Raw genomic sequence first — 57671 nt, 5'->3', positions numbered from 1 at the left:
CCTTTAAGATCAGCGTCGTTAAAATGCTCGCCTGTATATTTTCGCCGATTGCCACAATGACGTGGTCAAAGTTGCGCAGCCCTAAGTTTTTCAGCACTGATTCATCGGTTGAATCGCCGATGACCGCGTGTGATGCGATTTTGGCGTATTCATTTACTTTATCTTCATCAATATCCATCGCCATGACCTCAAGGCCTTCTTCACTTAATGCTTTGCAAATACTTCCGCCGAAGCGTCCGAGACCGATAACGGCAAACTCTTTTCTCATAACAGTACTCCTTTAAACAATATCTCTAATAGGAATAGTATCACATTTTCGGCAATGAGTTCATATAGCGTTTAAGCTTTTCTGAAAAGGCCGGCGATAAATACAAATCCGCTCCGCGTTCGATTTCTTCCTGATAGTGACCCGGAGGCGCAATTTCCTCAGCTTTATCAAGAACGAGAAATGTCAGGACGCCTCTGTATACACGGCCGCCGGCACACACTTCTATGAACGCGGGACGGTATGTGTGGTTATCAACACCTTCTCTTTTGTACAGATAGGTTGCCGCTTCAAACGGGAGCTTGTACAGCACGCCTTCAGTTCGTCCCCCGTCTTCAACAAGATCGGCTCTGGAACCGTCAGGACGCCTTAATGTGAATCTCGTCGAATACCCTTCAACAACCGCCCCTCCGACCGGCTCGGCAAAAAAGTGGTCGACCCCCGCCTGTTTAAACCGGGCATTGTCCATACAGGAGCCGTATGCGAAATAATAAACCGGACTGTCATCCTCCCGTTTCATAAAACGGTATTCTTTCCAGTCTCCGCTCTTGATACGGCTGAATGAGGCACACTGGTCGGGCTTTACGACATATGCGAAGGCGGTTTTATTCCCGGCATCCGTCGTCACGGCAACCTCTTTTCGATCAAAATCAGCATAATACGCATCCAGCTTACGGATCATCTGATGATCTGTTTCATACAATTCCCCGTACACAAAAGCTGTTTCTGCTAAAGACGCCGCAGGCTGACCTTTATCCGTTTCGTACAGCACGCCGTTTATCGCAGCCTGCTCGCACACACACGGAGCGCCTTTCAGCAGTTCATGATTTTCTTCACGCTTCCGTAACAAACCGTATACAAAAAGAAGCAAGTTATTTTTCCTCCTTTTGGACAGCAGCCGCTTCTAACGGCAGAATCACCTGAAACGTACTGCCTTCTCCATTTTTGCTCTTAATGTTAAGTTTACCATTATGCTCCTTCAGAATTCGTAAACAAATCGGAAGACCGAGACCCGTTCCCTGATCTTTTGTTGAGAAAAACGGTTTCCCGATGTTTTCAAGCTTTTCTTTCGACATGCCGTTTCCTTCATCCTGTATGCTGATCACCGCGTATTCTTCATCCCGTTTTGTATAAATATGAATATTCCCGCCGTCAGGCATCGCTTCAATCGCATTTTTAATAATATTGATAAATACCTGTTTCAGCTGGTTTTCGTCACCGTTGACCATACAGGACTCAGTCTGCCTGAAATCCTTCTCAATCACAGTGTTCGACAGCACCGCGTTCGTGTCAAGAAGCGTTGCCACCTGCCGTAAAATATGGTTGAGATGATGAGCGGTAAACGTCACGGTCTGCGGCTTGGCGAGCAGAAGGAGCTCCCCCAGCACAAGGTCAATCCTTTTAATCTCCGAAAAAATAATATCAAAATAATCCGTTCTTTCCGGATACTGGGCTTTCATCAGCTGGAGAAAGCCGCTGACTGATGTTAAAGGATTTCTTACTTCATGGGCGATTCCTGCCGCAAGCTCCCCGGCAATGGCCAGCTTTTGAGATTGCATGGCAAGGCGTTCGTTCGTTTCCAGAAGCTCGTCGACCGCTTTTTTCCGTTCACTGATATCAGACATCGTCCCCAGGCTTCCGACAAATTTCTGTCTGCGGTCATAATACAGCTTATAATGGACTTCTCCCCAAAAGATCGAGCCGTCTCTTTTAATATATTTGGCCGTAAACATTCCTGACGGGGACTGCTGCTTGATTTGGGAGATAATATAATCAATAATATGTTTTTCTTTTATAAAATAATCATTATACATCGTGCCCATACATTCGCTGATGGAGTGGCCCGTAATCGCCGTCCAGGCCTGATTCAAATATGTAATATTCCCTTGAGCATCCGTCTGAAAAACGATTTCCTGCAAATTGTCCATGATCCGGTTTTTCTCATCTGAAAGCGCCTTTGCTTTCTGCTCGCTGTCCTTCAGCTCCGTCAGCAGCTGCTTTTTATTATCCACATAATAAGCCAGCAGCCAGACGCTGATTAATGTGACGGCGGTAAAGGTGATGTCAACTGGCCAGTTAATCGGATTCCGTTCAATCATATAAAATAAATAATCCCAAAACATAATAAAAATCATTGCCAAGATTAAGGAAATGATACGCGCTTGATATTTTCCCATAGTCCCACCTGCCGCTAGCATTTCTACATATATTGTAACATTGTTGACTGCATTATTGACTAAAAAATGATAACTATTCCCAATTAATTGAGCAGGTTCGCTTACTTTTCCCGTGAGTTTTTGCACAAGTTCATAATAAAAGGACGGAATGATGCTCCGCCCTTTTTGCTGATTATGATCTATCTTTTAACGCTTCCTCGATTTCCTCAAGCAGCATTTTCGCTCCTTCAGGACTTAAAATAATTTTGCCGTTGCCGTACTCCTGATTTTCGGGAGTAATTTCCCCCGTCATTAAGCAAATGCCGTGCGGCTTGTATTTTTTCAAGACAATTTTGTCTCCGTCAACGAAAAATTCAATACTATCTTTAATAGCGATATCCAATGCTCTTCTCAATTCAATCGGCATGACAATACGCCCGAGTTCGTCTACTTTTCTTACTACACCAATTGATTTCATAGAAATCCCCTACTTCCTTTAATGTCTCTTCTTTATGTCCAAGGAAAATCCTTCATAAACGTAGACGAAAGGAACGGAGCAAAAGTTTCTCAGCATCCGGAACTGAATGTTTTTTTACAGAAGAAAATCCTTTTGAAATATGGGATACAGACTTTCCCTCCTTTTTTACAAAAACATTTCATTCCCGGCGGAAACCCCCAAAAATCGTGGTTTTTCTCAGAAACTTTAAATGTAGAATCAATTAAATCAGGATAGGGATTGGGTGAAAACATGTTTCAATCAACTGAGATCGGAATCGACTTAGGAACCGCTAATATACTTGTTTACAGTAAAAATAAAGGAATTATTTTAAACGAGCCTTCCGTTGTCGCTGTAGATACAACAACGAAAGCGGTGCTTGCCATCGGAACGGATGCCAAAAGCATGATCGGAAAGACGCCGGGGAAAATCGTCGCCGTTCGGCCGATGAAAGACGGTGTCATTGCTGATTATGATATGACAACTGACTTATTAAAACACATTATGAAAAAAGCCGGAAAAAAAATCGGAATGACTTTCCGCAAACCGAATGTCGTCGTCTGCACGCCTTCAGGCTCAACAGCCGTTGAACGACGCGCCATCAGTGACGCTGTCAAAAACTGCGGAGCGAAAAACGTTCACTTGATTGAAGAACCCGTAGCCGCTGCAATCGGGGCCGACCTCCCTGTTGACGAGCCGGTCGCAAACGTCGTCGTAGATATCGGCGGCGGTACGACTGAAGTCGCCATCATCTCATTCGGGGGCGTCGTATCCTGCCATTCGATCAGAATCGGCGGCGACCAGCTTGATGAAGATATCGCCTCGTTCGTCAGAAAAAAATACAACCTGCTGATCGGGGAACGTACGGCAGAACAAGTGAAAATGGAAATCGGATTTGCATTGATCGAACATGTGCCGGAAACGATGGAAATCCGCGGGCGTGACCTTGTAACCGGTCTGCCGAAGACAATCAGACTGCAGTCTAATGAAATTCAGCACGCGATGCGTGAGTCGCTCCTGCATATTCTTGAAGCGATCAGAGCGACACTTGAAGATTGTCCGCCGGAGCTCAGCGGTGATATCGTTGACCGCGGCGTCGTGTTAACCGGCGGAGGCTCCCTTTTAAACGGGATGAAAGAATGGCTGACAGATGAAATCGTCGTTCCCGTTCATTTGGCGGCGAATCCGCTTGAATCAGTGGCTATCGGCACGGGGCGTTCATTAGACGTCATCGACAAACTGCAAAAAGCGATTAAATAATAAGATTGTGCTTCTTTTTTCTCCGGCCGGCTCATATTGTGAGAACTGGAGAAACATTAAGGAGGAAGCATATGCTTAGAGATGTGGGAAGACGCGTAGCAGTAGCCGTCATTTTAAGCGGAATTATTTTGGGGGGTATGAGCATTTCACTGGCCAATATGCCCCATTCTCCGGCCGGCGGCGCCGTAAAACTGAATCACCCGTAAAGACGCAGCAAAAGCTGTGTCTTTTTCGTTTGTGCTCCTTTCTTTCCTTTATGAGGCGATATTTGATATGATGAGAAAAACCGATGAGGAGGAATGAACGATGAGTTCGTTTACTGAAAAGTTACATACATATGCTCAGTTGGCGGTAGAAGTCGGCGTCAATGTCCAAAAAGGACAGCATGTCGTAATCAATGCCTCAACTGATGTCCGGGAACTTGTCAGACTGCTTGCCAAACATTCTTATGAAAAAGGCGCTAAAAACGTCACCGTAAATTGGCAGGACGATGAACTGTCCAGATTAAAATACGAGATGGCACCTTTTGAAGCGTTTGAAGAGTATCCTGAATGGGAAGCAAAAGGAAAAGAAGAGCTCGCGAAAAAAGGGGCTGCGTTTATTTCTGTCGTCTCATCCGACCCCGACCTGTTAAAAGGCACTGACGGCAAACGGATTGCAGCGTTCCAAAAAGCCGCCGGAAAAGCATTGCATACATACAGACAATATATTCAATCAGATAAGGTCAGCTGGACGGTGATCGGAGCGGCTTCAACAGGCTGGGCGAAAAAAGTGTTCCCGGATCAGCCGGAAGAAACAGCCGTTCAGCTTTTATGGGAAGAAATTTTCAAAACGACCCGCGTAAATGAAGAAAACCCTGTGGAAGCATGGAAAAAACATGATCAAAACCTTCATGAAAAAGTGGAACACTTAAACAAAAAACATTACAGCGCCCTGCATTATCAGGCTGAAGGAACAGACTTAACCATTGAACTGCCGAAAAAACATGTATGGGCAGGCGCAGGAAGCGTGAATGAAAGCGGGCACGAATTCATGGCCAACATGCCGACAGAAGAGGTTTTTACCCTTCCGCAGCGTGACGGGGTGAACGGCACGGTTTCCAGCACGAAACCGCTGAGCTACGGCGGCAACATTATTGATAACTTCACTCTTACCTTTGAAAACGGCCGCATTGTCGATGTGAAAGCTGAAAAAGGCGAGGAGATTTTAAAAGGCATCGTCGAAACCGATGAAGGCTCACACTATCTCGGTGAAGTGGCCTTAGTGCCGTACGATTCACCGATTTCACAATCAAATATTTTATTTTACAACACACTGTACGATGAAAACGCCTCTAACCACTTGGCGATCGGCAGTGCGTATGCCTTTAATATTGAGGGCGGTAAACAAATGACACGGGAAGAGCTTGTCAAAGAGGGCTTAAATGAAAGCATTACACACGTAGATTTTATGGTCGGTTCCGAAGATATGAATATCGACGGCATTACTGCGGACGGCAAAAGAGAACCGATCTTCAGAAACGGAAACTGGGCATTTTAATAAAAAAAGGAGGCGATCAGGCCTCCTTTTTTTATTTCGCTTCATACATTTGCAAGTTGGCGCAGACGGTTTCCAAAACAGGTGTATCAACTGACAAGCCTTTCGCTTTCTCAAGCAAAAATCCGTGTAAATGATCACCTTCCGTCACCCTGCCCTTTTCCATATCTCTCAGCATCGACGATTTCATATAGTAAGACATGCTTGTCAATGTGCGATAACTCTCTTCTTCCAGACCAGGATCTTTCGGGATGCCGGCAGCCTTGAAAATGGCTCCGATTTCAGCAAAGAGGCGCTTTGCGGTGTTGCGGCCGCCTTCTGTTTCTAAAATCGGTCCGACCGGCTGTTGAAACAGAGTGGTCACTCCTGCCTGCGCGGCAATAAACATATATTTTTTCCAAATGTCCTTTTCAATATCCCGGCTGATGATGACATCCGCTTTCACACCTCCAAATGCGTTTTCCAGCTCGTTCATACGTTCTGTGCGTTCCCCGTTCCATTCACCGAAAACAAAGCGGTGGGCAGCGCTCGTATGAAGAATGCCCCCTTTGTCGTTAAGGGCGCTCTCAATAAAGCAGAGGCCGCCCAGCACCTGCCGTTTTGAAAAAGCTTCAAACAGCTGGTTATAGTGCCTGTATCCGTTTAAAAAAGGAATAATGACCGACGAAGGTTTGACAAACGGTTTGACATCCCGAATGACGTCCTGCAAAGAATACGCTTTTGAAGCGATGATAACCGCGTCAAATGCTCCTTCTTCGCCCGCCATGATTAATTTCGGCTTGATTGAAACATCACCTTTTTCACTTTTGACGGTCAATCCCGTCTCTTGTAATTGTTCCGCCCGTTTCTTGCGGACGAGAAACGTCACGTCATTTCCCTTTTCTGCAAGACGCGCGCCGATATATCCGCCCACTCCTCCAGCTCCGACAACTAAAAACTTCATGATGCATTCCTCCGTCTCTTTTCAAGTTATGTATTCATTTATTGTAACGGGAAGTCAGAAGATTGAAAACTTTTTTCATAAATAAAAAAGCAGAGTCTCCCCTGCTTCTTTATTACGCGTATAGCTCTTCAAGCTTTTTCTGCACATCTGCGTTTTCAAGAAATTCGTCATAAGACATTTGTTTGTCAACAATGCCTTTAGGCGTTAATTCAATGATGCGGTTGGCAATTGTCTGTACAAACTGATGGTCATGAGATGAAAACAGCATAGCGCCTTTAAAGCTGATTAAGCCGTTGTTAAGCGCCGTAATGGATTCCAAATCTAAGTGGTTTGTCGGTTCATCCAGAATTAAAATATTCGCGCCGGAAAGCATCGCTTTTGAAAGCATGCAGCGCACTTTTTCTCCTCCGGAAAGAACGTTTGATTTTTTGTTGACTTCTTCTCCTGAGAACAGCATGCGTCCTAAGAAACCGCGCAGAAAGCTTTCGCTTTGGTCATGCGGCGAGTACTGGCGGAGCCAGTCAACAAGGTTCGCATCGCTGCCGTCAAAATATTCGCTGTTGTCTTTAGGGAAGTACGCCTGAGAAGTGGTCACGCCCCATTTAAATGTGCCGCTGTCTGCTTCCATTTCCCCGGAAATGATTTTAAACAATGTCGTAACGGCAAGTTCGTTGCGGCCCGTAAAAGCGATTTTATCTTCTCTGTTCATAATAAAGCTGACGTTATCAAGCACCTTAACCCCGTCAATCGTTTTTGTTAAGCCTTCAACCCGCAGCACGTCATTTCCGATCTCACGTTCCGGCGTGAAATTGACATAAGGATAACGGCGTGATGACGGTTTGATATCATCAAGCGTGATTTTATCAAGGAGTTTCTTTCTTGATGTCGCCTGCTTTGATTTAGAGGCGTTGGCGCTGAATCTGGCCACGAACTCCTGAAGCTGTTTAATCTGCTCTTCTTTTTTCTTGTTGGCTTCCTGAGAAAGCTTTAAAGCAAGCTGGCTGGATTCATACCAGAAATCATAGTTGCCGACGTACACTTGAATTTTATTAAAATCAAGATCGGCGATGTGCGTGCACACTTTATTTAAAAAGTGACGGTCATGGGATACGACGATGACTGTGTTCTCAAAGTTGATTAAAAACTCTTCCAGCCACTGAATCGCTTTCAGATCCAAGTGGTTGGTCGGTTCATCAAGCAGCAGAACGTCCGGCTTGCCGAACAGCGCCTGTGCCAAAAGCACTTTCACCTTTTCTGAACCGCCTAAGTCAGCCATTTTCTTCGTATGCAGGTCTTCAGAGATGCCCAGGCCCTTTAACAAAATAGCGGCTTCACTTTCAGCTTCCCATCCGTTTAATTCTGCAAACTCTCCTTCAAGCTCAGCGGCGCGGATGCCGTCTTCATCTGAAAAATCAGGCTTCATATAAATCGCGTCTTTTTCCTGCATGACTTCGTATAAACGTTTATGTCCCATAATGACGACTTTCAGCACTTCGAAGTCTTCATATTCAAAGTGGTTCTGCTTCAGAATGGCAAGACGTTCGCCCGGGCTCATATGGACATCGCCGGTCTGCGGCTCCAGCTCACCGGATAAAATTTTCAAAAATGTTGATTTTCCGGCACCGTTTGCGCCTATTAATCCGTAGCAGTTGCCCGGCGTAAATTTAATATTGACATCTTCAAATAACTTGCGATCCGCAAAACGCAAGCTCACATTATTTACAGCAATCATTTAGAATCCTCCATCGTGTCTATCATCATTAAAAGTATACCATGAATAAAGGGGAAGAGAAATGTTTCCCTGCGAATATACGGGTTTGAAAAGATGCAGGCGTCAAACCCGGAGCCCTGTGATACAATAGATATATATACATATTCATCACGGAGGAACAAGTTGAAGCTTTTAACACTCACAGAATATTGTCTTATGATTTTCTTTACCGGGGTTTTTCTGGCCGTCACAGGCTTTACCGCACGTGACATCGGCTTGTACGTCGGAATCGCCCTCATTTATACGTTTTCGCATCTCTTTTCAGAACGGATGCTTGAAAAACGCGGCAAAGAGAAGCAGCAGGTGAATCTTTTTTTCAGCGTTCTGGCCATTGTCGGATCAGTGCTGGCCACGGTAATGTTCATCGCCATCGCCGCCTCGTTTGCCAAATAAAAAACGCCTGCTGTCCAAATCGGGCAGCGCGGCGTTTTTATTTTGTCTGACGCATATCATGAAACGGGAAGAACACAAACTTCGAGGTGCCGACGATCCGGTTTTCGGCAATTAAACCGAGTCCGTTCCGGCTGTCCATTGAGTTCAGCCGATTGTCGCCCATGACGAAGTATTTGCCTTTCGGAACCTTTACGGGGCCGAAATCTCCCGTCAGGTTGACTCCCAGTTTTTTCGCTTCTTTTTTATTGCTCGCGAGGTACGGTTCTGCGATTTTTTTGCCGTTTATATAAAGCGTGTCATTTTTCATTTCCACCGTTTCTCCAGGTTTTCCGATGAGCCGCTTTACATAATGGACTTTCGATGTATCGCCGTTAATAATGACGATGTCCCCCCGCTCGATTTCTCCGATATAATTGACGCTTTTGTTGACAAACAGCCTTTCACCGTCATGTAATGTCGGGTACATTGATGATCCTTCCACTAAGTACGGTTCAAACAGGAAATGGCGGATTAACAGCGCAAGTGCGACTGCTATGATGATGGCCTTTCCCCATTCCCAATATGTGTTGGATTTTCTTTTTACCGATTTTTCAGAAGTAGGTTTTTGTTCTTCAGTCAACGTGGTTCCTCCTAGACGATCACTGTTTCAGTTCATGTACCATCTTTACTTTATCATAACTCATCATAAAATACATAACGCTTCTATGCGTACATGATTGAAAAAAGCGCCCGTAAAGGACGCTTTTTGCTTATTTCTCTGCAACCGGTTTTTTGACGATTCCCAAGATAACCGCCGTTACAATCGCTCCGATCACGATGCTCATTAAGTACAGCAGCGGATGGTTCGTAATGAATGCAACGAATATTCCTCCGTGCGGTGCAGGAAGCGTTACCCGGAAAAACTCTGTCAACCCGCCCGCTACCGCAGAACCGACAACGGCTGCAGGGATGACGCGAAGCGGATCAGCCGCTGCAAACGGGATGGCGCCTTCTGTAACGAAAGCTGCTCCCATGAAGTAGCACGTAATACCGGCTTCACGGTCACGTTTAGAGAATTTGTGTTTAAAGAATGTAGTCGCCAGTGCGATTCCAAGCGGCGGAGCCATTCCGCCCGCCATGATGGCCGCATGCGGTGCATAGTTTCCGGCATCGATCATCGCAATTCCGAAAGTGAACGCCGCTTTATTAAGCGGGCCGCCCATGTCGATAGCCATCATACCGCCTAAAATAATACCCATTAAAACAAGGTTTCCGGTTCCAAGGCTTTCAAGCCAATTTGTTAAGAAATTCATGAACGCTGCGACAGGTGTGTTTATGACAAATTGCATCAGAACTCCTGTGATAAAAATACCGAGCAGCGGATAAATCAATACAGGTTTTAATCCGTCAAGAGTCTGAGGAATAAAGACAAACAGCTTTTTCAAAAGGACTACGACATAACCGGCTAAGAATCCGGCAATCAGTCCGCCCAAGAATCCGGCATTCGCCTGCGTAGCCATAAATCCGCCGACCATACCCGGCGCAAATCCCGGACGGTCCGCAATACTCATTGCAATGAATCCGGCAAGAACGGCAACGATCAGTTTTAACGCATTATCGCCGCCGATAAAGTTCAGCGCTGCGGCAAACGTGTTGTATGTCGGGTCTTTCGGATCAGCTGAATGAATTCCCCAGAAGAATGAAATCGCAACGAGAATTCCGCCGCCGACGACAAATGGCAGCATGTTGCTGACACCGCTCATTAAGTGTTTATAGAAAGTACTTCCGATGCTTGTGCCTGATTTCTGTTTCGGGCCGTCTTCATTTGAAGCGGAAGATCCTCCGCCGCTGCCCTCGTAAATCGGCGCATCTTGGTTAACGGCTTTTTCAATCAGTTCCTGAGGACGTCTGATACCGGCCGTTACAGGCACTTGAAGAACATGTTTGCCTTTAAAGCGTTCCATTTCAACCTGTTTATCAGCCGCCACGATAATCGCAGGCGCGTCTTCAATTTCTTGAGCCGTCAGCTTATGTTTGATACCGCTTGAGCCGTTTGTCTCGACTTTAATGTCAACGCCGAGCTCTTTCGCTTTTTCCTTCAGTGCGTCAGCTGCCATAAACGTATGGGCGATACCTGTCGGACATGCCGTAACGGCAAGGATTTTGCCTTTTCCTGACGGCGCTGCCTGTTCTTCCTGCTCTTCTTCTTCCTCATCGTCATCTTTGTCATGCTGATTGATGATGTCAATGATCGCATCTTCTGATTCAGCTTCAAGAAGCTGTTTGCGGATTTCCTCACGCATGAGAAGCGTTGAAAGTCTTGATAATGCCTCAAGGTGCGTATTATTCGCTCCTTCGGTTGCCGCAATCATAAAGACCAGGTGTGCCGGCTGACCGTCTAATGATTCATAATCCACACCATCTTTTGAACGGCCGAATGCGATGGCCGGGTTAATGACGCTCGCCGTCTTCGCATGAGGAATGGCAATGCCTTCGCCGATTCCCGTCGAGCTTTGGCTTTCACGATTTAAAATGGCTGCTTTGTAAGCCTCTCTGTCATTTAATCTGCCGGCTTTGTCAAGCACTGTCACCATTTCATCGATAACGTTTTCTTTCTCTTTGCTTTCTATATTGAGATGAATTGTATCTCTTGTTAACAGCTCAGTTATCTTCACTTTTCTTTCCTCCTCTATAGACGTGTGACTTTAACTTCAGGAAGAAGCTGCTGTACAAACTCTTCAGTTCCGAGTTCTTCAGAAAATGCCGTCGCGCTTCCGGAAGCAACTCCTAAACGGAACGCATCTTCCAAAGGCAGCTGTTTTGAAATTCCCGCAAGGAATCCCGCGACGACGGAATCACCCGCGCCTACCGAATTGACAAGCTTTCCTTTAGGAACATTGGCGAGGAAAACCGCCTCTTTCGTAAATAAAAGCGCACCGTCGCCAGCCATCGAAACAATCGCGTGTTCAGCGCCTTGTTCAATCAATTTTTTACCGTAAGGAACGGCAGCTTCGGCTGAATCAATGACCGTATTGAACATTTCCCCAAGCTCATGATGATTCGGCTTCATCAAAAACGGTTTCATTTCTGTCGCTTTCATCAGCGCTTCACCGGAGATGTCCACCACTACCCGGGCATTCTGCTTTCTGCATGCCTCAGCAATTTTTTCATACGTGTTATGCGGCAGGGAAGAAGGAATGCTTCCCGCTAAAACGACGATGTCTCCCTCTTCCAGAGCGGAGAACTGTTCTAAAAAGGCATTGAACACTTCGTCTGAAATCGTCGGGCCCTGTCCGTTAATTTCCGTTTCATCGCCCGTTTTCAGTTTTACATTTATACGCGTGTCTTCATCCACCTCAGAAAAAGCCGTTTCCAGACCTTCCTGCTGCAAAAATGACGTGATATAATTTCCGGTAAATCCGCCGACAAACCCCAATGCTTTTGACGGCACATGGTGTCTTTTCAGTAATCTCGAAACGTTGATGCCTTTTCCGCCGGGATACTTCGTGTCATAGCTGGAACGGTTTAAACCGCCTACTGCAAAATCTTCAACGTGAACGATATAGTCAACAGACGGATTGAGGGTTACAGTGTAAATCATGGTTTCACTACCTTTACGACAGTTTTTTCTTGGTAATTATCGAATGCAAGTTCTTCAGCTTCAGTGGTAATGATAGCGGCATCGCCCAAGGCCGCGAACGCTGCGAAAGAAATCTCGCCGAATTTAGAAGGATCGGCTAAAACATACGCATTTTTCGCCTGTCTCACAGCCTTTGTCTTCAGAAGAGCCTCATCCGGATCGGGTGTTGTAAAGCCGGCTTCAATGTGCACGCCGTTCACCCCGAGGAAGCTTTTGTCAAAACGGTACTGGCTGACCGCCGTTAATGAGGCGCCGCCGATCATCGCACCTGTTCTATGCTTCACATATCCTCCGAGAAGATAAAAGGGAATCCCTTTCCTTATTAAAGCGTCGATATGCATAACTCCGTTTGTGACAACCACAATGTCCTTAGATGGATCTATAAAATCAATCATGTGCAATGTAGTTGTTCCCGCATCAAGATAAATACAGTCACCTTCTTCTAATAAAGATGCCGCTTCTTCTGCGATCTTCAGTTTACCCTGAAGGTTTTTGGAGGATTTTTCAAGCATATCGGGTTCTTGCCTGCTGTTGGAAAGTTTAGACGCCCCGCCGTGAACGCGCTTTAAAAATCCGCGCTCTTCGAGTGTTGATAAATCTCTTCTGATCGTTGATTCAGAAGCATTTGTCATGCTTATCAGCTCTTGAATCTTCACCACATCACGCTTTTCAATCTGATCAATAATAAGCTGATACCTTTCAGGAGTGAGCATATTCCGCCTCCTTTGGAAACGTATTCATTTCGGCTGCAAGATAATTGTAAACGCTTTTTTTACTTCTAGCAACTAAAATCACTCAAATTCATTCAATAACTATCAAAATCTTTCACATTTGTTCATATTAACGTATGTACATAGGGTTTGTAAACTGTAAATTCGACAAAAAGGGGGACAATTGTATGACATTTTCTTTTTATCATAAATGAAAAAAGTCTATTATATTCATTCAATCATTAAAACACAAAAAAACCCCATGCAGACTGCATGGGGCGCCGGTTATTCATACCTTAATGCTTCAATCGGATCTAAGCGTGATGCTTTGTTGGCGGGCAGCATGCCGAAAATGACACCGATCAGCATACTGAACAGCACACCGATACAAACCACCTGCCAGGAAACGAGCGACGGCCAGCCTGCGATAAGGGAAACGAGTGATGCTCCCCCGTAGCCGAGACAGATTCCGATTAAGCCGCCGATTAATGTAAGCACAACAGATTCAATTAAGAATTGTGTCAGAATCTGTCCTCTCGTGGCACCGAGCGATTTGCGGATGCCGATTTCTCTTGTCCGTTCCGTCACTGATACGAGCATAATATTCATGACCCCGATCCCGCCGACAACGAGAGAAATACCGGCGATCGAACCGATGATCGTCGTCATGACGGTCGTGACCTGGCCGATTCCCGCCGCGATTTCTTCCATATTCATGACTTGATAGGCCTCTTTTGTACCGTGATTGTCATTTAAGAGACGGGCCGCTTCTTTTCCTGTTGATTTGATTTGATCAGCTGACTCCGTCTGAACGGAAACGTTGCTGTAGTCGTTAGTACCGAAAGACGTTTTCAGCATGTTGAACGGCACATACATTTCACTGAGTCCTAACGATAAAAAGCCGCTCTCTTCTTTCAGTACGCCGATTACTTCAACGGGCTGTCCGCCGGCCCAGACGATTTTTCCGAGCGGAGACGTTTTCCCGAACAGCTTTTCAGCCATTTTTTTCGAGATGATTCCTGCTCTTTTCCCGGAAAGAAAATCATTATCCGTAAATGTCCGTCCATCTTGAACGTCCAGCTTTTTTACGTCCATGTAGCCGCTGTTAATGCCGTTCAGCGTAATATCCGTGTCTTCTTCATGGTAACGGGCCGTCATGGATTTTACCGCGGAAGCGACAACCTGCTTTACGCCGTCCACTCCTTTTAATCCATTAATATCTTCTTCTGTAAAACTCGCTTCCTGTAAGGCGTTCGGATTGGCTGTTAATTCTTCATCACTGGGCATGTAAAACAATTCAATCGTATTGCCCGGCCCGCTGATGGATTGCTTCAGCATTTGCTCTCCGCCCTGGCCGACAGCCACAACAACAATTACTGAACCGACGCCGATAATGATTCCGAGCATTGTCAGAATCGATCTCAGCTTGTGAGCTCTTACGGAACTGAGGGCCATCCGGAGATTTTCTAACAGGCTCATTCCCCCACTCTCCTCTGCTCAGCATCGCGGGAAACGATCATGCCGTCACGGACGAAAATCACTCTGTTTGTACAGTCCGCCACTTCAGGCTCATGAGTGACGAGCACCACGGTCACGCCCTCTGCATTAAGCTCTGTGAACTGCTCCATAATGGAAATGCTTGTTTTCGTATCCAGTGCGCCGGTCGGTTCATCAGCTAAAATGAGCTTCGGTTCGTTCACAATGGCTCTTGCAATCGCGACACGCTGCTTCTGGCCGCCTGACAGCTCATTCGGCATGTGACGCATCCGATCCGCCAAACCGACTTTTTCCAGCGCGTGCTCAGCCCGTTCCTCACGCTCTTTTTTGCCGATACCGGCGTAGATCATGGGGAGTTCGACATTTTTTCTTGCATTCAATCGCGGCAGCAGCTGAAACTGCTGAAAGACAAATCCGATTGATTTGTTCCGGACCGCCGCAAGCTCTTTTTCAGTGCATGAAGAAACATCTTCGCCCGCAAGCCTGTAACTGCCGGACGTCGGTCTGTCCAGACAGCCGATGATATTCATGATCGTAGATTTTCCCGATCCCGACGGTCCCATAATTGACACATATTCTCCTTCTTCAATCGTCAAGTCAATTGAACGAAGAACATCAAACGTCTCCTTGCCGATCTGATAGCTTTTTTTCACCTTTGAAAGCTGAATCATCTATGCTTTCACATCCGTTCCGTCAGTCAAACCGTCAGCCGGATTCAGAATGACTTTATCATCCTTTGAAAGCCCCTCTTTTATCTCCGTAAGCTGATTTGCGGTATCGCCGACTTTAACTTTCACGCGTTTGGCCTTCCCGTCTTTTACCGTAAAGACCCAGTGCTCATCTCCGTCTTTTTTGACTGCGGAGGACGGCAGCGTATCGGCTTTCCGTTTGTCGGTTTCAATGTTCATAATTAATTTAAATCCCGGTTTGCCTTCCGGAAGGTTTCCGATCAGCTTAACCTGAAACGGATACTGGACGGCTTGTTCCGTGCTTTCCCCCGAAGCAGCGCTTGACTTTTGATCAGGAACGAGGCCGACAGCCGCCACTCTCCCTTTCCACGTTTTACCTGGAATGGCGTCTGAGGTAATTGTAACGCTTTGGCCCTTTTTCACTTTCAGCGTGTCGTATTCGGACAAATTGCCGGCAACGATCAGGTGTTCCGGGTCTCCTATATGTATAACCGGTTCTTGAATATCCGATTTTTTAGAAGCCGCTTCTTGATTTACCGAGATTACCGTCCCGTCCATCTCACTCTTAACATTGAGATTCGCCACCTGATTTTCAAGAGACTGCTTTTGCAAATCAGATTGCTTTAATTCGATTTCCGCCGTTTTTTGCTGAAGCTGCAGATCAGTCCGTTCGGATTCAATTTGTTTTTTGGCTTCCGCTTCTCCCACTTGTTTTGCCAGATCTTGTTCCTTGCTGTTTAATGCTCTGAGTTTTTCTTCAACTTGTTCGATTTGCATCCGTTTTGATTGTTCTGTCAACTCATTTTGTTCTTTATCAAGATTGAGCTGCTCATTTGTATACGTGACTAACGACGACCCTTTTTTTACTTTGTCGCCTTCTTTTACTTTCACTTTATCAAGAGTTCCTTTATCCGCTTCATAAAAAACATACTGTTCTTTAGAGAATTTAAGTGTTCCCGGAACCATAACCGTAGAGGAGATTTCTCTGTTTTCCATGGTTCCGGTTTCGATTTTTTTCCCGGCGCTGCCGCCCGCGGGAGCGGCAGACTTATAAATATTGATACCGATGAATACTGCAACAATTACGGCGATGCCGATTCCGATCCAAATTTTTTTCATGTTATACACCTGCTGTCACTGAACTTAACAGTCCTCCGACTGCCGAAACTAAAAGCATAATAACAAACAGGACAATCGCGGAAGTCCAGGCCGCTTTTTTCGAAATGCCGCCTGTATAGCGAAGTCCCAAAGCGAGCAGAATATAGCTCCAGATGCTGAAAATGTCGAACGCGCTTAAAAAGACCGCGACGCCGTCTCCGGCCGGTATGACACTCGCCAAAGATGTTACGGCATACAATGAGCCCGCACCGGTAAAATAAGTAACAAGACCGTTAATAACTAAGCCGATATTGGTAATAAATGCCGTAAACAGACTGAGTGAGAGCATTTTTTTGTAAGTTGTCACGCCGCCTGAAATTTTAACGCACAGCCAGTAAATGAGCGGAACGATAAACAGAGCGATAATGCCCCCGAAGATTCCTCCGAACATCGAGCCGAATTTAGCGAAGGTTTTGGTCATTTCAATCTGATCATCCGTCAAACCGTCAAGAGATGAGCTGTTCAGCACTTCTTCATAATTCATCCCAAGCCCGCGCAAAATACTGCCGGCCGCGATAAGAATGATGACAATCAGGAGAGGAATGCCGATGACCGGCTTTTCTTTTAATCTTTTAAACTGCACAACAGGACTTGTAATGACGCCGAAAATTGACGGCTTTTCCGTTACTGCCGTATTGCTTTTTTCCAGGTTTGGTTCCATATTGCTGATGCCTCCTATGTATTATTCTGTTTATACGTACGCTTTAGGCTGAGAGAAGTTTCAATTTTTTTGCCGTTTGCGTATTTATGCTAAATTGTAACACAAATTCTCAGCTTTACGTTCCATAATTATGTAAAAAAAAGCATTGTCAGATCCGTGCGACGGGATGCTCAAAGCCTTGTGAAGGCACTGTCTTCAGCCTATTCATGCAGTCAAAACCAGCTCAATCGCAAATCCCTTTAAATCCCATTTAAATATTCTCTGGAATTCAGCGCCTATATACAAAAAAGCCGGATGGCAATGATGCACATCCGGCTCTTTTTTCACCCTCCGCTTACAGGAGGGATAAAGGCAATGGTATCACCTTCTGTTACGATGCTGTTGTCTTTTACATATGTTTCATTGATTGCGATCATGGCATTGTCAATCGTCTGAAGTCCGTACCGTTCCTTTAACAGTGTTTTTACAGCAGACGCCGCCGTCTCTTTTTCGTCAAGTTCAATGACCGGTGTTCCCGCCTGCTCCGCAAGCCCGGCAAACAATAATACTTTAATCATCGCGATTCCCCTTTATGCAAATCCGGTTTTCCGTTCGGATAGGGCGTTGTTTCCAGCTGATCGCCTATCCATTCTTCGCCGTCTTCCCAGATTTCTTTTTTCCATATCGGCACAATCTGTTTTATCCGTTCAATTGCATATTCATTCGCCTCATATGCCGCCTTTCTGTGCGGTGAAGACACGGCGATTACGACCGCTGCTTCTCCGATATCAAGGACGCCGACACGGTGAGTGATTGCAGCTTCGGCTCCTTCCCATTTCGCGCTGATTTCATCGCCGATTTGAGAAAGCATTTGAACAGCCATCGGTTCATACGCTTCATATTCGAGACGCACCGTCCGCCGTCCGGCAGTCCACTCTCTGACCGTGCCGATAAACGTTGTGATGGCGCCGGCTTCACGCTTTTCAACTTTTTTTACGATATTTTCCGCAATGATAGGTTCCCTTGTAATTTGAAAACGTTCCATTTATGCAGATTCCCCTTTCAGCTGCGAAAGCACAAACATCATGGCAGCCGGATCGTCCGCATGGAATACGGGCATGCCTGCATCTGCCGGCATATGCTCCGTATTTCTGCTGACAACCGCGATCACGCGCTCCAAATGCTTCAGCTTTTGCCAATCTTCGCTGTCTTTGATCATAATGATTTTCGGATGCGGCGCATGTTTAAATCCCTCTATGAGAAGACCGTCAATTCCCAGACATTCATACAGACTGATCAAACCCGCCAGATCCCATTTTTTTCGCGCCGTAAGCTGCAGGACGCCGTCCCCTTCTACTGCCGTAACCGCGGCTCCGGCTTTTGAAAAACGCTCCGAGTCTTTTCCGTCAGAAAAAGGTTCCGGTTCTCCGCCGTGTCCGTGATGTTTTAAACATCCAATATCGCACTCTTTCGGCGCCGCTTTCAGCACACGTTCAATAAACGTTGTTTTACCGCTGTTTTGAAAACCTACGATCTGGACGATCGGGAAAGAATTGACCACGGCCATTCACTTCCATTCTCATCACGGATGAGGAGCACGTGAACCGTCCGGCCCGCTTCATATCCCCTCGTTCCTCCCGGCAGAAGGATAAACGCGTTTGCTTCGGCTAGAGATGTGACTGAGCTTGATTTGTCGAGACCGACCGGTGACGCCATCATCTTTCCGTCCTTATGATAAACAAATGCCCTCACAAATCTCGTAAACGGATTCGGTTTCGGAAAGTCGTTTGTTAACACGGCTTCCGCCCATCCGGAATGAGGTTTTTCATTCAGAAGCCACGTCTGAATCATCGGTTTGACAAACAGGGTGAATCCGACATAACATGCGGACGGATTGCCTGAAAGGCCGAACAGCAGCATGTCATCGGCCCGGGCGACAGTTGTCACGCTTCCCGGGCGCATTGCCACTTTGTTAAAAAGAACTTCCGCTCCGAGCTTATTATAAATGTCTGGAAGAAAATCAAAATCGCCGACTGACACGCCGCCGGTCGTGATCAGAAAATCAACTTTTTTCATAGCTTCCTTCACCGCATCATAGCTGTCATCAAAATCATCGGAGATTTTCCCTAAGTTCAGCGGCACCGCGCCCGCTTCAATGACCTGGGCATACACCATCGCAGCGTTGCTGTTGCGGATTTTCCCCGGCTCAAGCGGATCGCTGACATGAAGAAGCTCGGTCCCCGTTGCGATAATGCCGACAACCGGCTTTCTGACCACGGGAACGGAAGCATAGCCGAAGGTTGCTAAAAGAGCGGTTACGCCCGGCGTGATTTTCGTCCCTTTTTTTAATAGCGAGCTGCCCTTTTTCGTATCTTCTCCTTGATATGAAATATTATCGCCCGCATGGAAAGGGCGTTTCACTGACATGTAATTCGTCCCGTTTTCAGAAAACGTTTTTGTCAGCTCAAGCATCACTACGGCATCCGCGCCTTTTGGAATCTGCGCCCCCGTCATAATGCGGACCGCTTCATAAGGGCCGAGTTTTTTTTCCGATACGGCGCCGGCTCCGATATGGTCAATGACTTCAAAGGTGACGGCATTGTCACGGGAAGCCGTTTTTGAATCGCTCGCCCTGATGGCAAACCCGTCATACGGGGAACGGTTAAAGGCCGGCACATCATGATCCGCCTTAACATCCTCCGCCAAATAGCGGTGGAGACTGTCCTCAAGCGCCACCCATTCGGTATCCCCCTGTTTTTTATACCGGCTCACCCGGCGGACTGCTTCGTCCACCTGAATCGGCGTTCTTTTTTCAAGCATAGCAATATCTCCCCTTCCTACAGTCCGATCACCCTGGCCAGAACTGAATTTGCTTCTTTTATATCGTTTGTACCGTGAATCAAAGCCCGTCCGTCCTGAAAAATAACGATTCTGAAGCGCTCATACGCCATGTGCAGCAGAAATTCATTTACTTCCACTTTACCGATCTGCTTCAGACGTTTGACAAGCTCTTCTTTATCCAGCCTCTTTAAGGCTTCCGATCTGATTTGAACGGTGTCTCTCCCGCACAGCACGCTTGCTTTCGGCCTGTTTTCAGGCTGCAGATACGGATATACGGGCTCCGCGCCGCAGGAAGGGCAATGATCCCGTTTGATCTGATCCACATTTATGCTCATATTGGTGTTATTCCACACGTCAAACGTGAAAAAGCGCCGATTTACCGCCGCATGATTTCCTGTCAGCAATTTCAGCGCCTCAGCCTGCTGATAAGCAGAGACGATATGAACCGCCGGAGGTATGATACCTGCTGTATCACATGTCGCTCCGCCCACGGGCATTTGCTCAAACAGGCAGGATAAACACGGCGTAACCCCCGGAATAATCGTCATGCACATTCCCTGACTGCTGACACAGGCCCCGTAAATCCAAGGTGTTTTCGTTTTCAGCGCCAGATCATTGATGACCATTCTCGTTTCAAAATTATCTGTCGCATCCACGATGCAATCCGCTTGTTCGATCAGCGGTTCGAGCGTTTCCGCCGTACCTTCCGCCGCGTAAGCATCGATATGTATATCACTGTTTACCGCCAAAAGACGCGCCTTGGCCGCCATTGCTTTCGGCAGGCGCTGTCTCGCGTCTTCTTCTGTATACAGCTGCTGTCTTTGTAAATTGCTCCATTCCACATAATCCCGGTCAATAATCGCCATACGGCCCGCTCCGGCTCTTGCCAGGCCCTCTGCCGCGGCTGTTCCGAGAGCTCCGGCTCCGACAATCAGGACACTGCTGTCAGCCAGCGCCTGCTGCCCTTTTTCCCCTATCGGCTTAAATCTTGTCTGCCGCGAATAGCGCTCTTCCATCTGTGTTGTCCCCTTGCATTTTTATTTCCATCATACCATGTTTCTTCCCGATCAGTCCTGATTTGAAGACTCGACATGCGCCAAAAGTCTGGTGTAATCGTCCTGTGTGTTGATATTAGCGAACTCCTCCGGACCGGCGCCGATGTCTTCAGCCTGCACATAACAGACAGACAGCCGTTTCAGCGTGTCTGTCATTTTCAGTTTGTTTTGTGTCAGCTGATCAAAAAGCACATCCTGCACCCGTTTATGGTAAACCGCCAAGAGGGGCTGCTCTCTGTTTTTACAAACCGGTATGACAGCGTCCAGATTTCCCGTCAGCTTCATTTCAAGCGCAGCCATCGTTTTTCTTGTCACGAGCGGCGTGTCACAGGATATGACCGTATATGTTTCGCCTTCCGTTTGTTTCATTGCCGTATATATGCCGGCAAGCGGGCCCATTTCCCGAAACCGCGGCTCATCGGCCAAAACATGCCGCTCTCTGTTTGATAAGAACTTTTTTATATGCTCAGGGCGGCTGATAATTACCGTTTCTCCGCCGCCGAAGGCTTTTTTCGCCTGTTCATAAAACATGCCGCCCTTCCACTTTGCAAAAGCTTTCGGTTCTCCGAATCTTCGGGAAGCTCCCCCTGCTAATATTACATTCACCCGTTTCATGTCATCTCTCTCCCATTCTATATAAAAGCATAGCAAACGCCTCAGCCGAAATACAATATTACGGTGCTTGTCTGTTTAATTAAGAGGAATAGCCGTTGATCCTTTCCCATATTGTAGTGTTAACATCATGAGGGAGATGGTTCTTATGAAAATATCCGGTCCGTTTTTCCACGACACTTCTCAAGAGAACCTTTACTTGAAATCCGAACTTTCCAGATGCAGAAAATTAATTTCAGAATTTGAAGCAAGCTACTTCCATCAAAAAAATAATAAGCTTCAGGAAGAAAACGCCAATATTAAAGAGCGGCTTCACAAGCTTTCTGACGAATTGGAAGCCATGGCTCAAAAACACAAACAGACAAGTGACACGGAACGTTCTTTGCATGAAATCAGAGCCGGGCTGCTCGATAAAATCGTCATTCTGCAAGAACTGCTTCAGCAGGAAACGTTTCGGCGGAAAAATGAGATGGAAGAAAAGCACCGTCTGCATCTTACAAATGTAAAATTTGAAGAAGAAAATAAAAACTTACATACCCGCATCCGCTCACTTGAGACCGCCATTCAAACTGAACGGACTTCTCACGAAGATATGAAACAGCGTTATCATGCCGCTGCAGACGAAAATACCCGGCTCCAAACACAAATGATAGAAAAAGAATACCAGCTTAAACATATTAAAATAGAAATTAATCATATGAGAGATCGAATACTAGAAACAAAAGAACGGCTTGTAGAAATAGAAAAAACGAAAGAAAAGTTATTTCAAGAAACCATTCTTTCGTATAAACGGCAGCTGGACGAAAGTGATGCTTGGATTGCCGGCCATTTTGCTGATATTGACAGCCGCACGGCGGAACCGGCGGAACAAGCTCTGGAAATCCCTTCTGTTTCCAAAGAGACTGTTCAGGCAGAAGACTTGCTTAAAGCCGTTACCGAACAAGTCATCTCCCTGCAAAAACAATTTGTACAATCAGAGTCCCGCGATCAGTCGTTTGATGAAAAACTGGATGCGTTGAAAGAACGTGCTGACGGCGAAAAGCCTTTCCAAAAATATGTCGTCAAGCTTGAAAAAAAGCCTGGAAAAGAGGCGTCACTTCCGCAGAATAAGCGGGAAAGCGCAAAAAAACTGCTTGAGTAACGCAAGCAGTTTTTACTGTTTTATTCAGCAGCCGTATCATTTGCCGTTTCTGCTGTTTCCTGAGAAATTTCTCCCTCAAGAATATATTGGCCGCGGTATGGTTTTTTCACTTCCGGATACATTTTAATTAAGCTTTGCATAAATGTTGTCATATTAGGAATTTCAAGGCCGCTTTCCTTTTCAATTTCCTTTTGCAGTTCGGAACTTTTAATCGCTGCATTGTGGCGTTTCAATGTTTTAATCGCTGCTTCGCGCAGTTTTGCCGCTTTTGATCCCGGTCTCGCCGTCCCTCTTCTTCTTCTTGTAGAACCGTCTGGAATGCCGGCAGGAAGAGACGTAATAGACTGCATCTGCGGCTGGGAGGATTGAGGCTGTGCCTGCGGCTTTTGATAGCTTCTCATTTCCTGTGCTGCAAGCTCTGCAAGCACCGGGAGAGAGTCACTTTTTTTCTCCGGACGAAACTCTTTTTTTGTATCGGACAGGCTGCCTGTATTGTCTAATTCTCTCAGTTTTGCATATATTTTATCACGTTCTATTTGATATTCACGAATGACTTTTACCTCTGCTTCGTTCAATTGTTCTAAACGTAAGCGCAGCGCTTCTCTTTCATTAAACATGTGTAAAACCCCCTGTCAAAAATTTAAACGCTTTTATTAAGATATTAGATTACAAAAGTAATTTTATCAACTATTATTTTATCATTTTACTATTTTATTTACTCTATGAAAAATTGCTTATTTTCTGAAAATGGTACTTTATATACAAAAATCCCTTATCATATAGGGGATTCTGGACAAAGTTCCAATTTATTCAACCATTTCAAAATATAACTTGAAATTACTTGTTTAATGAAAATTAGCGTGATATCTACAATTTTCGACTATAATATGTAAAAGATAATGATATCGATAAAACAAGCGGTACAGCGTGTTTACGGCTGTTTCTCTTATTTTAAAGCCGCACATGCCATATTGGAATTTTTTATCCAATAGGCACAAAAAAACCCTGTTACCTAAACGGCAAAGGGTTTGCAGAACCGAGACAATAGTCCGACGGAGATTGTCCCGATTACTCAGAAGCCTGCTCCGTTTCTGAAAGTACTCGGCTGACACGTTTTTCAAGCATTTTCATCCCGCCTCCTCCCGCTTGAAAATGGCGGAGCTGTCCGGTTTTATCGAAAAGGTAATAAGCCGGCACATATTCATTTTCACATGCTTCAGTCAGCGTATAATCGCTGTCGACGTAAATCGGCTGAGAGATATCGTGTTCAGCCGCTGTTTTCTTGATTTTCTCAAGGTCAAGATCGTCTTCGGAACGGGGCATGTGAACGGCCACCACATTCAGCTGATCTTTATATTTATCACGAAATTCGTTCATCTCAGGCATCGCTTCTTTACACATGCGGCAGCTGGCGGACCAGAAGTGAATCAGTGCCGGCTTTCCGCCGACCAGCTGTTCCTTCGTGACTTCTCTGTTAATCCATGCTTTAGCGCCTGTCAATTCAGGCATTTGCTGACGTAATTTCATCTTATTTCCCTCCTTATGAAAAAGGTTTTTTGCCGGGGCTTTCAGTTCCGCCGGGCAACGTTCTCCTGTTTTCCCTCCAAAGGATATGATTTGGCTGAATCACCATGTTAAAATGAGTGTGGCGATTCCTTAGTTCATATCTTCACAAAAATGATGATATTGAAACCGGGCAATATGAACAAATCATAAATGAAATAACTGGTTTCTATTAAAAGGTTTATCTTATTTTAAAAACGGGTATATCACTTTTAGCTTTTTCTGCAATAGACTTGAAAGGAAGACACACTATGATTGATTTAAAACACTTTGACTGGGCCGGGCTTCTCACATCTGCCGGGATTTTCATCATAAAGCTGGCTCTCATTATTTTAGCGTACTTTATTTTCCGGACGGCAGGAAAAAAGCTGATCAAGCATCTGTTTCAGAAATTCGAGCAACAAAACAACCTCTCCACAGGCCGCGCTTATACTTTGCGAAGCCTCGCGCTTAATGTATATGGATACATCCTGATTTTCGTTTTTATCGTAATGATTTTGGATTTATTTCACTACAATCCGAGCGCTCTCATTGCCGGCGCCGGCGTGGTCGGTCTCGCAGTCGGCTTCGGGGCTCAGGGGCTTGTCAGTGACATCGTCACCGGATTTTTTATCCTTTTGGAAAAACAGATCGACGTCGGCGATTATATTACGGTTGCCGGCTACAGCGGCATTGTCGAGCAGGTCGGTCTCCGTACGACGCAAATCCGGAGCTTTGACGGCACGCTTCACTATCTTCCCAACCGGGGCATTACGAATGTGAGCAACCATTCCCGCGGAACGATGCAGGCGCTTGTCGATATTAAAGTGCCGCTTGAAAAAAATCTTGATGAAACCATTCAAATCCTGCAAACCGCGTGTGACAAAGCAGCCGCTGAGCTCCCGCAGATTAAGGAAGGGCCAGACGTCATCGGGGTTCAGGATTTAAGCTCGTCAGAAATGGTGATCAGAATCATTGCCAAAACAGAAAATATGGAGCAATGGCGGGTTGAACGCGTACTGCGGAGAGAAATGAAAATCGCGCTCGACCGTTTTAAAAACGCCGCTTCCGCCGAATAGAAAAACCGAAGCGTAAGCTTCGGTTTTTTCTTTTTAATGAAATTTTTTTTCCACTTCGCTGCAGATTTCGTCGGCGGTCATTCCGGAAGCCGTAATGACGGGAGCCTGAGTTGACGTATCGGCAATTCCTTGGACATTGCTGTCAAGTCCGGTTACGACACAGCAGTCACAATTCTTCGCATCCTCAGGAGTCTTCATCATCACTACGTCATATCCCTTTTGTTTTAACGCCTGTTCTACATCCGATAAAGATTGTTCAATTCCAATTTTTTTCGTCATATTGAACACCTCCGTTATGTAGAATGCTCAATTTTTGTTAGATTATTCTTCTTTTCGGATTTAATTGGCATACTTCGAAAAATATCCGACCATGACATTTACCGCGGTTTCCATCGCATCTTCATCCGGGTTCAGCTTGGCGTGATGAAGCCCGTGGGATGAATCGGCCCCCAGCCAGAACATAAAGCCGGGATATTTTTTCAGCATATATCCGAAATCTTCTCCGGTCATCGCTTCTTTCGCCGTTCTCACTTCAGCAAGCTGATGATCGCTGACAAATTGCATAAATTCTTCGGTCAGGCCGCTTGTATTATAAACTTGATGATAAATGGACGGATACGTGACTTTTCCTTTGCATCGGAAGCCGATTTCAATTCCTTTGACAAGCTCTTCAATCCGCTTTTTCACCATACGCATTGATTCCTCGGAAAGCGTCCGGATAGTTCCCTCCAGATGAGCATGCTCTGCGATGATATTTTGCGCCGTGCCCCCCGTAATCGTTCCGACAGTTATCACAGCGCTGTCAAGCGGATCCGTATTTCTGGATATGACCGTTTGCAGCTGCGTGACAAGCGTGCTCGCGGCGACGACCATGTCGTCTGCTGTATGCGGATATGCCGCATGCCCGCCTTTCCCCTCAAGATCGATGACGAGTTCGCTCGTATTGGCAAACAGCAATCCGCTTTTGGTGGAAATTGTGCCTACAGGAAGCTCAGGTGCTATATGGAGAGCGGTAATCAAATCCGGCGTCCATTTTTTCAGCACATCGCTTTCAAGCATCGGTTCCGCTCCGCCCGGTCCTTCTTCAGCCGGCTGGAATAAAAAGAGCAGATCATGTTTGACGGGATGATGGACAAAATGATCAATAATGCCGAGCGCGATGGTCATGTGCATATCGTGGCCGCATGCGTGCATAAAACCGGGGTGTTCAGATGCAAACGGAAGCCCCGTCTGCTCTTCAATCGACAGAGCGTCTATATCCGCTCTGTAGGCGAGCATTTTTTCCGGAGCCGTGCCGTTGACTTTGACAAAGATGCCGGTTCTCCAAGTTTCGATTTCAATTCTTTCCTCCGGATATTGGTTCAATAGATTCAGCAGGTACTGTTGGGTTTTATATTCCTGAAAGCCGATCTCCGGAATGCGGTGCAGATCTCTTCGGATGGCAATGAGCCGCTCTTTTTCCATATGTATTCCTCCTTGAGATAAGAATAAGGCGTGGATTTTATCATCCACGCCCATTCTATCAAACCATTCCTTACAGCTGGCGTAATTCCTGTTTGATTTCTGTTTTGCCTTTTGTTTTTTCATCAATATCTTTGATTTTTTTCGCAGGTGTTCCCGCTACAACGGTATATGGCTCGACGTCATTTACAACGATGGCTCCGGCAGCGACAACCGCGCCTTTACCGATTGTTACGCCTTCAAGCACAACCGCATTTGCGCCAATCACAACGTCGTCTTCCACGACTACAGGCTTAGCGCTAGGCGGCTCAATAACGCCCGCTAATACAGAACCCGCTCCGATGTGGCAGTTTTTGCCGACAGTCGCACGTCCGCCGAGAACAACGTTCATATCAATCATCGTACCTTCGCCGATGACTGAACCGATATTAATAGACGCACCCATCATGATAACGGCATTGTCGCCGATTTCGACTTGGTCGCGGATAATAGCGCCGGGCTCGATTCTCGCTTTAACATCTTTTAAATCAAGCATCGGGATCGCAGAGTTGCGGCGGTCATTTTCAATGACGTAATCCTCAATTTTGTCTTTGTTTTCTTCGATTGCGCTTTTAATTTCAGCCCACTCGCCAAAAACGACGCCGGATTGGCCGTTCAGGAATGTTTTAGCGGAATCGCCAAAGCTGATTCCTTCAAGATCGCCTTTTACATACACTTTTACAGGCGTTGATTTTGTACTATTTTGAATAAATGAAATAATTTCATTTGCATCCATCATTTTCATATGTATTGTCCTCCTCTGATTTTCTACCTCATTACTGTAACAAAGGAAGGATACAAAGACAAGAAAAAAAGGAACAAGCCTTTATTCTGCCGGCTGGCTGCACAGCGCGGCAAACTGTCTTCCGAATTCCCGGAGCTCTTCTTCCTCACTGCCCTCAGGGTTGTTTTCAATTTTGACCGACGGCAGCACCACCCGCCCGCCGCGGGTTTTGATTACTTTTTCCAATTCGTCAACCGCCCCGCAAAAAAACTCATAGGACGTATCTCCGGAACCGAACAAAGCAAATGTTTTTCCCGTAAACTCCAGGTTTTCCATATCTTCAGCAATATCGAGCATTTCATCAGGAAGATCCCCGTCTCCCCACGTATATGTGCCTAATAAAATATACTCGTAATCATTAAAAAGTTCGGCATGAAGATCCATCGCTTCATATCTGTCTACGGATGCTTGTGCTTCGATCAGCCCTTTTTCAATTAAATCCGCCATCGCCTCGGTGTTTCCTGACATTGTAGCGTAAACAAGCAATACATTCCCCATCTTCGTCTCTCCTTTATGCATAAAAACTAATGTGCGAGCCGTACCGCCTCATACGGTCTGACAAACTTACTTTCGTAAAGGCCCGCGCAAAAAAAGTTTTCTTCCCGGTTGGCCACCCGCCATCCGTGACCGCGGATCGTATCAAACCACTTTAATTCACCGGCGGCGAGATCAGCTTGATAAATACGCGAAAATCCGTTTTCGTCCTGTGACGATGTGACATAAATAATCCCGTTATCCTCAGAAACGTCGAGAAATGATTTTTCCCGTACGGCGGGCCCGGCTGTAATGGCAAACTCCTCTTGCGTCCGCACGTTTCGGACGGCAACCTCGCCCCGTTCTCCCTTTGCCGCGCCCTTTACTGCAATGAGCCAGTCATTCTGATACATCATCATTGAAGCCGTCATGCGCTGCCTTTCGCGGCTTATACGCCGGATGCGTTCTTCCTTCAGATCATACGCCCAAATGCCGCCATGATTCATATGAATCCGGGTGCCGATATAAATCGTCTGACCGTGTAAACAAAGCGAACGGATGACAGGCGGCTCCTTTAATTGTGAAAAGGGCTTAGCCACATGCCAAGTGACGCCGAAATCATCAGATAAGTAGAGGCAGTATGTGCCGTGGGCACAGACAAACCCGTTATTCCGCCCGGCAACGGCCCATACGGAGGCGCTGGTCGGAAACCGGGACGCCGTCCAAGTCTTTCCCTGATCGGCTGATCTGAGGACGGCGCCTTTTTCTCCAGCCGCGAATATGTAGGGCCCTATGTAAGTCAGCACATGAATTCTGCTTTTCACTTGGAACAGTCTTTTCCAGCCTTCTTCCGCCGAAAAATGAAAAATACCTTCGCCTTTCACTGCGACAAAAAATCCCGAAGATACTGATGCCATGACAGCCGTCGCGCCTTTATGAAACATGGCACCGGTCTCCGTGGTGAGCGGCCCATGCAAGAAAACCGCGGACAAATTCTTTGCAGCATTCTTGATCTTCAGCCGTCTCGGGCGCCAGCTCAATTTTCAGCGTTTCCGGATATAAATTGGCTCCGGCCTGTTCAAACGCATCGCAAAACAGCGTGACCGCTTCGCAAAACTTCGGGTAGGCGTGATCGCCTGAACCGAAACAGGCCGTTTTCAGTCCGTTGAGCTGGCTGTGCAGAATATCTTCGTAAAAATCTTCCGCTTCGTAAGGAAGATCACCGTCCCCCCATGTGTACGTGCCGACAAAAACATAATCATACGCTTCGAGAGAATCCGCATCTGCTTCGTCCATGTCGAGACAGTCAACTGCTATCTGATGCCCGCTCAGTGTTTCTTTTATAATGCCGGCAATATCCTCTGTATTCCCCGACATGCTTGCGTATATCATTAATGCTTTCTGCATATGATCACCTCGTAATTGATAATGATTTTCATTAACATATATAACACTTTAAATGATAATGATTTTCATTGTCAATAAAAAATAAAAAAAAGACAGCATGATTGCTGTCTTTCTAAAATGGGCGTTCCTGCTTCAGCATATCTTTAATGACAGAAACAAAAGCCTGCACTTGTTTTAATTCAAATGCCGGCTCATATCCGAGCAGCCATGTGTCACGGCCGATCGGATGGTCCTTTGTATCAAGCAGGGGCATTTTATTTACTTTGTCTTCCTCTTCCAAGGTGACTGACGGCAGAATGGCATAACCGATCCCGTGCAGCGCCATCTGCTTGCACGTTTCAATCTGATCGACAAGGATGGTCTGTTTCGGCGAGGTTTTGAATTTTTGATGCCACCAATGCTGAATTTCCTGAAAATATGTACTGTCACTTTTGAATTGGATAAACGGCCGATCGGTATGGGCTATATCATCAATACAGGAAATTTCCGTATCAACCAAATATAAATGATCGGTCATTAAATAATCTTTCCGGCCTTTCCATTCAGGATTTCCCCGGATAATGCCGATATGTACCTGATCTTCATACAGACTTTTCAGCATTTCGCTGCTCCACCCTGTAATGAGAGAGACCTTTGCATTCGGATAACGCTCCACATATGTTTTTAACACTTTCGGAAGCCAGTGCTGCCCGATAATGGAGGCGACGGCAAGCTTTAATGTGCCGTGAATCTCACCCTCAAGTTCATCAATGTTTTCTCTGATTCTTTCTTGCCGATCCGTGACGTCATTTGCAAATTGTATGATTTTTTCTCCTGCCGGCGTTACCGTAAGTCCTTTTTGAGATCTTAGAAAGATCTTTGTTCCCCAGGCTTTTTCAATGGTCTGCAATCGCTGGGACAGAGCCGGCTGTGACACGAATAACCGTTCGGCAGCCTTCCTCATGTTTAATTCCTCAGCTAAAACTACGAGCATATGAAGCTCTTGAAGCTGCATGTCGTCCTCCTTTTCAATGCCTTTCGTATTTCTTATCTACCATTCTAATAAAATAAAGGCTGCCGAGGCAAGCGCCACTCATATGTATGCGTTTTCTTTTTCCGGCATGCAAAAGAACAAATAGGCTGATCGTGCGAGCCTACTTATTCAATGATCTGATATGACTGCTCAACTGTTTTAACACGACTCTTCTCGTGAAAATGCCTTCAAAGACGCCTTCATCATTTTCAACGCAGACAAAGCCGTTGTTAATGACCATGCTGAACCCTTTGATAATCGGATCATTGATGTGGAGACGGGGAATGTCTTTCAGCATGACTTCCTCAACCGTAATTTGGTCCAGCTTCTCAAACTCGATCCGTTCAAGTCCGAAAATGCTGTTCATAATCATATTTGTCCCGATCAAACCGTGCAGACGGTACGAAGCGTCGAGGACGGGAATGGCGGTATAGCCGGTTTTCGTCAGCACTAATAGAGCATGTTCAAGGTTGTTTCCGACTTGAACGTGCGCCACTTTATCCGCCTCGATCATAAATTGTCCGACTGTTGCATCAAGAAGCTGATCTGATTGTAAGCTAATCATGTCACTTCGACCCCTTTACATTTTTCATCAAAGCATGTATTCCCTATATTGCAATAATATAAACATTATCATTTTTTGTCGAAAAGTTTCCGTCAATAAAAAAGATACTCTTTGCAATCGAGTATCAATTTATAGGCCGCTGATTAATTTTCGTTCCGAAAACGGTCATAGAGCGTTACGAGTTTTTTATAAGTGGTTCCATCGACGCTTTTTGACCCTGCTTCTATATCGTTGATTTCGCTGGTCAAAAGCTCAATGGCATATTCTTGATTGATCAGGATATTCAGCAGAAGTTTCTGTTCTTCTTCCGTAAATCGTTCACCGATAAGACTCATACGTAATCAGGCCCCCTATTTTTAACTGAATACCTCCGAAAGCAATGTGAAATTTGCTTTCAGCTCTACCGCTAGAATAAGTAAACAGAAAAAAATCGTCAACCGCATAATTCGACATTTTGCGGATTCTGTATGAAATATTATTTTGTGTAACGATTGGCATAACTGAATGCTGTGCAGGAATCGGGCTTGATTTTCGCTTCAATGCCCATCGAGGTAATGCGGCCGGTCATTTCTTGTATCAATTCTTTTGTCAGCCCTTTTTGACCGATATCCAGATGCACTTCAAATGAAAGATCCGCCCCTTCGTCCGCAAAAGGCAAGAGCAAATCTGTCAGTTCCATAAGACGGCCGTCGAGGATATGCGCAGCCATCTCCTGGCTGAACGCGGTTTCCAGCGAAATTTTTTCGTGAAGGCTATGTATCGGTCTTGCAAGATCATGATTTTTCAAACAGCCCCAAGCTCCCTTGCCTGTACGGTGCAAGTGTATAGCCGTAATAAACTTTGTGAAGTCGCGGTAAACTTGTGAATCAGTCCCTACAGACAGCACGTATGCTGAACGGGGGTCTTTATTGACAAAGCGTTTCAGCCGCTCCGTCACGTCTTGAAAGGTCATCTGTGCCTCAGAAAGATTATAAAACAGAAAAGAATCAGCCATGTACGGACACTCCTCTTTCCAGAGTCTACAACCAAACGAACAAGCACGTTCCTTTGCATAATTTAATAAAGCTCCGCTTGCGGAAGACCGGAAGCTTGGTCAGCCTGAAAAATCAAATCAAATTACTGAAGGAGCTCAAAAATTTCAATAGAAATCATGTCAATGTTATCAAACGGATATGTGTTAGGTTTTTCACCTTTTTGGAAAACCGTCAGTTCAAACGTTTGATTTTTTTCGAAATATTTAACACTGCAAATTTTTTCGCCGTTAACTTCAAAATAACGCTGCATCGGCTCGTTAGCCGCTTCCGCTGTTTCTTGCAGACTTTGCAGCCGCGTGATGATACCCATTAATTGTGACATTCTAAAAAAAGACTCCTTTCAAAAAACAACTTCAAATCAACAAGTATTTATTATAATACAAGTTCTACAGAGCATCATACCATAAAGTAGACCGGGATGGCATTTTCCCGCTGGATTTTCAAAAAGAAATAAACGGGAAAACCGTGTTTTCGAATAGTTTGAAGCTTTTTTCGGAATGTCATACACCTTTCAAAAATAATTTTTCGCTTTTTGAGCCGCCATTATCAGATGTATGTAAGGAGAAGCCCTTTTATGAGGAGACAGCATAAAAAAACTTGGCGGGGGTAGCGCCAAGTTTTTTCGGATCTTGATCTGATAGAGGGGTTGGGGAACAGAGAGTAACTTCTCTCTATAACTAAATGATAATGATTATCAGTATCATTGTCAATCGTTTTTTAAAACTTTTTTCAAATGAACAAAAAAAGCGGCATACAGCAGCCGCTTTAAAGTAACCCGTCCTGTTCATATAAATAAGAGTAAGGCAGATCGATAAATAAATACATATTGTCATCCATCGGGTATGAAAAGGTTCTGATCATCTCACCTGTCTCAATATCACTGTACAGGTCACTGAAAAAGCCTTTTCTTGAATTCCGCATCTTCATGATATTTTCTAAAAAGTACGGACGCCAGCTCCAGTTTTTCTCCATGTATTCAGGCTGATAAAGCCATTCGCCGGACTGCTTGAACACATTTCCCGTCAGCTGATAGCCTTCTTCATCACACATATAAATTCTGAAACAGCAGTCCGTCAGGTTTTCCGCCAGTTTTTTAATAAACTCATCGTCCGCCTGATGGGTTTTCTTCAGCTCGGAAACTGCCTGATTGACCCGCTTATAAAAATTCTCAGAGTGTTCATATACCGTTTCCAGCTTCTTTTTTTCTCTCGTAATAAATCGCTGAAACTCCGTTTTCAAGCGTGCTTTTAACAGGCTCCGGTCTATAAAATCCCCGCTCGGCGCCTGCAGATAATAGCCTTGAAAAAATCGGCCTCCGTTTCTCCATGCGTACTGGAGCTGGAAATCAGCTTCTATATCTTCATACAGCAGCGCGGCGCCGATTTTTCTCGCCAGCAATGAAATGCTGTACAGCACATGCTCATATGATGGTGACGGCTGAGATACCTTCAGCGCCTGCAAATCTATTTTCAGAAGGTCCGGTGAAAGGAGCGCGATTCTGTCCAGGTTGCTGCTCTCCTTACCTATATTGTCCACCGCTATTTTAATGCCGTATGTACGATAGTAGGCAAGCATATGGTACAGCTGTTCAATGTCGCCTTCGAAATTGTGCTCGGTGATCTCAAGCACAATACGGTTCAATTCAATGCCCTGCTCTTCGTATTCTTTCAAAAGCTCAAGAAAGCTTTCGCCGTGGTCAAGCATCAATACATTCGCATCCTGATTGATAAAAATCAACAGATCACGGTCAGCTTCTTTAAACCGCTCCAGCGCCTGCCTGATGACTCTGTCATCGACCTCAAGCTTATATTCTTCCGGAATGCCGGAATCTAAGAAAAACGGCCCGAGGCTCTCAATCTCCGCATCTGCCAAAATCCGCCCAAGCACTTCGTAGCCTACGACTCTTTGTTCCTCAGCGTTAAAAATCGCTTGGTAATACGGAATGACATCATCAATATTCGTCAGTATATCAAGTGGGTCCAACATGTTATCACCTGCTTCTCTATCTTTGTCTGATTATACACAATTATATCAGCACCACAAATGTTTAGATTAGGGGAAAAGGAGGCAGTATGGCCGCAGCTTAAAATAAAAGGGGGACATTTTTAAGATCACTCTTCAGACCGGTTAATTAAGGACGTTATTCATTTGTTTCACAATCACAAATAAAAGGATAAATATAAGAGCATTATAACCGGCAGCTGTCCAAAAATAATGGCTCCAATCAGTGCTGTTAAATATCCAATCATCATCATGTTTCAACTGAAAGAAAGTTCCTTTTTTATCTAAAGTGCCAAATGTAAGAGTTGTTAACCCGCCAACACTCTCGGAAACGTCAACTCCATACATTGAACCGGCAGTATCAGTATGATTTATTGGCATATACGTGTAATCAGATAAAATTGTTTCCGCCAGCTTGGCTGGCAGAGACACATATAATACAGCCGATGTATCGCCTCCGAGCCCACTCAAATACTCCCTGGCTTTAATAAATTTCGTTTCATCAGGAAAATCGATGTGATATAGCTTTTCAAATCTGATTATTTCATCAGATGTAAGATTGGTATTTTGATAATACTCCGGAGTAAAAGCACAAATAATAAAGTACCAAATATTAAAGATGATAACGAAACTGCTTACAAATAGTACAACGAACCATTTTAATAATTTCTTCAATTAATCGCCCCTTAATCTTTCAAAATTATATCATAATTTTGAATAGAAAATAAAACAAGCGAACGGCGGCTTTAACGTTCGCTTGTTTTGCAAAATAATCAATATATGAAAAATTAAAACGGATAAGGATTCAGCCATTGCCCCCCGTCCATTGTGATACAATCCCCGTTTATGTAGGACGCTTCATCAGATAGCAAAAACGCTGCCAACGCGGCGATTTCTTCCGGTGTGCCCAGCCGGCCGAGCGGCACACTGTTCATAGTGCGGGACACCGCTTTTTCCGATTCAAACAGCTTCTCCGCACCGCCTGTCCGTTCAATCGGGCCTGGGGCTATCGCGTTTGTGCGGATGCCGTATTTGCTCCCCCATTCAACGGCCAGCGTTCTTGTCAGTGACAATACCCCCGCTTTGGCTGCAGCGGAATGAACGACACCCGCTCCCGCTCCCCATGCGTATGTAGCGGCCATATTTAAGATGACGCCCTTCTGCTCCTGCTCGATCCAATGCCTTGCCGCTGCTTGGCTGCAGAAAAATGTGCCGTTTAAAACAATCTCAATAACAGCTTTCCATCCATTGGGTGTCAGCTTCTCTGCCGGGCAAATAAAGTTGCCGGCCGCATTGTTAATCAGCGCATCGAGCCGGCCAAAGACTTTTTTCGCTTCTGTAATCATGTCTGAAGCGGCGGAATCAGAACGGACATCCATTTGAAAACAGGCGACCTGCCCCTCAAAGGTCTCAATTTCTTTTTTTGTTTCCTCAAGTGCTTCATGGTTCCTCCCTGTCACCATGACGTGCCATCCTAATTCAGCCTGTTTTTTCGCCATTGCTTTTCCCATGCCGCTTGAACCGCCTGTAATGATTACCGCTTTCTTATCCATAACAAACCCACCCCTTTTTATTGAATGAATAATCATTCATAATTTTATCACAGATGTCTTTCCGCGTCATTACATGCTGAGAAGGGATTTTTCAGCCAAGCTGATGATATAATAGAACAACTCTGACAAAGGTTGGTTTTACATATGGAGAAAATGACCAGAAGAACATTTTTAAAAAGAGGATTCGGCATTTTGGGTACAGCTCTCGCAATGGCTTGCGGAGGTTACGGCTATGCCCGGTATATTGAACCGCGCATGATTGAGATCACCCGGCATACAATCACCAGCCGCCTGATCCCCCGCGGTTTTGACAATTTTAAAATCGTTCAATTCAGCGATACGCATCTCAGTGATGTGTTTACATCCGGTGACTTGAATAAAGCAGCGGAAAAGATCAATCAGCTGAAACCCGATCTGCTCATCTTTACGGGAGATTTAATTGATAAGCCGCATTTATTTAATGATCACCAGCATGCACTCGCCGTGCTGCAAAATCTTGAAGCTCCCTTCGGCAAACTTTGTGTTTACGGAAACCATGACCACGGAGGCTACGGTACGAACACGTACAAGGCTCTGATGGAAGCGGCTGATTTTCAAGTGCTTCGAAACGGCTACCGTCAGGTGCAGCTGACAGATGGAAGCCGGATTGAATTCGCGTTTTTGGATGATGTAATGCTCGGAAAACCCGATTATGAAGGCACCCTGTCACGCCTTTCCGAAGATGCGTTTTCCATTTTAATCGTCCACGAGCCTGATGCCGCTCTCAAGATAGGCGGATATCCCGTAAACCTCCAGCTGTCGGGACACACTCACGGCGGCCAGGTCCAGCTCCCGTTTTTCGGCCCTCTTATTACGCCTCCTTACGGAAAAACGTATACCGACGGCATGTATACGCTGCATGACACAGGCGTTTACGTCAATCGCGGGCTCGGTACGACAAGACTGCCGTATCGATTTTTAGCCAGACCGGAAATCACGCTGTTCACATTGAAAACCGAGCAAAAATAAGACTTTTATCCTGATGCACAGACACCCCCTCCGTAATATGTATATGGAAAAGAGCAAAAAGGAGGGTGATGAAACTGCTGACATATCAAGTGAAACAAGGAGAAACCATCTCAAGCATTGCGCAAGACTTCAGAATAAGCACTGCTGCTCTCCTTCAGGCAAATCCCTCAATCCAATCGGTCATATACGCGGGACAGCATATTATCATACCGAATCTTCCCGACCCATCCACCATTCCCTACTCCATCATCGTGTATATCGGAGCGAAGAAACTGGAGTTATACCGCCTTGGCAGGCTCATCCGTACGTATCCCATCGCAGTCGGAAAAATATTGACGACCACGCCGACCGGAGAATTTTACATCGTGAACCGCCAGCCTAAGCCCGGCGGCCCGTTCGGCGCTTATTGGCTCAGCCTCTCTAAAATTCATTACGGCATTCACGGAACAAATAATCCTTCCTCCATCGGCAAAGCGGTATCAAAAGGATGCATCCGGATGTATAATCAGGACGTCACTGAACTTGCCGCTGCCGTTCCTAATGGAACAAGGGTGACTATTATAAGATAGAAAGATCTTATTTGTTAATGGAACGAGCTGATGATAATATATTACAGTGGGACCTTTAGGGTAAGGAGCGTGTTTATGGATATATTTAAAAATCGCAATTTTGTCCGTCTCTTTTTCGCAGCACTCGCTTCTCAAATGGGAACGACTGTAGGTAATATGGCTTTCGCTTTTTACTTGCTGGACCATTTTTCAAACCAGCCGGCATACACGACTTTGGCTGAGCTGATGTATTCACTGCCGACAGTTTTCGTATTTCTGATTGTCGGTGTCGCAGCTGACCGGCTTGATAGGAAAAAGGTCGCAGAGAATTGTGACTGGATCAGAGCCGGACTGACGATCGTATTGTTTGCCGCATTATACACCGGGAGCATCCCTCTCGTGTTCTGTATTTTGTTCATCAGAAGCGCCGTGACCAAGTTCTTTTTCCCGGCGGAAGCCAGCCTTGTACAAGCTATTCTGCCTAAGGAGCATTACGCGAAAGCGGCGGGACTTAACCAGATCCTGTTCAGCATCTTCATGGTATTCGGTGTCGGTATAGGCGCGTTTATGTATAAAACGATCGGTATTCACGGAGCCATTATCCTTGATTTTGTCAGCTTTATTGTATCAGGCTTTCTGATCCGCGCGTGCCGCATTCCGAAAGAAGCCCGTCAGCCGAACGGCCCTTTTAAATGGGGAGATTCGTTTCTGAAAGACTCGGTCGCTGATTTTAAGGAAGGGATCGTATATATTGTTAAAAACAAATTGCTTGCTTCCCTTATTTTCGGCTTTTTTATCTTTGGTTTTGTCAACGGCGGCTTTGCCGTACTGCCGATGTTTACGATGAAATACGGACTTGCGCCTGATCATTACGAATCACATACTTCCATCTTCACCGTCGCACTCGGCTTCGGCCTGCTTGCAGGAAGTGTGATCGGAACGATGATCGCAAAAAAAGTCAAACCGCATCATTTGATGTCGATTCCTATTTTGGCAGCCGGACTGCTCATTTTTGTCCTCGGCTATACGGATAAGCTGTGGATTTATTATATGGCGGCTTTCGTCCTCGGCATGTGCATCGGCCCTGTCAATATCGCCATCGGCGGCTGGATGCCGAAAATCGTTCATCCGAAAATAATGGGCCGGGTCAGCGGCTGGCAGGACCCTTTTATGATGTTTGCCCAATCGATTACACTCGGACTGGTCGCCCTGTTATTTCCGAAATTCGTTACCAATATTGATTACCTTTATTACGGCATGGGAATCGTGATTTTAGCGGTATTTGTGTTCTATTTTATCGCTCTTCCGAAATACAGCGCCGAGGCAGCAGAGATCGATGTGCAACAATCATTAAAGGCTGATTCTGAAAAACATGCAAAACCTGTCTAATAAAGGAAAAAAATGCGCCCTTTTCATCAGAAAAAGGCGTATTTTTATAATCAATATTTGCATTTCAACGCTAAAAAAGTATAATCTATATATGAACTTGATCAATGCAAAGGAGAGAAATAATGGACGACCACGCTTATTCGAAAGAGCTGCAGCCAACCATCGAGAATCTTTCAAAAGCTGTTTATACTGTGAACCGCCATGCAAAAACCGCCCCCAACCCTAAATACCTTTATCTGCTGAAAAAACGGGCATTACAAAAGCTTGTGAAAGAAGGCAAAGGGAAAAAAATAGGGCTTCACTTTTCAAATAATCCCAGGTTTAGCCAACAGCAGTCAGACGTACTTATCTCTATCGGAGACTACTATTTTCACATGCCTCCAACAAAAGAAGACTTCCAGCATCTTCCGCATTTAGGTACGTTAAATCAATCGTACCGTAATCCTAAAGCACAAATGTCTTTGACAAAAGCGAAAAACGTATTGCAAAAATATGTGGGCTTAAAGGAAAAACCGCTTGCCGCCAACAGGCAGCAGCCCGCTTATCATAAACCCGTATTTAAAAAACTTGGTGAGAGTTATTTTTAATTCCGCCGCAAAAAAGCCGATGCGTCATGCATCGGCTTTTTTCTATTCAATCACGTACGTATCCACTTTTTTAATGAGCTCGCTGATTTCAGGCTTGCTGATCTGTTCATCCGCTCCGACGACTTCGCCCCGGTGGCGCAGGTCGTCTGTAATCAGGGACGAGAAAATCATAATCGGCACATCAGAGCTTTGCGGGTTATCCTTAAGGAGCTTCGTCAAACGATGCCCGTCCATTTTCGGCATCTCAATGTCACTGATAATCATGTCAATATGGTCTGACAGGTTTGCTCCGTTATCCGTCAGTTCCACGACGTAATCATACGCTTCTTTTCCGTTTTCAAACGTAACGATTTCACTGTACCCCGCCTCAGTCAGCTCATCCGTCAAAAGACGCATCAGAAGCGGCGAATCTTCAACGATGATCAGTTTTTTACCCGCCCGTCTTTCATCAAATCCTTCCTGATGGACATGATAAGTCTCAACTCCGGATGCCGATTCAATATCATAAATGATCTTTTCATAATCAGGCAGAAAGATCATCGTGTCTTCCAGTTTGATGATTCCCGTTAAATGCCGCTCCATCCCCTGGTTCAAGGAAGTCGGCTTTTCAATCGCCTCCCAGGACACCCTGTGGATTTGTGAAACGGAACCGACGTGAAAGACGATTTTCCGCTTGTTGAATTCCGTTACGATATATTTATCGTCTTTTGCTCCTTCGGCATCAACGCCGAAAAAGGTATACAGACTGATGACGGGAAGAATTTCGCCTCTCAGCTTAATCATCCCTTCTACGTCTTTATGAGACTGAGGCACAGATGTGACATCTACCGGCTGAATGATTTCCCGGACTTTCATCACATTTATGCCAAATGTATTGACACCTACTTCAAATTTGACGATTTCTAATTCGTTTGTGCCTGAATCCAATAAAATATCGTATTGTTGTAAAGACAATTCAATCCCTCGCTATCCGCATTCAGTATTGTACTGTATATATCGGCTGGAAACGGAAAAAGTGAATGTATTCGATCCAACTGGCCATGAACTCTTTATAAAAAGATGCTTTTTTCTGATATCCCATTGACTTTTTGACATCGAGTGGTAAAATAGTCAAGGATTTTTCAGGAAGAAGGGTGTAATAAATGGGTACAGTAGTCATATTCGACCAAGATCAAATGACGGTGTTAGAAGATATCAGCAAAACGGCTTACCTGCAAATGAAAAAAGAGGCGAAAGAGCGTCCCGACAAGCCCGCTCCATACATCTTATGGCGGGAAGACGTCAGCTTTGAATACGGGTATTAATGACATTCGCCACATATCACAATAGATAGATCATGATACAATGAAGACAATCATTTCAGCTGGTTGTCTTATTTTTTTCTGAAAGAAGGTATGTTTTCACATATCGGACATATACTCGGGATAGTTCAATAAAAAGATGACAAATGCTCAGCTAGTGGTAAAATAGGATAAACTCAATATATAGTATAAGGTGATGAATTATGGAACATTTGCTTAATCCGAATGTAAAAGAAATTGAAATTTCAGGAATTCGCAAATTCTCAAATCTTGTAGCTCAGCACGACAATGTCATTTCGCTTACGATCGGTCAGCCGGATTTCTTCACGCCGCACCATGTCAAAGCGGCTGCCAAAAAGGCAATCGACGAGAACGCAACGGCATATACTCCGAATGCGGGCGGCCTTGAGCTGAGACAGGCCGTACAGCTTTATATGAAGAAAAAAGCTGATTTGAATTATGAAGCTGAAACTGAAATCATCGTCACAACCGGGGCAAGCCAAGCGATTGACGCGTCTTTGCGGACGATTTTATCTCCGGGCGATGAAGTTATTCTCCCCGGACCGATATATCCGGGCTACGAACCGATCATCCGCATGTCGGGCGCCGTTCCGGTCCATGTGGATACGACGACACACGGATTTAAGCTGACGGCGCGGCTCATTGAAGAATCGCTGACACCAAAAACAAAATGCGTCATTCTTCCTTATCCGTCAAATCCGACCGGAGTGACATTGTCTGAGGAAGAGCTGCAAAACATCGCAGCCGTCCTGAAGGGCAGAAATGTTTTTGTCCTGTCTGATGAGATTTACAGCGAATTAACCTATGACAGACCGCATTATTCGATCGCGTCTTATTTGAGAGACCAGACGATCGTCATCAACGGCCTGTCAAAATCACACAGCATGACGGGCTGGAGAATCGGTTTCATTTTCGCACCGAAAGAAATTGCCAAGCACATCTTAAAAGTTCACCAATACAGTGTGACATGCGCGTCTTCAATCTCTCAGAAAGCGGCTCTTGAAGCGGTGACAAACGGTGTTGATGATGCGCTTATTATGAGAGAACAGTATAAAAAGCGGCTTGACTATGTATATGACCGTCTTGTTTCAATGGGGCTTGACGTCGTAAAGCCGTCAGGCGCATTTTATATCTTCCCTTCCATTAAGTCATTCGGAATGTCATCGTTTGATTTTAGTATGGCTCTTTTAGAGGATGCAGGTGTGGCTCTTGTGCCCGGCAGCTCGTTTTCAAAGTTGGGTGAAGGGTATGTGAGGCTGTCATTCGCATATTCACTGGATACATTGAGAGAAGGCTTGGACCGGCTGGAAGCATTTATTTTAAAAACGAGAGAATCCATGCAGACTATTTAAACAACGGCATAACGCCGTTGTTTTTTATTGTTTCGGGAATGTAATATGAAAGGCCGTGCCTCTATCCGGTTTGCTGTCTACTTGGATGGCTCCCTGGTGGTTTTTAATAAGGTTGAATGTGACCATCAGCCCCAGGCCGGTTCCTTTTTCTTTCGTTGTCAAAAACGGTTCGCCTATTCGTTTCAGCACGTTTTCCGGTATCCCGTCACCCTCGTCTTTCACCGTCACATTAACGGAATACTCATCTTCTGTCATGATGATGTGAACCGTTCCCCCATCCGGCATCGACTCAACGGCATTTTTAATCAGATTGATAAACACCTGTTTCAGCTGATTTTGATCACCGTTAATATACATGCTGTCATGTTCGTAATCCGTTTTGATAAAAATCCCTTTAAGATTTGCCTGCGTCTCTAAAAGAGCGGTCACTTCACTTATAATTTTCTTTAAGTTTACACGCTCTTTCACGGCGTTTTGCTGAGGTTTGGCAAGCATTAAAAGCTCACTTAAAATCAATTCGATTCTGCTCAGTTCAGAAAACACAATTTCAAAGTAATGTTCGTTTTCCTCCATCGTCGGCTTCATGAGCTGTAAAAATCCTTTGATCGCCGTCAGCGGATTGCGGATTTCGTGAGCGATTCCCGCCGCCAGCTGCCCTGCGATAGACAGCTTCTCCGACTTCAGCATTAATTCCTCCGTCTGCTTCCGCTCAGAAATGTCACGCAGAATGACCTGCACGGCCGTTTCTCCGAAAAACGTCGTCGGAATGCAGACCATTTCCGTGTAGATCAGCCGGTTTTTAAAGGTAAACCACGACTGCTTAATGATTTCTGACTCGGTCTTTCGGTCGATAATATTTTGGATCCGCTGTTTCACGCCGTCATGATCGCAGGGATGAAGCTGATCATAGACGTTTTTCCCAATTAAATCTTCATATGTTTCAGCCTCAAACAGCGAAATGCCCGACTCATTCATGAATACCCATTTATCATTGTGAATCACGGCGATCGTATCAATTGAATTCTGAATGAGGAGCTGATAACGCTCTCTGCTTTTTTGCAGAATCGTTTGGAATTTTTTCCGTGAAGAAATATCAATCAGAAGCAGCAATTCCGCCCGCTGATTTTTATATGTCGTCGGTGCCGCCTTTACTTCTAAATGAACGGGCGTGCCGTCGAGCCTTCTCCACGTCTGTTCGATCATTCCGACTTCCATTCCTTTTTGCATCCGCACAATTCGGTTTTTCACAATGTCGTGATACTCTTCTTCAATAAACTCATAAGAGCGCCTGCCGATTACCTCGTCTTTGCTTTCGGCTCCCAGCATGGCAAGCATCGCGTTGTTGGCGTAGGCGATTGTGCCGTTGATGCTGACATATAAAGGATTCGGCAGCATTTCGACAAGACGCTCGAATTCGCCGTTTCCAGCCGCATCTTCCGACTGTTGTTCTGCCTTTTGCTTCTTTTGTTCATACATATAAGGCCGGCGGGGCGTCTTCTCCTCAAGCACCTTGATTTTGAGGATGATTTCCCGATCCGTCCCCTCCATTTGCGGTGTGACAATTTCCACACCCGCTTCAAGCCATACGATGGTATGATCTTTTTTAATAAGACGAAAGGTGCAAGGCATCAAATGATGCTCATTATAGAAGTAACTTTCAACCAAAAATTGATCTTCTTCATGCAGGAACGTTTTGAGAAATGAGCCGATCATCTCTTCCTGAGAATAACTGAAGTACGATTTGCAGTTTGCAGAAATATACATAATACGCCCGTTAGACGTCAAAACGGCATGAAGATCGGTTTTCGATTGAAACTGTTTGACATGCTGAGTATCCTGTTCCACAGAATCCCTCCTTTGCATTATACTCGCACTGCAGGCTGGACACGGACTGATATAAAAAGAAATTCCACTAGATTGATTCGCTAAAAAATGAGCATTCTCCTTCTATTCTTATTGTGAACGTCAATTTTCCTGAATGAAAGAAAGGGCGCACGAGATGTTCGGCCGCCCTTTCATTTGTTATTTTTTATTGTATTTCTTTTCAAGCTCTTTGTAAGCGTCAACTGCTCCCTTGGCAATGTTTTTACTGACGGGATCGTGATCATCCTGAACAGTCGGTACGACGACGCTGAATGCCACTCTTGGATGTTCTGACGGATAGTAACCGACAAAGGTCAGGTTATACGTCTCTTTCCCCCACCAGTTTTTGTTCGTGCCGTAATAGTGCGTCTGCGCGGTTCCCGTTTTTCCGGAAACATCAGCGCCGGAACCCTGGAATGTTGAATAAGCCGTTCCTTGAGGTGAGCTTGTAACCAACTTCATTCCTTTATGAACTTGGTCAAAATCGCTCGGACTGTTATTTACTTTGTTCAAAATTTTAATATCTCGCTGTTCAATCGCTTTTCCAATCTTGTTTTTGCTGTCCGGTTCATGAATGCTTGTGACGATCCGCGGCTGGACGCGATACCCGCCGTTTGCGATGGCTGAAATATATTGAGCCATTTGAAGCGGCGTATACGTATCAAACTGTCCGATCGCAAAATCCAGCAGCAATCCCCCGACCAATTGCGGATTTGACTGCATGCCCGCTGATTCCTGCGGAAGATCAATCCCGGTCTTCACACCCAAACCGAATTGGGCGTAGTAGTTGCGCATTTTTTTAATATCGTCTAATCCGGCAGGCAGCGTACCGTGCGGGACGTAAGTAATGCCGGCGATATGCATGGCCACATGAAACATATACACGTTTGAACTTCTTTGCAGCGCAGTCAGCTCAGTAATGGCTCCCATTTGTGTCCACGATTGTTTTTTCGTGTCGCCTTTAAATACAAGCGGTGCATCGACAAACGTTTTATAATGCGGGAGGCCGCTTTGGTAACCCGCGAGAACAGTCGCTCCTTTAACAGAAGAGCCCATCTCATATTGGGTCGTAAATGCTCCGATCGCAAAATCCTGTGTTTTATTTGTTTCGAGATCGATGCGTTTCCCCGCCATTGAGAGAATATCCCCGTTGTTCGGATCCATCATGACGGCAAATCCTCTGTCAACCATAAAGTTGCCTGCGGCGCGGCTTCTTCTCAGCTCTTTTTCAATGACTTTTTCGACTTTCGACTGTAATTCCATATCGAGCGAGAGCTGCAGATCGTAGCCTCTGCTGCCTTCATCGACGGGCTTTTGGCTGACGACTTCACCTTTGCTGTTTTCCACATACTCAACTTTTTCTTTATGCGCGTTTAAATAGTCTTCATACTGATATTCAATGTAGCTTTTTCCCACTCGGTCATTCAGTGAATAGCCTCTTGTGACATAGTAATCTTTCCGTTCGCCCAACAATCCCTGTTCCGGTGTCGTCACACCGCCGAACAGAGAGTACAGTGTTTTGTCGTACGGATATTTCCGCGTCCAGTCATTGATTACGTCAATGCCGGGGAGCTCTTTCAGGTGCTCGGATACGACGGAAACTTCTTCATATGTCAGGTCGCTTTTTGGTTTTTGCTTGTTGTTTTCATGCTCGTCAAGCAGTGAACCGCTGTTTCCGTTTCCGTTCAGCTTATTCGGGTCCATTGATTTGACGACTTGCGGCTGATAGGCGTTGCCGCTTGAAAAACGCGTATAAATCGCCGCGATTTGCAGCTCTTTTTTATTTTTTTTGATCGCGTCAATCTCCTGCTTCGGGACGCGTTCAATCTGGCGTTTGTACACTTCTTGGGATTTCAGGCTGTTTTCTGAATCCTTCATAAGCTTTTCCGCCTTCTTCGGATGTGCCGCAAGCCAGTAATCAATGATATTTCGATCCTTCATAAATTCAGTATCAATATGAATCAGTGCGGCGAGATTTTTTGCCGTTTTCAATTTGTCCTTAGCCGAGGTTTTTGAGGTAGAAACATATACAATTTCAGGCACAGCCTGGTTATCAACCGCCACTCTGTTCCGCTTGTCATACATCTTTCCCCGCGGTGTCGGATAATAGGCGGTTTTTGCATTTGCCTTCTCCGCATCCTGGCGGTGTTTATCCCCTTCGACAATCTGGACGATGCCGAGTTTAAAAATCAGTGCCGTAAAGAGAAGAAAAACAATCAAAAAATAGAGATTCATTCTCAGCGCTCTGTAACGTTTCGTTTTTTTCTTTGGTTCGCGCGCGACTTCAGCCACTTTCTGTTACACCTCTCAAATCATTGAATATATTTACATAAACAGATTTTAATTGTAACATTTTTGTAAAAGTTGTTACAGCGAAAACGGGTAAAAAAAACTGTCAAGATCAAATTATCTTAAAATATATCTAACACTTCAAATAATTTGAAGAGATGTAACGGATTTTAAAAAATAAATACAGATCGTTTTTCCTGATATAAAGCCATTTTTCTGTGCTCAATTACAATTATGACAAACGTTTGTTGTCAAAGGAAATGGCTGCCTGCATTATGACAAAAAAGCTGTGATAAGATTTTTCATGTAGAAAAAAACAACTTCTCTGGGAGGCTATAAACTTATGAAAAAAGCATTTCTCTTATCTGCCGCCGCGGCAGTCAGTTTGATTACATTCGGAGGCATTCAGCAGGCATCTGCCAAAGAGCTGTCATGCCAGCACGTCGTTACCGTGAAAAAAGGAAACACCGTACAGCATCTGACTCTTCAAGAGGCTATTGAAAAACTACATATGAAAACGAGCGTGAAAAAGCTGAACGTTAAAAATGAGAAAGAACTGAAACAGCAGCTGCAAAAACACGCAAAGCATTCTGACATGACAGTTAAAAATGTTCAAAAAGAAACACCGGCAAAAACGGCTCCGGCAGCTGCCGAAAAACCGAAAGCCGAGCAAAACCAGCAAAACCAGGCTGCTGACAATGCAAAGCAGACAGATAACACAAACAACAGCAGCGAGAAAACTCCTTCTTCTGTCAGTGCGTACGAAAAGAAAGTCGTTGAATTGACAAACGCAGAGAGACAAAAGCAAGGTTTAAAACCTCTGCAGATTGATGATAAACTAAGCAAATCCGCTCACGCAAAATCACAAGATATGAAAGACAAAAACTATTTCGATCACCAAAGCCCTACTTACGGCTCACCTTTCGATATGATGAAATCTTTCGGAATCACTTATAAAACCGCCGGTGAAAATATCGCCAAAGGACAGCCGACTCCTGAAGCTGTCGTTAAAGCTTGGATGAACAGTGAAGGCCACAGAAAGAACATCATGAATCCTGAGTTCACTCAAATCGGTGTCGGTTACGTAGAATCAGGAAACATCTGGACACAGCAATTTATCGGAAAATAAATAATAAAAAAGATTGCCCCTGCGGGCAATCTTTTTTATTTCACCCAAAGCTTATAAATACTTTGAGTTCCGCTGTTTTCTTCACCTTGCGCGGAAAGCTTGTCGTATAATGATTTGGCAAGTGCCAATCCGGGCATTTCTTCTCCCATCAGCTCCGCTTCTTCAAGGGCGATTCCCATGTCTTTAATAAAGTGTTTCACGTAGAATCCTGGTGCAAAATCGCCTTTCAGCATACGGGGAGCGAGGTTGGACAATGACCAGCTTCCGGCAGCTCCGGTTGTAATGCTTTTCAGCACTTGTTCCGGGTTCAGACCGGATTTTTCAGCGTAAGCCATCGCTTCAGCCACTCCGACCATTCCCGCTGCAATCGCGATCTGATTGCACATTTTCGTATGCTGGCCGCTGCCGGCCGGACCTTGATACTGAATGTTTTCCCCCATAACGGAGAAAAGCGGCAGGCATGCTTCAAACGCTTCTTTTTCTCCTCCGGCCATAATGGCAAGCGTTCCGTTCCGCGCGCCGATGTCTCCGCCGGAAACGGGTGCATCCAGAGCGTGAATGGATTTTTCTTTGGCCTGCTCCGCAATCTTTTTCGCCAGAGACGGTTTTGATGTCGTCATATCAATGACAAACGCCCCTTCTTTTGCGTGCCGGAGAATGCCGTTTTCGCCGAGATAGATGTCCTCGACATCACTCGGATAGCCGACCATAGTAATAATAATGTCAGCTTTCTCTGAAAGGTCTTTGACCGTCTCCTGCCAGACCGCTCCCTTATTCAGAATTTCTTCCGCTTTTTGTTTCGTACGCGTGTAGACTAAAACAGGATAGCCCGCTTCTAAAATGTGCGATGCCATACTGTTTCCCATGACGCCCAAACCGATAAATCCGACCGTTTTGTTCACTGCGCTTTCCTCCCCTGATGCGATTCATATATCACTCTTTCATGTCTATATTACCATATAATAGGCTGATAGAATCCGCGTTACAAGGTGAATTTAGAAATGGCGCTGATCAGATCTTCGCTCGCGCTCTTTAACATATCAGTCGATTGCTTTACTTTTTCAAGCGTAACGAGCTGTTCATCAGTAGAAGCATTCACTTCTTCCGCCGCTGCCGCAGATTCTTGAGAAATGGCAGAGATGCTTTGAATCGCTTCTTGAATCGCGGCTTGTTCTTCACTCATTTTTTGAATGTCATTGTAAATATGATCTATACCTTGAACGAGAGACTGCATTTCCGTCGTAATCAGATTGAGGACCTCACCCGTTTCATGAATGGCGCTGTTTTGTTCATCATTCATTCTGCTTGCCTCAATCATCGCGTGTGACGCTTCTTTTGTCTCTGATTGAATCAGCCGGACCGTCTCACTGATATGGCCGGAAGAAAGAGCTGATTGCTCAGCAAGCTTGCGGACTTCTTCCGCGACGACGGCAAAGCCCCGGCCGCTTTCTCCCGCTCTCGCGGCTTCAATGCTCGCATTCAGCGCCAAGAGGTTCGTCTGGTCCGAAATGGCGGATATTGCCGTCACGACTTCTTCTATGTTTTTCGTTTGTTCTTCCAGGTCATTCAGCATTGCCTCTACTTTTTTCGTTTCTGAATTGGCTTCGTTTGACTTCATCAGAAGCTGCCCGAGCGCGTCCAGTCCTTTGTAGCTGGCATCCTCTGAAGATTTTGAGAGTTGTTTTATGCTGCCTGCGCGATCTGCGATTCCTTTTATTTTGACCGAGAGATTTTCTGATTTTTCATTGATCGTCTCAACCTCTGATGCTTGCTCTGTCGCTCCGGCGGCGACTTCCTCTATCGCTTTTGCGATTTGTCCGCTCGTTTCATTTGTTTCTTGTGAAATGACGGTTAGCTGGTCAGATGTATCAGACACATTTTCTGAGGAGGCCTTAACCTGTTCGACCATCTCTTTCATATTTTCAACCATTTGGTTAAAGTCTTTTGTTAACTCGCCTACTTCATCTTTTGATTTCGTCCGGGCGCGGACGGTTAAATCTCCCGCTGAGACCGAATTTGTTTTCGCGATCAGCTGCTGAATCGGCCCGGTTATCGTTTTTGCAAGGAAATAACTGAGGCCGATCGTAATCACAAGAGCAATCAGTGACATAAAAATGCTCACCGTGTTCATTTTATCGGCTACTCCCATCAGCTGATCTTTTTCAAACTGCGTTCCGACTTTCCACCCTGTTTCTTTTACCGTTTGGTAGACGACCATGTTCCCCTGCAGCTCTTTGATGCCTTCTTTATCCGCAGTGAGGTCTTTTAACGTCTGATCTTCCGAAATATTTTTTCCCTGTTTTTCCGGATGCGCCAGAAGAGAGCCGTTTTCATCCGCCAAAAACGCAAATCCTTTATACGGTACCTTTTGCTCGTTGACCATGCTCTGAATGGAGGACAGCTTCAGATCTAAGCTCGCCACTCCGACGACGGTTCCGCTGTTTTGAATGGCTTTTGACGCCGTCACGATCATGTCTCCCGTCACTGCATCTTTGTAAGGGTCAGTCCAGACAACCTTATCGGGTTTTTCGGCCGCCATCTTATACCACGTTCGATTTGTCGGATCATAGTCTTTGGCAAAGTCGGCCTTTGGATATGTAAACATTTGTTTGTTTGCGGTTCCGACATACGCAAGCGCGACATATTTGTCATTCTGTCCGATCTGTTTTAACTCATCATTAAAAAGCCGCGCGGTTTCTTTCTTCCCATCTGATAGAAAAGACCGGGACAATTCACCGCCTGCCAATCTCAATAATACGGTCTCATCATTTTTCAGCTGAAGCTCAATGTTCTGACCGAGTGAATTGGTGACATTCTCTGTCGTACGTTTTGCTTCCTCCGTCATCATCGGCTTTAATGTCAAATATGAAGAAACCGTTAAAAAAACAACCGTTACGATAAGCATTGCCGATACAAACACAACAATTTTGATGTGCATTTTTTTAAACATAACCATCCCCTCCTGAGAGTTATATCGGTCTTTCGGCCAAGAAAATGAATAAACCTTGAAATAAATATCAAAAATTTCCGCCATTTGGCGCAGCAAAAAAAGAGCTGTCGTACCGACAGCTCCGCCTTACGTAAAATATTCGATTTTCGCTTTCGGGAAATAGGTTTCGATATAAGATTCCAGTGTTTCCCTTAAAGCATGCTCTTCGTCTTTTTGGTATATATACTTGCCGATTCCGTAGCGTCCCCATTTGTATCTGCGCTTTTCTTCATCAAGCTCAAGCTTTGTTTTCGGATAGTTCTTCTCAATCACCCGTTTGGCCGGTTTTGTAAAACGGTGCTGGATCAGTTCAAATGTGATGTCATGCCGAACGTCTTCATCAAGCGCCGCATCCAGTTTCTCAAACAGTTCCTTATAGCCTTCCTCCCAGCCATCGTGAATATAAATCGGCGCCACGATGAAACCGAGCGGATAGCCCGCTTTAGCGACTTTGACGGCGGCTTCTATCCGTTTGTCGAGCGGAGAAGTTCCCGGTTCAAAGTTTTTAATGACATAATCCGCATTGATGCTGAATCTGAACCTAGTCTTTCCGTTATGTTTTGCATCAAGCAAATGATCGACGTGGTGAAATTTAGTCACGAATCTGAGCTGTCCCAATTCGCTTTGTCCGAAATGTTCAATGGCTCTTTTTAATGTATGTGTCAGATGATCGATTCCTACGATATCAGACGTACAAGAGGCTTCAAATCTTGTAAATTCCGGCGCCCGTTCTTTCATATACTCATCAGCCTGATCCAGAATCTCTTCCACATTGACATATGTCCGGATGTAAGGCTTTGACCCCATCGTCGTCTGCAGGTAGCAATAGTGGCAATGCCCCATACAGCCCGTCGCAAACGGAATGGCATATTCGGCGGACGGCTTTGAAGAATCGAATTTCAGTGTTTTCCGGACGCCGATTACCAATGTTGATTTCGCGTTCCGGTATTGCTGCAAGTGATTTTTTCCCGGAATATTCCGGACTTGATTATGCGATGTCGTTTCTCTGATCTCAAGCCCCATGTTTTCAAACTTATTCTTCAGCTCTTTTCCTAACGGGTATTCGAGCGCTCTCGGTTCAATATAAACAAGCTGGGGCACAAACGGCTTCAGCATAGACAGACACTCCCTTTACATATTCTCATGTTGTTACTTTCCGTTTAAAAGAGAGTGAATATGCGTTGTAAACATTTCCTTTGATCAATGATACCGGTCTTCTTCAAAAAGCTCGCTGTAAAGCGCTTCCGCTTCCTCATATGTCGAAAAGACCGCGTCATCTTCGGCCAGCGGATGATAGGTTTCGTATAAAAACAGAGACAGTTCTCCCTCATGATACGGGTGATGGACGATCTCCGCCTCTTTAATATGGGCAACATTGGCGGCATGCGGATTGCGGTAAATCACATAGACCGTATCCCCCGCTGCAAATGATTTTGTCATGATAATCCCTCCTGTTGAAAGTTATTGTTCCCCCCTTTTTTCCGAATATGAAAAAAACCAGACGGCTTACACCGTCTGGCTTTTGTATTACTTATTGAATGTTTCTTTAACGAATGCGACAACCTCTTCTGTCGTGCTCATAGACAAGATTGTTTCTTTGAATGATTCAGCTTCTTTTTTAGAAAGCTTGCTGATCTGCGTTCTTGCCGGAAGGATGGATGTAGCGCTCATCGAGAACTCATCTAAGCCTAAGCCGAGAAGAATCGGAATCGCAATTTCGTCTCCCGCCATTTCTCCGCACATGCCGACCCATTTGCCCTCTTTGTGAGCGGCTTCAATAACAAGGGTGATCAGACGGAGAATCGCCGGATTGTATGGCTGATACAGATAAGCTACGCGCTCGTTCATGCGGTCAGCAGCCATCGTGTATTGGATCAAGTCATTTGTTCCGATACTGAAGAAGTCAACTTCTGCGGCAAACTGATCTGCGATAACGGCTGTAGACGGAATCTCTACCATCATACCGACTTCAATATCGTCAGAAACCGCTACGCCGGCTTCGACGAGTTTTTCTTTTTCTTCGAGAAGAATCGCTTTCGCCTGTTTAAACTCGTTTACTGTCGCAATCATCGGGAACATGATTTTTAAGTTTCCGTATGTACTTGCACGAAGCAGCGCACGAAGCTGAGTTCTGAAGATTTCTTGCTCTTCAAGGCAAAGGCGGATGGCTCTGTAGCCTAAGAACGGGTTCATTTCTTTAGGGAGCTGCAGGTAAGGAAGCTCTTTGTCGCCGCCGATATCCAATGTCCGCACGACAACTGATTTTCCTTCCATACGCTCAAGAACCGTTTTATAAGCGTCAAACTGCTCGTCTTCCGTCGGAAGCTGGTCGCGTCCCATGTAAAGGAATTCCGTACGGTAAAGCCCTACAGCTTCTCCTCCGTTTTCAAGAACGCCTTTTACATCGTCAGGTGTGCCGATATTTGCGGCAAGCTCTACATGATGGCCGTCTTTAGAAACAGTCGGTTCATTGACGAGCTTCGCCCACTCAGCTTTTTGCGCCAGGTAAGCACTGTGCTTTTCTTCATATTTCTTTAACGTTTCACTGGAAGGATCGATGATCACATCACCATCGATGCCGTCTACGATTACCGTAACACCGTTTTCAATTGTCCCTGTAGCCGCTTTTGTGCCGACGACAGCCGGAATTTCAAGCGAACGGGCCATGATCGCGGAGTGTGAAGTACGTCCGCCGATATCAGTTGTAAAACCTTTTACAAACTGGCGGTTTAATTGCGCCGTATCAGACGGTGTCAAATCTTCAGCCACGATAACAACCTCTTCTGAGATCATGCTCGGGTTCGGAATTTCCACGCCCAGCAGGTGCCCCGTCACACGTTTTGTTACGTCACGGATATCCGCCGCACGCTCTTTCATGTATTCGTTATCCATTGATTCAAACATAGTAACGAACATGGAAGCTGTTTCTTTCAAAGCGAATTCAGCATTGACTGAATCTGTGCTGATTTTCTCCTTTACCGGGTTCAACAGCTCAGGATCACTCAGAACTAAAAGGTGCGCGGAGAAAATGTCAGCTTTGTCTTGTCCCAGTTCTTTTAAAGCATGCTCTTTAATTTTTTCAAGCTCTTCTTTAGAACGTACAATCGCTTCATCAAAACGGCTTACTTCAGCCGCAGCATCAGCAATGTTTTTCTTTTCAACCGTTAAGTCCGGCTCTTCAAGCCGGTATGCTTTCGCAATCGCAATTCCGGCTGAAGCGCCTATTCCTTTTAATTCTTGCATTACTCGCCGAGTCCTTCGCTTTTCATTGTTTCTTCTAAAGCGTTAAGAGCATCGTTTTCGTCAGCGCCTGAAGCGGAAATTGTGATTTCAGCGCCTTTAGCGATACCTAGAGACATAACGCCCATGATTGACTTAAGGTTTACTGTTTTGCCGTTATATTCTAAGTTTACGTCAGCATCGTATTTGCTTGCAGTCTGTACAAGAACTGTCGCAGGACGAGCGTGGATTCCGGAATCTGCTGTTACTTTAAATGTTTTTTGTGCCATGATTATCATTCTCCTTTAAATTAAAGCTATTTTACTACACAATATTATATCATACAGCCGTACTTGTCATCTGACAAGCACGGCGTATTTATATGCTTATTTTCCGATTTTCACAATATCTTTTTGTTCCCGTTTTACGGTACCTTCGGCCGAAAGGGAAATCGCTTCACCCTCGGCAAGATTTGTAAAGACAATCGGTGTCATTAATGAAGGAACATGAGGTTTAACCGCTTCAAGATCAACTTCAAGCAGCTTTTGCCCCGGTTCAACCCGGTCACCCTCAGAAACAAAAGAAGTGAATCCTTCGCCTTTCAGACTGACTGTGTCGATTCCGAAATGAATCAGGATCTCTCTTCCGCCGTCAGACTGAAGGCCGATCGCATGTTTTGTCGGGAAAACATTCAGCACTTTTCCGCGGACAGGAGATACGACGATTCCTTCTTCAGGAAGAATCGCAAAACCGTCACCCATCATTTTTCCTGAGAACACCTGGTCAGGCACATCGGTAATCGGATGGATTTCGCCGGTGATCGGAGAAGCGAACACTTCTTCACCCTGCTCGTTTCGGAGCGGATCTGCGATAACCTCTTCAACCTGCTGGCTGACTTCTTCTTGCGCGGATACTTTCGGTTCAGGGCGCGGCGTGCGTCCGGCGATAATATCCTGCATCTGTGTTTTTAAACCGTCAGAACGCGGGCCGAAAATGGCCTGAATGTTGTTTCCGACTTCAAGAACGCCTGAGGCGCCAAGCTGTTTCAGACGGGCCTTATCCACTTTCTTCTGGTCGTTGACCGTAACGCGAAGTCTCGTGATACAAGCGTCAAGGTGCTTAATGTTTTCCTGATCACCCATTGCCTGCAGGATTTCATAAGGAAGGTCGCCGGCTTCGCCTGAGGCGCCCGCACCTTCATCCGCAGCCTCTTCTTCACGGCCCGGCGTTTTCAGATTGAACTTTCTGATCGCAAACCGGAAACCGAAGTAGTAAATGACGGCTAATCCTAAGCCGACTGGAATGACAAGCCACCAAGCCGTCCGGTTAGGCAGAATTCCGAACAGGAAGTAGTCAATCAGACCGCCTGAGAAGGTCATACCGATTTTTACATGCAGCAGCTGCATAACCATAAAGGAAAGTCCCGCGAATACGCAGTGAATCGCAAACAGGATAGGAGCCACAAACAAGAATGAGAATTCAAGCGGCTCGGTAATTCCCGTTAAGAAACTTGTCAGAGCGGCAGAACCCATGATTCCGGCTACAAGTTTTTTCTTTTCAGGCTTCGCTTCATGATAGATTGCAAGCGCTGCCGCCGGAAGACCGAACATCATAAAGGGATATTTCCCCGTCATAAACGTTCCCGCCGTCAGCTGTACGCCGTCTTTGATCTGAGCCATGAAAATCCGCTGATCTCCGCGGATGATGTCTCCGGCCGCATCTTTATAGCTGAAAAATTCATACCAGAACGGCGAGTAGAAAATGTGATGAAGACCGAACGGAATCAATGACCGCTCAATCATCCCGAAAATAAAGGCCGCCAAGGTTGGATTCGCTTCCACAAGACCCGTGGAGAAGGAATTCAGACCGTGCTGGATCGGAGGCCAGATCACTAACATAATAAGACCGAGAATTAATGCGGAAATTGATGTGATAATTGGGACGAACCGCTTACCCGCAAAGAATCCGAGGTACTGCGGAAGTTCAATTTTATAAAACTTGTTAAACAATAACGCGGCCAGAACCCCGACGATAATACCGCCGAACACGCCCGTCGCCAAAGTGGGTATCCCCAGCATGTTAATATAGGCCGGATGGTTTTCCGCAAAAAACTTTGCCCGTTCAATTTTGTCAGACGGAATACTGCCGTTTGCCATAAGCACGGCGCTCATGGATACGTTCATGACCAAGTATCCGATAATAGCCGCGATTCCGGCAACACCGTCTCCGTTGGCAAGACCGATCGCAACCCCTACTGCAAAAAGAAGCGGCAGGTTGTCAAATACGATTTGGCCGGCGCTTTCCATGACATTCGCCACAAGCTGAACGTTATCATTGCTTAAGAAGTGCATGACTTGAATCATATCTTTGTTCTGCATGGCATTCCCTAACGCAAGCAAGATCCCCGCAGCCGGTAAAATCGCAACCGGAAGCATAAGAGCACGGCCGATTTTCTGGAGAACGCCGAATAATGCTTTAAACATAAAAGATGTACCTCCTCTGTTAGCTAGTGTGACCTTACAGCGAAAATTCATGACAACGAATTCACTGGCGCAAGTCTTCAGTTTAACCGTTTACATTTGCCCTTTTACACAACAAAAAAGGCATGAGTAAAAAGGGTGTGCAAAATAACGGGACCGTTCTTCCCGTTTTTTACCCTCAATCACTCATGCCTGATCGAATCAGTGACACGTTTTTAAGGTTTCAACTGAAATTATGAAATTTTATTGGTTAATCGGTACAAATGAAGCGTGAGATAAACCGCTTCCGCCTCATGAACTGGTTTTTTCAGTATTTGCTGCAAGATTTTTATCAGTTTCCAAGCAGTATTGTAGCATAGCGGGTATTCATTTTTCAATAATAACATTAACTTTTCTGGTTCTTTTGTCTGCTCTTCCCGATTAATCCTGTCTATGGTAAATCTGATATGCCGGATCAGCCGCAAATAGTGGACGCTTTCTTTATTCACTTTCATCTGGAAAGATTCCTCAATCACCTGAACGAGCCGGGACATCAGCTGTGAATGCTGATTGACCTCTGAAAGGGGCCGATTCGTCAGGGCGGAGTGGATATGCAGAGCGATAAAGCCGATCTCCCCTTCCGGAAGGCAGATTCCCGTCTTTTCATTAATCATGCCGACGACTTCACGGGCAATTTGGAATTCTTCCGGATAAAGCGTTTCGGTTTCCATGAGAAACGGGTTTTTAATGTCAAAACCCTGCTGCAGCCGCTTTACCGCAAAGGCGATATGGTCAGTCAGCGCAATATGGATATGCTCATTTAACGGTTGGCTTGTCCGCTTCTTGATATGATAAATGACGTCATTGGAGATGTCGACAAGTGTCTCGTCCACATAACCGAGGAGCTTTTTAAATTGTTTTTGTTCTTTTTCATCCTTTAAGATGAACATCTTGTCATACCCTTTATCTTCAATGACATCCGCTTGTTTTTTTCCAAAGCCGATCCCTTTTCCGATTAAGACGACCTCACTGTATCTATCATGTGTTGCGATGAGCACATTGTTATTTAATACCTTTTCAACTGTAAAGGACCCCTTCATGATCCTCAGCTCCTTTGTCATTCAATACCTCATATCGTACAAAACGAACGGAAAGCGCGTCAATTCTTTTTTTAGACGGTTGATCGTTCAATAAGGCGGTAATCAAGAACTTTCCTTGCCGGAGGCCCGCCGCTGATCCTGTTCTCAAGCATGTGAAAAGCCTGCTTTCCCATTTCTTTTGTTTGTATATCTATTGTGGAAATACCTAACATCTTGCTGATATCATGATTGTCGATGCTCAAAATCGCAAGCTCTTCCGGGATGCGCGTCCCGTTTGCCTTGGCTTCAAGGTAAAGACCTGCGGATACTTGATCATTCGCCGCAAACAGCGCAGTCGGTTTGTCATCCCAGCTCTTCCATCTATGAAAAAGGGCTTTCCCGTCAAGCAGCGTCAGCGCCTTTTCCACAACCAGCTCTTCCCTGTAAGGCTGCCCGATCTTCTTGAGCGCCTCTTTGTATGCGGCAATGCGTACTTGACTGTTTTTTCCCTTTTTTCTGGCCAGACTGATCGCTATTTTCCGGTGTCCCTTTTCTATCAGATAATCCAGACCGTGCCGAAATGCTTCCCGATGCGGATTACTGATGGAGGAAAGCCCTGCCGCATCAGTGTACTGGCAGAGGATGAGCGGTTCTTTCACGGTAAGCAGATGTTCATCAGGAATTGCTTTGGAGCAGATAATCAGG

General features: G+C 45.4%; 60 protein-coding genes and 1 pseudogene (2 of these 61 cut by a window edge). 13 read left to right on the top strand and 48 right to left on the bottom strand.

Annotation, left to right across the window (positions count from 1 at the left end):
* From ktrC to abhA, 4 genes are all read right to left on the bottom strand, one after another.
* On the bottom strand, positions 1–268 hold the 5' end (the start) of the coding sequence (gene ktrC, locus AC1RRX_RS06210) for a Ktr system potassium transporter KtrC (RefSeq protein WP_003154554.1). 398 nt of this gene lie to the left of the window's left edge; only the first 268 of its 666 coding nucleotides appear in the window; it begins with the start codon at positions 266–268; the stop codon falls past the left edge of the window.
* 40 nt (positions 269–308) lie between these two features.
* Entirely contained in the window at positions 309–1136 is an 828-nt protein-coding gene (locus AC1RRX_RS06205) for a gamma-glutamylcyclotransferase family protein (RefSeq protein WP_015239773.1), read from the bottom strand.
* A gap of 1 nt (position 1137) precedes the next feature.
* Positions 1138–2442 (bottom strand): ATP-binding protein, encoded by a 1305-nt coding sequence (locus tag AC1RRX_RS06200; RefSeq protein ID WP_064108138.1) that lies wholly within the window; start codon positions 2440–2442, stop codon positions 1138–1140.
* Positions 2443–2614: 172 nt separating this feature from the next.
* On the bottom strand, positions 2615–2899 hold the full coding sequence (abhA, locus tag AC1RRX_RS06195) for a transcriptional regulator AbhA (protein ID WP_003154557.1): 285 nt from the start codon (positions 2897–2899) through the stop codon (positions 2615–2617).
* Positions 2900–3169: 270 nt separating this feature from the next.
* On the opposite strand from abhA, the gene mreBH reads away from it, so the two are divergent.
* The 3 genes from mreBH (at position 3170) to AC1RRX_RS06180 (ending at position 5716) form a co-directional block, all read left to right on the top strand.
* A complete protein-coding gene (gene mreBH, locus AC1RRX_RS06190) occupies positions 3170–4177 on the top strand; it encodes a cell shape-determining protein MreBH (RefSeq protein WP_003154558.1) in 1008 nt (335 codons plus the stop codon).
* A gap of 71 nt (positions 4178–4248) precedes the next feature.
* Positions 4249–4383, top strand: coding sequence for a protein YkpC (locus tag AC1RRX_RS06185; RefSeq protein ID WP_003154559.1), 135 nt, complete (start codon positions 4249–4251; stop codon positions 4381–4383).
* Between the two features lie 100 nt (positions 4384–4483).
* On the top strand, positions 4484–5716 hold the full coding sequence (locus AC1RRX_RS06180; protein WP_094032405.1) for an aminopeptidase: 1233 nt from the start codon (positions 4484–4486) through the stop codon (positions 5714–5716).
* A 31-nt stretch (positions 5717–5747) separates the two neighbouring features.
* Here the strand turns inward: AC1RRX_RS06180 and AC1RRX_RS06175 are convergent, their stop codons facing one another.
* Together AC1RRX_RS06175 and AC1RRX_RS06170 are read right to left on the bottom strand one after the other, a co-directional pair.
* Positions 5748–6656, bottom strand: coding sequence for a ketopantoate reductase family protein (locus AC1RRX_RS06175; protein WP_064115428.1), 909 nt, complete (start codon positions 6654–6656; stop codon positions 5748–5750).
* Positions 6657–6768: 112 nt separating this feature from the next.
* Entirely contained in the window at positions 6769–8388 is a 1620-nt protein-coding gene (locus AC1RRX_RS06170; protein ID WP_007409642.1) for an ABC-F family ATP-binding cassette domain-containing protein, read from the bottom strand.
* Positions 8389–8550: 162 nt separating this feature from the next.
* Between AC1RRX_RS06170 and AC1RRX_RS06165 the strand changes: the two genes are divergently transcribed.
* Positions 8551–8820, top strand: coding sequence for a hypothetical protein (locus tag AC1RRX_RS06165; protein ID WP_144463977.1), 270 nt, complete (start codon positions 8551–8553; stop codon positions 8818–8820).
* 37 nt (positions 8821–8857) lie between these two features.
* Here the strand turns inward: AC1RRX_RS06165 and sipT are convergent, their stop codons facing one another.
* The 14 genes from sipT to AC1RRX_RS06095 form a co-directional block, all read right to left on the bottom strand.
* Positions 8858–9439, bottom strand: a complete 582-nt coding sequence (gene sipT / locus AC1RRX_RS06160; protein WP_003154568.1) for a signal peptidase I sipT — start codon at positions 9437–9439, stop codon at positions 8858–8860.
* A 130-nt stretch (positions 9440–9569) separates the two neighbouring features.
* Complete coding sequence (locus AC1RRX_RS06155; RefSeq protein ID WP_025284667.1) at positions 9570–11474, bottom strand: PTS fructose transporter subunit IIABC; 1905 nt, start codon at positions 11472–11474, stop codon at positions 9570–9572.
* Between the two features lie 14 nt (positions 11475–11488).
* Positions 11489–12400, bottom strand: a complete 912-nt coding sequence (pfkB, locus tag AC1RRX_RS06150; RefSeq protein ID WP_003154572.1) for a 1-phosphofructokinase — start codon at positions 12398–12400, stop codon at positions 11489–11491.
* Positions 12397–13152: a DeoR/GlpR family DNA-binding transcription regulator gene (locus tag AC1RRX_RS06145; RefSeq protein WP_015417380.1), complete on the bottom strand. Its 756-nt coding sequence runs from the start codon at positions 13150–13152 to the stop codon at positions 12397–12399. Before AC1RRX_RS06145 ends, pfkB begins: the two co-directional genes overlap by 4 nt.
* A gap of 282 nt (positions 13153–13434) precedes the next feature.
* Entirely contained in the window at positions 13435–14628 is a 1194-nt protein-coding gene (locus AC1RRX_RS06140; protein WP_015417379.1) for an ABC transporter permease, read from the bottom strand.
* Positions 14625–15317: an ABC transporter ATP-binding protein gene (locus AC1RRX_RS06135; protein ID WP_007409637.1), complete on the bottom strand. Its 693-nt coding sequence runs from the start codon at positions 15315–15317 to the stop codon at positions 14625–14627. Before AC1RRX_RS06135 ends, AC1RRX_RS06140 begins: the two co-directional genes overlap by 4 nt.
* On the bottom strand, positions 15318–16454 hold the full coding sequence (locus AC1RRX_RS06130) for an efflux RND transporter periplasmic adaptor subunit (protein ID WP_012117453.1): 1137 nt from the start codon (positions 16452–16454) through the stop codon (positions 15318–15320).
* 1 nt (position 16455) lies between these two features.
* Positions 16456–17154: a YknW family membrane protein gene (yknW, locus tag AC1RRX_RS06125; RefSeq protein ID WP_015417378.1), complete on the bottom strand. Its 699-nt coding sequence runs from the start codon at positions 17152–17154 to the stop codon at positions 16456–16458.
* Between the two features lie 323 nt (positions 17155–17477).
* Positions 17478–17711, bottom strand: coding sequence for a molybdopterin converting factor subunit 1 (gene moaD / locus AC1RRX_RS06120; protein WP_007409633.1), 234 nt, complete (start codon positions 17709–17711; stop codon positions 17478–17480).
* On the bottom strand, positions 17708–18178 hold the full coding sequence (locus tag AC1RRX_RS06115; RefSeq protein ID WP_007409632.1) for a molybdenum cofactor biosynthesis protein MoaE: 471 nt from the start codon (positions 18176–18178) through the stop codon (positions 17708–17710). The genes moaD and AC1RRX_RS06115 overlap by 4 nt, the downstream gene beginning before the upstream one ends.
* Entirely contained in the window at positions 18179–18700 is a 522-nt protein-coding gene (gene mobB, locus AC1RRX_RS06110; protein WP_007409631.1) for a molybdopterin-guanine dinucleotide biosynthesis protein B, read from the bottom strand.
* Positions 18661–19953, bottom strand: coding sequence for a molybdopterin molybdotransferase MoeA (locus AC1RRX_RS06105; protein WP_033574615.1), 1293 nt, complete (start codon positions 19951–19953; stop codon positions 18661–18663). The genes mobB and AC1RRX_RS06105 overlap by 40 nt, the downstream gene beginning before the upstream one ends.
* 17 nt (positions 19954–19970) lie before the next feature.
* Positions 19971–20990 carry a molybdopterin-synthase adenylyltransferase MoeB gene (locus tag AC1RRX_RS06100; protein WP_094032403.1) on the bottom strand — a complete coding sequence of 340 codons (1020 nt, stop codon included), beginning with the start codon at positions 20988–20990 and terminating at the stop codon, positions 19971–19973.
* A 51-nt stretch (positions 20991–21041) separates the two neighbouring features.
* Positions 21042–21644, bottom strand: coding sequence for a molybdenum cofactor guanylyltransferase (locus tag AC1RRX_RS06095; RefSeq protein WP_094032402.1), 603 nt, complete (start codon positions 21642–21644; stop codon positions 21042–21044).
* A gap of 145 nt (positions 21645–21789) precedes the next feature.
* Between AC1RRX_RS06095 and AC1RRX_RS06090 the strand changes: the two genes are divergently transcribed.
* Entirely contained in the window at positions 21790–22782 is a 993-nt protein-coding gene (locus AC1RRX_RS06090; protein ID WP_012117448.1) for a coiled-coil domain-containing protein, read from the top strand.
* Positions 22783–22802: 20 nt separating this feature from the next.
* Here AC1RRX_RS06090 and rok read toward each other — a convergent pair whose 3' ends face one another.
* The gene (gene rok / locus AC1RRX_RS06085) at positions 22803–23399 is read right to left on the bottom strand and encodes a transcriptional regulator Rok (protein WP_012117447.1); all 597 of its coding nucleotides are present in this window, start codon (positions 23397–23399) and stop codon (positions 22803–22805) included.
* 451 nt (positions 23400–23850) lie between these two features.
* Complete coding sequence (locus tag AC1RRX_RS06080) at positions 23851–24309, bottom strand: redoxin domain-containing protein (RefSeq protein WP_094032401.1); 459 nt, start codon at positions 24307–24309, stop codon at positions 23851–23853.
* A 287-nt stretch (positions 24310–24596) separates the two neighbouring features.
* On the opposite strand from AC1RRX_RS06080, the gene AC1RRX_RS06075 reads away from it, so the two are divergent.
* A complete protein-coding gene (locus AC1RRX_RS06075) occupies positions 24597–25403 on the top strand; it encodes a mechanosensitive ion channel family protein (RefSeq protein WP_025649509.1) in 807 nt (268 codons plus the stop codon).
* Between the two features lie 33 nt (positions 25404–25436).
* On the opposite strand, the gene AC1RRX_RS06070 is transcribed toward AC1RRX_RS06075, so the two are convergent.
* The 14 genes from AC1RRX_RS06070 to fadH all read right to left on the bottom strand — a co-directional run bounded on the left by AC1RRX_RS06070 (position 25437) and on the right by fadH (position 35733).
* The gene (locus AC1RRX_RS06070) at positions 25437–25682 is read right to left on the bottom strand and encodes a YkuS family protein (protein ID WP_003154596.1); all 246 of its coding nucleotides are present in this window, start codon (positions 25680–25682) and stop codon (positions 25437–25439) included.
* A gap of 60 nt (positions 25683–25742) precedes the next feature.
* Complete coding sequence (locus AC1RRX_RS06065) at positions 25743–26867, bottom strand: N-acetyldiaminopimelate deacetylase (protein WP_094032400.1); 1125 nt, start codon at positions 26865–26867, stop codon at positions 25743–25745.
* A 70-nt stretch (positions 26868–26937) separates the two neighbouring features.
* A complete protein-coding gene (gene dapD / locus AC1RRX_RS06060; protein ID WP_007409623.1) occupies positions 26938–27648 on the bottom strand; it encodes a 2,3,4,5-tetrahydropyridine-2,6-dicarboxylate N-acetyltransferase in 711 nt (236 codons plus the stop codon).
* Positions 27649–27729: 81 nt separating this feature from the next.
* The gene (locus AC1RRX_RS06055) at positions 27730–28185 is read right to left on the bottom strand and encodes a flavodoxin (protein WP_033574618.1); all 456 of its coding nucleotides are present in this window, start codon (positions 28183–28185) and stop codon (positions 27730–27732) included.
* A 26-nt stretch (positions 28186–28211) separates the two neighbouring features.
* Positions 28212–29105: a WD40/YVTN/BNR-like repeat-containing protein gene (locus tag AC1RRX_RS06050; protein WP_094032399.1), complete on the bottom strand. Its 894-nt coding sequence runs from the start codon at positions 29103–29105 to the stop codon at positions 28212–28214.
* Positions 29095–29568 (bottom strand): flavodoxin, encoded by a 474-nt coding sequence (locus AC1RRX_RS06045; protein WP_012117440.1) that lies wholly within the window; start codon positions 29566–29568, stop codon positions 29095–29097. The genes AC1RRX_RS06050 and AC1RRX_RS06045 overlap by 11 nt, the downstream gene beginning before the upstream one ends.
* 112 nt (positions 29569–29680) lie before the next feature.
* On the bottom strand, positions 29681–30562 hold the full coding sequence (gene ccpC, locus AC1RRX_RS06040) for a transcriptional regulator CcpC (protein ID WP_007611101.1): 882 nt from the start codon (positions 30560–30562) through the stop codon (positions 29681–29683).
* Positions 30563–30701: 139 nt separating this feature from the next.
* Positions 30702–31145, bottom strand: a complete 444-nt coding sequence (cbpB, locus tag AC1RRX_RS06035; RefSeq protein WP_003154608.1) for a cyclic-di-AMP-binding protein CbpB — start codon at positions 31143–31145, stop codon at positions 30702–30704.
* A gap of 143 nt (positions 31146–31288) precedes the next feature.
* On the bottom strand, positions 31289–31480 hold the full coding sequence (gene abbA / locus AC1RRX_RS06030) for an antirepressor AbbA (protein ID WP_007409618.1): 192 nt from the start codon (positions 31478–31480) through the stop codon (positions 31289–31291).
* A gap of 140 nt (positions 31481–31620) precedes the next feature.
* Positions 31621–32139: a ribonuclease H-like YkuK family protein gene (locus AC1RRX_RS06025; RefSeq protein WP_144463978.1), complete on the bottom strand. Its 519-nt coding sequence runs from the start codon at positions 32137–32139 to the stop codon at positions 31621–31623.
* Positions 32140–32261: 122 nt separating this feature from the next.
* On the bottom strand, positions 32262–32501 hold the full coding sequence (locus AC1RRX_RS06020) for a YkuJ family protein (protein ID WP_003154613.1): 240 nt from the start codon (positions 32499–32501) through the stop codon (positions 32262–32264).
* Between the two features lie 443 nt (positions 32502–32944).
* Complete coding sequence (locus AC1RRX_RS06015; RefSeq protein WP_122503879.1) at positions 32945–34165, bottom strand: EAL domain-containing protein; 1221 nt, start codon at positions 34163–34165, stop codon at positions 32945–32947.
* Positions 34166–34306: 141 nt separating this feature from the next.
* Positions 34307–34855, bottom strand: a complete 549-nt coding sequence (locus tag AC1RRX_RS06010; protein ID WP_007409614.1) for a hypothetical protein — start codon at positions 34853–34855, stop codon at positions 34307–34309.
* Between the two features lie 113 nt (positions 34856–34968).
* Positions 34969–35733, bottom strand: coding sequence for a 2,4-dienoyl-CoA reductase (fadH, locus tag AC1RRX_RS06005; RefSeq protein WP_003154618.1), 765 nt, complete (start codon positions 35731–35733; stop codon positions 34969–34971).
* Between the two features lie 144 nt (positions 35734–35877).
* On the opposite strand from fadH, the gene AC1RRX_RS06000 reads away from it, so the two are divergent.
* The 4 genes from AC1RRX_RS06000 to AC1RRX_RS05985 all read left to right on the top strand — a co-directional run bounded on the left by AC1RRX_RS06000 (position 35878) and on the right by AC1RRX_RS05985 (position 39265).
* A complete protein-coding gene (locus AC1RRX_RS06000) occupies positions 35878–36741 on the top strand; it encodes a metallophosphoesterase (protein ID WP_007409612.1) in 864 nt (287 codons plus the stop codon).
* Positions 36742–36815: 74 nt separating this feature from the next.
* The gene (locus tag AC1RRX_RS05995) at positions 36816–37310 is read left to right on the top strand and encodes a L,D-transpeptidase family protein (protein WP_095284082.1); all 495 of its coding nucleotides are present in this window, start codon (positions 36816–36818) and stop codon (positions 37308–37310) included.
* Between the two features lie 75 nt (positions 37311–37385).
* Positions 37386–38678 carry an MFS transporter gene (locus AC1RRX_RS05990; protein WP_032868138.1) on the top strand — a complete coding sequence of 431 codons (1293 nt, stop codon included), beginning with the start codon at positions 37386–37388 and terminating at the stop codon, positions 38676–38678.
* Between the two features lie 122 nt (positions 38679–38800).
* On the top strand, positions 38801–39265 hold the full coding sequence (locus tag AC1RRX_RS05985; protein WP_003154622.1) for a YkyB family protein: 465 nt from the start codon (positions 38801–38803) through the stop codon (positions 39263–39265).
* 42 nt (positions 39266–39307) lie between these two features.
* On the opposite strand, the gene cheV is transcribed toward AC1RRX_RS05985, so the two are convergent.
* A complete protein-coding gene (cheV, locus tag AC1RRX_RS05980) occupies positions 39308–40219 on the bottom strand; it encodes a chemotaxis protein CheV (RefSeq protein ID WP_007409609.1) in 912 nt (303 codons plus the stop codon).
* Positions 40220–40407: 188 nt separating this feature from the next.
* Here cheV and AC1RRX_RS05975 point away from each other — a divergent pair, with 188 nt between their 5' ends.
* Together AC1RRX_RS05975 and AC1RRX_RS05970 are read left to right on the top strand one after the other, a co-directional pair.
* Positions 40408–40569, top strand: a complete 162-nt coding sequence (locus AC1RRX_RS05975; RefSeq protein ID WP_007409608.1) for a hypothetical protein — start codon at positions 40408–40410, stop codon at positions 40567–40569.
* A 200-nt stretch (positions 40570–40769) separates the two neighbouring features.
* Positions 40770–41983 (top strand): annotated as a pseudogene (locus tag AC1RRX_RS05970) (aminotransferase A).
* Here the strand turns inward: AC1RRX_RS05970 and AC1RRX_RS05965 are convergent.
* Entirely contained in the window at positions 41964–43784 is a 1821-nt protein-coding gene (locus AC1RRX_RS05965) for a PAS domain-containing protein (RefSeq protein ID WP_015417363.1), read from the bottom strand. The pseudogene AC1RRX_RS05970 and the gene AC1RRX_RS05965 sit on opposite strands and share 20 nt — an antisense overlap.
* A gap of 177 nt (positions 43785–43961) precedes the next feature.
* Positions 43962–46094 (bottom strand): peptidoglycan D,D-transpeptidase FtsI family protein, encoded by a 2133-nt coding sequence (locus tag AC1RRX_RS05960; protein ID WP_144463980.1) that lies wholly within the window; start codon positions 46092–46094, stop codon positions 43962–43964.
* Between the two features lie 340 nt (positions 46095–46434).
* On the opposite strand from AC1RRX_RS05960, the gene AC1RRX_RS05955 reads away from it, so the two are divergent.
* The gene (locus AC1RRX_RS05955) at positions 46435–47220 is read left to right on the top strand and encodes a CAP domain-containing protein (RefSeq protein WP_144463981.1); all 786 of its coding nucleotides are present in this window, start codon (positions 46435–46437) and stop codon (positions 47218–47220) included.
* Between the two features lie 35 nt (positions 47221–47255).
* On the opposite strand, the gene AC1RRX_RS05950 is transcribed toward AC1RRX_RS05955, so the two are convergent.
* The 9 genes from AC1RRX_RS05950 to AC1RRX_RS05910 all read right to left on the bottom strand — a co-directional run.
* Positions 47256–48122: an NAD(P)-dependent oxidoreductase gene (locus AC1RRX_RS05950; RefSeq protein ID WP_025284653.1), complete on the bottom strand. Its 867-nt coding sequence runs from the start codon at positions 48120–48122 to the stop codon at positions 47256–47258.
* A gap of 80 nt (positions 48123–48202) precedes the next feature.
* Complete coding sequence (locus tag AC1RRX_RS05945) at positions 48203–50170, bottom strand: methyl-accepting chemotaxis protein (protein ID WP_144463982.1); 1968 nt, start codon at positions 50168–50170, stop codon at positions 48203–48205.
* Between the two features lie 126 nt (positions 50171–50296).
* Positions 50297–51325 carry a spore photoproduct lyase gene (gene splB / locus AC1RRX_RS05940; RefSeq protein ID WP_007409601.1) on the bottom strand — a complete coding sequence of 343 codons (1029 nt, stop codon included), beginning with the start codon at positions 51323–51325 and terminating at the stop codon, positions 50297–50299.
* A gap of 84 nt (positions 51326–51409) precedes the next feature.
* Positions 51410–51649, bottom strand: a complete 240-nt coding sequence (gene splA / locus AC1RRX_RS05935) for a splAB operon transcriptional regulator SplA (protein WP_003154646.1) — start codon at positions 51647–51649, stop codon at positions 51410–51412.
* An 87-nt stretch (positions 51650–51736) separates the two neighbouring features.
* Positions 51737–53452, bottom strand: a complete 1716-nt coding sequence (ptsP, locus tag AC1RRX_RS05930) for a phosphoenolpyruvate--protein phosphotransferase (RefSeq protein WP_015417356.1) — start codon at positions 53450–53452, stop codon at positions 51737–51739.
* A complete protein-coding gene (locus AC1RRX_RS05925; protein ID WP_003154654.1) occupies positions 53452–53718 on the bottom strand; it encodes a phosphocarrier protein HPr in 267 nt (88 codons plus the stop codon). The genes ptsP and AC1RRX_RS05925 overlap by 1 nt, the downstream gene beginning before the upstream one ends.
* Positions 53719–53814: 96 nt before the next feature.
* Positions 53815–55911, bottom strand: a complete 2097-nt coding sequence (gene ptsG / locus AC1RRX_RS05920) for a glucose-specific PTS transporter subunit IIBC (protein ID WP_007409599.1) — start codon at positions 55909–55911, stop codon at positions 53815–53817.
* Positions 55912–56141: 230 nt separating this feature from the next.
* Entirely contained in the window at positions 56142–56987 is an 846-nt protein-coding gene (glcT, locus tag AC1RRX_RS05915; protein ID WP_014304910.1) for a glucose PTS transporter transcription antiterminator GlcT, read from the bottom strand.
* Between the two features lie 71 nt (positions 56988–57058).
* Positions 57059–57671: the 3' portion of a LacI family DNA-binding transcriptional regulator gene (locus AC1RRX_RS05910; protein ID WP_015417354.1), read on the bottom strand. It continues 353 nt past the right edge of the window; only the last 613 of its 966 coding nucleotides appear in the window; its start codon lies off the right edge, out of view; it ends in the stop codon at positions 57059–57061.

Source organism: Bacillus sp. GW821-FHT11D08, assembly GCF_058808515.1.
This window is presented reverse-complemented; position numbering and strand designations above follow the sequence as displayed.

Excerpts from the sequence above, each read along its gene's own strand:
- AC1RRX_RS06200 (WP_064108138.1), bottom strand. The coding sequence starts at position 2,442 with ATGGGAAAATATCAAGCGCGTATCATTTCCTTAATCTTGGCAATGATT.
- abhA (WP_003154557.1), bottom strand. The coding sequence starts at position 2,899 with ATGAAATCAATTGGTGTAGTAAGAAAAGTAGACGAACTCGGGCGTATT.
- mreBH (WP_003154558.1), top strand. The coding sequence starts at position 3,170 with ATGTTTCAATCAACTGAGATCGGAATCGACTTAGGAACCGCTAATATA.
- AC1RRX_RS06185 (WP_003154559.1), top strand. The coding sequence starts at position 4,249 with ATGCTTAGAGATGTGGGAAGACGCGTAGCAGTAGCCGTCATTTTAAGC.
- AC1RRX_RS06180 (WP_094032405.1), top strand. The coding sequence starts at position 4,484 with ATGAGTTCGTTTACTGAAAAGTTACATACATATGCTCAGTTGGCGGTA.
- AC1RRX_RS06175 (WP_064115428.1), bottom strand. The coding sequence starts at position 6,656 with ATGAAGTTTTTAGTTGTCGGAGCTGGAGGAGTGGGCGGATATATCGGC.
- AC1RRX_RS06170 (WP_007409642.1), bottom strand. The coding sequence starts at position 8,388 with ATGATTGCTGTAAATAATGTGAGCTTGCGTTTTGCGGATCGCAAGTTA.
- pfkB (WP_003154572.1), bottom strand. The coding sequence starts at position 12,400 with ATGATTTACACTGTAACCCTCAATCCGTCTGTTGACTATATCGTTCAC.
- AC1RRX_RS06145 (WP_015417380.1), bottom strand. The coding sequence starts at position 13,152 with ATGCTCACTCCTGAAAGGTATCAGCTTATTATTGATCAGATTGAAAAG.
- AC1RRX_RS06140 (WP_015417379.1), bottom strand. The coding sequence starts at position 14,628 with ATGAGCCTGTTAGAAAATCTCCGGATGGCCCTCAGTTCCGTAAGAGCT.
- AC1RRX_RS06135 (WP_007409637.1), bottom strand. The coding sequence starts at position 15,317 with ATGATTCAGCTTTCAAAGGTGAAAAAAAGCTATCAGATCGGCAAGGAG.
- AC1RRX_RS06130 (WP_012117453.1), bottom strand. The coding sequence starts at position 16,454 with ATGAAAAAAATTTGGATCGGAATCGGCATCGCCGTAATTGTTGCAGTA.
- yknW (WP_015417378.1), bottom strand. The coding sequence starts at position 17,154 with ATGGAACCAAACCTGGAAAAAAGCAATACGGCAGTAACGGAAAAGCCG.
- moaD (WP_007409633.1), bottom strand. The coding sequence starts at position 17,711 with ATGATTAAAGTATTATTGTTTGCCGGGCTTGCGGAGCAGGCGGGAACA.
- AC1RRX_RS06115 (WP_007409632.1), bottom strand. The coding sequence starts at position 18,178 with ATGGAACGTTTTCAAATTACAAGGGAACCTATCATTGCGGAAAATATC.
- mobB (WP_007409631.1), bottom strand. The coding sequence starts at position 18,700 with ATGGCCGTGGTCAATTCTTTCCCGATCGTCCAGATCGTAGGTTTTCAA.
- AC1RRX_RS06105 (WP_033574615.1), bottom strand. The coding sequence starts at position 19,953 with ATGCTTGAAAAAAGAACGCCGATTCAGGTGGACGAAGCAGTCCGCCGG.
- AC1RRX_RS06100 (WP_094032403.1), bottom strand. The coding sequence starts at position 20,990 with ATGGAAGAGCGCTATTCGCGGCAGACAAGATTTAAGCCGATAGGGGAA.
- AC1RRX_RS06095 (WP_094032402.1), bottom strand. The coding sequence starts at position 21,644 with ATGAAACGGGTGAATGTAATATTAGCAGGGGGAGCTTCCCGAAGATTC.
- AC1RRX_RS06090 (WP_012117448.1), top strand. The coding sequence starts at position 21,790 with ATGAAAATATCCGGTCCGTTTTTCCACGACACTTCTCAAGAGAACCTT.
- rok (WP_012117447.1), bottom strand. The coding sequence starts at position 23,399 with ATGTTTAATGAAAGAGAAGCGCTGCGCTTACGTTTAGAACAATTGAAC.
- AC1RRX_RS06080 (WP_094032401.1), bottom strand. The coding sequence starts at position 24,309 with ATGAAATTACGTCAGCAAATGCCTGAATTGACAGGCGCTAAAGCATGG.
- AC1RRX_RS06075 (WP_025649509.1), top strand. The coding sequence starts at position 24,597 with ATGATTGATTTAAAACACTTTGACTGGGCCGGGCTTCTCACATCTGCC.
- AC1RRX_RS06070 (WP_003154596.1), bottom strand. The coding sequence starts at position 25,682 with ATGACGAAAAAAATTGGAATTGAACAATCTTTATCGGATGTAGAACAG.
- AC1RRX_RS06065 (WP_094032400.1), bottom strand. The coding sequence starts at position 26,867 with ATGGAAAAAGAGCGGCTCATTGCCATCCGAAGAGATCTGCACCGCATT.
- dapD (WP_007409623.1), bottom strand. The coding sequence starts at position 27,648 with ATGAAAATGATGGATGCAAATGAAATTATTTCATTTATTCAAAATAGT.
- AC1RRX_RS06055 (WP_033574618.1), bottom strand. The coding sequence starts at position 28,185 with ATGGGGAATGTATTGCTTGTTTACGCTACAATGTCAGGAAACACCGAG.
- AC1RRX_RS06050 (WP_094032399.1), bottom strand. The coding sequence starts at position 29,105 with ATGTTTCATAAAGGCGCGACGGCTGTCATGGCATCAGTATCTTCGGGA.
- AC1RRX_RS06045 (WP_012117440.1), bottom strand. The coding sequence starts at position 29,568 with ATGCAGAAAGCATTAATGATATACGCAAGCATGTCGGGGAATACAGAG.
- ccpC (WP_007611101.1), bottom strand. The coding sequence starts at position 30,562 with ATGCAGCTTCAAGAGCTTCATATGCTCGTAGTTTTAGCTGAGGAATTA.
- cbpB (WP_003154608.1), bottom strand. The coding sequence starts at position 31,145 with ATGATTAGCTTACAATCAGATCAGCTTCTTGATGCAACAGTCGGACAA.
- abbA (WP_007409618.1), bottom strand. The coding sequence starts at position 31,480 with ATGAGTCTTATCGGTGAACGATTTACGGAAGAAGAACAGAAACTTCTG.
- AC1RRX_RS06025 (WP_144463978.1), bottom strand. The coding sequence starts at position 32,139 with ATGGCTGATTCTTTTCTGTTTTATAATCTTTCTGAGGCACAGATGACC.
- AC1RRX_RS06020 (WP_003154613.1), bottom strand. The coding sequence starts at position 32,501 with ATGTCACAATTAATGGGTATCATCACGCGGCTGCAAAGTCTGCAAGAA.
- AC1RRX_RS06015 (WP_122503879.1), bottom strand. The coding sequence starts at position 34,165 with ATGTTGGACCCACTTGATATACTGACGAATATTGATGATGTCATTCCG.
- fadH (WP_003154618.1), bottom strand. The coding sequence starts at position 35,733 with ATGGATAAGAAAGCGGTAATCATTACAGGCGGTTCAAGCGGCATGGGA.
- AC1RRX_RS06000 (WP_007409612.1), top strand. The coding sequence starts at position 35,878 with ATGGAGAAAATGACCAGAAGAACATTTTTAAAAAGAGGATTCGGCATT.
- AC1RRX_RS05990 (WP_032868138.1), top strand. The coding sequence starts at position 37,386 with ATGGATATATTTAAAAATCGCAATTTTGTCCGTCTCTTTTTCGCAGCA.
- AC1RRX_RS05985 (WP_003154622.1), top strand. The coding sequence starts at position 38,801 with ATGGACGACCACGCTTATTCGAAAGAGCTGCAGCCAACCATCGAGAAT.
- AC1RRX_RS05975 (WP_007409608.1), top strand. The coding sequence starts at position 40,408 with ATGGGTACAGTAGTCATATTCGACCAAGATCAAATGACGGTGTTAGAA.
- AC1RRX_RS05955 (WP_144463981.1), top strand. The coding sequence starts at position 46,435 with ATGAAAAAAGCATTTCTCTTATCTGCCGCCGCGGCAGTCAGTTTGATT.
- AC1RRX_RS05945 (WP_144463982.1), bottom strand. The coding sequence starts at position 50,170 with ATGTTTAAAAAAATGCACATCAAAATTGTTGTGTTTGTATCGGCAATG.
- splB (WP_007409601.1), bottom strand. The coding sequence starts at position 51,325 with ATGCTGAAGCCGTTTGTGCCCCAGCTTGTTTATATTGAACCGAGAGCG.
- splA (WP_003154646.1), bottom strand. The coding sequence starts at position 51,649 with ATGACAAAATCATTTGCAGCGGGGGATACGGTCTATGTGATTTACCGC.
- ptsP (WP_015417356.1), bottom strand. The coding sequence starts at position 53,452 with ATGCAAGAATTAAAAGGAATAGGCGCTTCAGCCGGAATTGCGATTGCG.
- AC1RRX_RS05925 (WP_003154654.1), bottom strand. The coding sequence starts at position 53,718 with ATGGCACAAAAAACATTTAAAGTAACAGCAGATTCCGGAATCCACGCT.
- ptsG (WP_007409599.1), bottom strand. The coding sequence starts at position 55,911 with ATGTTTAAAGCATTATTCGGCGTTCTCCAGAAAATCGGCCGTGCTCTT.
- glcT (WP_014304910.1), bottom strand. The coding sequence starts at position 56,987 with ATGAAGGGGTCCTTTACAGTTGAAAAGGTATTAAATAACAATGTGCTC.